The organism is Psychrobacter sp. APC 3426 (assembly GCF_030408035.1).
Lineage (GTDB): Bacteria > Pseudomonadota > Gammaproteobacteria > Pseudomonadales > Moraxellaceae > Psychrobacter.
In genome coordinates this window covers 461,372-505,034 of the sequence record NZ_JASDCF010000001.1, presented here as the reverse complement: position 1 = coordinate 505,034, position 43,663 = coordinate 461,372, and the positions used below count along the sequence as shown (strand labels likewise).

Annotated in this window: 38 protein-coding genes, 1 tRNA gene and 1 pseudogene (1 of these 40 only partly in view); 22 read left to right on the top strand and 18 right to left on the bottom strand. The window is 43.2% G+C overall.

Translation table 11 applies throughout. The features are described 5' to 3' along the window. Positions 1-168: 168 nt before the first annotated feature. The 8 genes and pseudogenes from QL919_RS02240 to QL919_RS02205 all read left to right on the top strand — a co-directional run bounded on the left by QL919_RS02240 (position 169) and on the right by QL919_RS02205 (position 12,975). On the top strand, positions 169-531 hold the full coding sequence (locus tag QL919_RS02240) for a response regulator (protein ID WP_290187959.1): 363 nt from the start codon (positions 169-171) through the stop codon (positions 529-531). 3 nt (positions 532-534) lie between these two features. Next, positions 535-1,065: a chemotaxis protein CheW gene (locus QL919_RS02235; RefSeq protein ID WP_290187958.1), complete on the top strand. Its 531-nt coding sequence runs from the start codon at positions 535-537 to the stop codon at positions 1,063-1,065. Between the two features lie 359 nt (positions 1,066-1,424). Continuing rightward, positions 1,425-2,612 (top strand): annotated as a pseudogene (locus tag QL919_RS02230) (methyl-accepting chemotaxis protein); the annotation flags it as partial. Between the two features lie 128 nt (positions 2,613-2,740). After that, positions 2,741-3,808 (top strand): CheR family methyltransferase, encoded by a 1,068-nt coding sequence (locus QL919_RS02225; protein ID WP_290187956.1) that lies wholly within the window; start codon positions 2,741-2,743, stop codon positions 3,806-3,808. A 55-nt stretch (positions 3,809-3,863) separates the two neighbouring features. Beyond that, positions 3,864-10,802, top strand: coding sequence for an Hpt domain-containing protein (locus QL919_RS02220; protein ID WP_290187955.1), 6,939 nt, complete (start codon positions 3,864-3,866; stop codon positions 10,800-10,802). Beyond that, a complete protein-coding gene (locus tag QL919_RS02215) occupies positions 10,792-11,796 on the top strand; it encodes a chemotaxis protein CheB (protein ID WP_290187954.1) in 1,005 nt (334 codons plus the stop codon). The genes QL919_RS02220 and QL919_RS02215 overlap by 11 nt, the downstream gene beginning before the upstream one ends. A 17-nt stretch (positions 11,797-11,813) precedes the next feature. After that, positions 11,814-12,326: a hypothetical protein gene (locus tag QL919_RS02210; protein ID WP_290187953.1), complete on the top strand. Its 513-nt coding sequence runs from the start codon at positions 11,814-11,816 to the stop codon at positions 12,324-12,326. A 121-nt stretch (positions 12,327-12,447) separates the two neighbouring features. Beyond that, a complete protein-coding gene (locus tag QL919_RS02205) occupies positions 12,448-12,975 on the top strand; it encodes a cytochrome b (protein ID WP_290187952.1) in 528 nt (175 codons plus the stop codon). Between the two features lie 253 nt (positions 12,976-13,228). Here QL919_RS02205 and minE read toward each other — a convergent pair whose 3' ends face one another. From minE to QL919_RS02180, 5 genes are all read right to left on the bottom strand, one after another. Continuing rightward, positions 13,229-13,519, bottom strand: coding sequence for a cell division topological specificity factor MinE (gene minE / locus QL919_RS02200; protein ID WP_290187951.1), 291 nt, complete (start codon positions 13,517-13,519; stop codon positions 13,229-13,231). A 2-nt stretch (positions 13,520-13,521) separates the two neighbouring features. After that, the gene (minD, locus tag QL919_RS02195) at positions 13,522-14,334 is read right to left on the bottom strand and encodes a septum site-determining protein MinD (protein WP_290187950.1); all 813 of its coding nucleotides are present in this window, start codon (positions 14,332-14,334) and stop codon (positions 13,522-13,524) included. Between the two features lie 450 nt (positions 14,335-14,784). Then, positions 14,785-15,633: a septum site-determining protein MinC gene (minC, locus tag QL919_RS02190; protein WP_290187949.1), complete on the bottom strand. Its 849-nt coding sequence runs from the start codon at positions 15,631-15,633 to the stop codon at positions 14,785-14,787. Positions 15,634-15,781: 148 nt separating this feature from the next. Next, positions 15,782-16,876: a hypothetical protein gene (locus QL919_RS02185; RefSeq protein ID WP_290187948.1), complete on the bottom strand. Its 1,095-nt coding sequence runs from the start codon at positions 16,874-16,876 to the stop codon at positions 15,782-15,784. A gap of 254 nt (positions 16,877-17,130) precedes the next feature. Then, positions 17,131-18,093 carry an acyltransferase gene (locus QL919_RS02180; RefSeq protein WP_290187947.1) on the bottom strand — a complete coding sequence of 321 codons (963 nt, stop codon included), beginning with the start codon at positions 18,091-18,093 and terminating at the stop codon, positions 17,131-17,133. Positions 18,094-18,741: 648 nt separating this feature from the next. On the opposite strand from QL919_RS02180, the gene QL919_RS02175 reads away from it, so the two are divergent. The 7 genes from QL919_RS02175 to QL919_RS02145 all read left to right on the top strand — a co-directional run bounded on the left by QL919_RS02175 (position 18,742) and on the right by QL919_RS02145 (position 27,570). Next, complete coding sequence (locus QL919_RS02175; protein ID WP_290187946.1) at positions 18,742-19,398, top strand: OmpA family protein; 657 nt, start codon at positions 18,742-18,744, stop codon at positions 19,396-19,398. 308 nt (positions 19,399-19,706) lie between these two features. Further along, a complete protein-coding gene (locus QL919_RS02170; RefSeq protein WP_290187945.1) occupies positions 19,707-21,167 on the top strand; it encodes an imelysin family protein in 1,461 nt (486 codons plus the stop codon). Positions 21,168-21,439: 272 nt separating this feature from the next. Beyond that, positions 21,440-23,095: a di-heme oxidoredictase family protein gene (locus QL919_RS02165; protein WP_290187944.1), complete on the top strand. Its 1,656-nt coding sequence runs from the start codon at positions 21,440-21,442 to the stop codon at positions 23,093-23,095. 121 nt (positions 23,096-23,216) lie between these two features. After that, positions 23,217-24,365, top strand: a complete 1,149-nt coding sequence (locus tag QL919_RS02160; RefSeq protein ID WP_290187943.1) for an imelysin family protein — start codon at positions 23,217-23,219, stop codon at positions 24,363-24,365. 3 nt (positions 24,366-24,368) lie between these two features. Continuing rightward, on the top strand, positions 24,369-25,946 hold the full coding sequence (locus QL919_RS02155) for a DUF1513 domain-containing protein (protein ID WP_290187942.1): 1,578 nt from the start codon (positions 24,369-24,371) through the stop codon (positions 25,944-25,946). 223 nt (positions 25,947-26,169) lie between these two features. Continuing rightward, positions 26,170-26,757 (top strand): M48 family metallopeptidase, encoded by a 588-nt coding sequence (locus QL919_RS02150; protein WP_290187941.1) that lies wholly within the window; start codon positions 26,170-26,172, stop codon positions 26,755-26,757. A gap of 210 nt (positions 26,758-26,967) precedes the next feature. Further along, the gene (locus tag QL919_RS02145) at positions 26,968-27,570 is read left to right on the top strand and encodes a methyltransferase domain-containing protein (RefSeq protein ID WP_290187940.1); all 603 of its coding nucleotides are present in this window, start codon (positions 26,968-26,970) and stop codon (positions 27,568-27,570) included. Here the strand turns inward: QL919_RS02145 and QL919_RS02140 are convergent. Both QL919_RS02140 and QL919_RS02135 read right to left on the bottom strand, forming a co-directional pair. Continuing rightward, positions 27,559-28,218, bottom strand: coding sequence for a hypothetical protein (locus QL919_RS02140; RefSeq protein WP_290187939.1), 660 nt, complete (start codon positions 28,216-28,218; stop codon positions 27,559-27,561). The two genes, QL919_RS02145 and QL919_RS02140, sit on opposite strands and share 12 nt — an antisense overlap. Beyond that, positions 28,199-29,107: a hydrogen peroxide-inducible genes activator gene (locus tag QL919_RS02135; protein WP_290187938.1), complete on the bottom strand. Its 909-nt coding sequence runs from the start codon at positions 29,105-29,107 to the stop codon at positions 28,199-28,201. The genes QL919_RS02140 and QL919_RS02135 overlap by 20 nt, the downstream gene beginning before the upstream one ends. A gap of 275 nt (positions 29,108-29,382) precedes the next feature. Here QL919_RS02135 and ahpC point away from each other — a divergent pair, with 275 nt between their 5' ends. Further along, on the top strand, positions 29,383-29,949 hold the full coding sequence (gene ahpC, locus QL919_RS02130) for an alkyl hydroperoxide reductase subunit C (protein ID WP_290187937.1): 567 nt from the start codon (positions 29,383-29,385) through the stop codon (positions 29,947-29,949). Between the two features lie 178 nt (positions 29,950-30,127). On the opposite strand, the gene QL919_RS02125 is transcribed toward ahpC, so the two are convergent. After that, positions 30,128-30,376: a DUF465 domain-containing protein gene (locus QL919_RS02125; RefSeq protein WP_290187936.1), complete on the bottom strand. Its 249-nt coding sequence runs from the start codon at positions 30,374-30,376 to the stop codon at positions 30,128-30,130. Between the two features lie 514 nt (positions 30,377-30,890). Here QL919_RS02125 and ahpF point away from each other — a divergent pair. Beyond that, entirely contained in the window at positions 30,891-32,468 is a 1,578-nt protein-coding gene (gene ahpF, locus QL919_RS02120) for an alkyl hydroperoxide reductase subunit F (RefSeq protein WP_290187935.1), read from the top strand. A gap of 60 nt (positions 32,469-32,528) precedes the next feature. On the opposite strand, the gene QL919_RS02115 is transcribed toward ahpF, so the two are convergent. The 5 genes from QL919_RS02115 to QL919_RS02095 all read right to left on the bottom strand — a co-directional run bounded on the left by QL919_RS02115 (position 32,529) and on the right by QL919_RS02095 (position 36,626). Further along, the gene (locus tag QL919_RS02115; protein WP_290187934.1) at positions 32,529-33,389 is read right to left on the bottom strand and encodes a bile acid:sodium symporter family protein; all 861 of its coding nucleotides are present in this window, start codon (positions 33,387-33,389) and stop codon (positions 32,529-32,531) included. 179 nt (positions 33,390-33,568) lie between these two features. Then, entirely contained in the window at positions 33,569-33,901 is a 333-nt protein-coding gene (locus QL919_RS02110; RefSeq protein ID WP_290187933.1) for a TIGR01244 family sulfur transferase, read from the bottom strand. Positions 33,902-34,081: 180 nt separating this feature from the next. Beyond that, positions 34,082-34,408 (bottom strand): sulfur transferase domain-containing protein, encoded by a 327-nt coding sequence (locus QL919_RS02105; protein ID WP_290187932.1) that lies wholly within the window; start codon positions 34,406-34,408, stop codon positions 34,082-34,084. Positions 34,409-34,575: 167 nt separating this feature from the next. Beyond that, positions 34,576-36,279 carry a SulP family inorganic anion transporter gene (locus QL919_RS02100; protein ID WP_290187931.1) on the bottom strand — a complete coding sequence of 568 codons (1,704 nt, stop codon included), beginning with the start codon at positions 36,277-36,279 and terminating at the stop codon, positions 34,576-34,578. 59 nt (positions 36,280-36,338) lie between these two features. Then, positions 36,339-36,626: a metalloregulator ArsR/SmtB family transcription factor gene (locus tag QL919_RS02095; protein WP_290187979.1), complete on the bottom strand. Its 288-nt coding sequence runs from the start codon at positions 36,624-36,626 to the stop codon at positions 36,339-36,341. Between the two features lie 415 nt (positions 36,627-37,041). Here QL919_RS02095 and QL919_RS02090 point away from each other — a divergent pair, with 415 nt between their 5' ends. The 3 genes from QL919_RS02090 to trxC all read left to right on the top strand — a co-directional run bounded on the left by QL919_RS02090 (position 37,042) and on the right by trxC (position 38,820). Further along, positions 37,042-37,923, top strand: a complete 882-nt coding sequence (locus QL919_RS02090) for an MBL fold metallo-hydrolase (protein WP_290187930.1) — start codon at positions 37,042-37,044, stop codon at positions 37,921-37,923. A gap of 166 nt (positions 37,924-38,089) precedes the next feature. Further along, positions 38,090-38,272 (top strand): DUF2892 domain-containing protein, encoded by a 183-nt coding sequence (locus QL919_RS02085; protein ID WP_290187929.1) that lies wholly within the window; start codon positions 38,090-38,092, stop codon positions 38,270-38,272. A gap of 110 nt (positions 38,273-38,382) precedes the next feature. Continuing rightward, positions 38,383-38,820, top strand: coding sequence for a thioredoxin TrxC (gene trxC, locus QL919_RS02080; protein ID WP_290187928.1), 438 nt, complete (start codon positions 38,383-38,385; stop codon positions 38,818-38,820). A 120-nt stretch (positions 38,821-38,940) separates the two neighbouring features. Here trxC and QL919_RS02075 read toward each other — a convergent pair whose 3' ends face one another. The 4 genes from QL919_RS02075 to QL919_RS02060 all read right to left on the bottom strand — a co-directional run bounded on the left by QL919_RS02075 (position 38,941) and on the right by QL919_RS02060 (position 41,393). Beyond that, the gene (locus QL919_RS02075) at positions 38,941-39,342 is read right to left on the bottom strand and encodes a hypothetical protein (RefSeq protein ID WP_290187927.1); all 402 of its coding nucleotides are present in this window, start codon (positions 39,340-39,342) and stop codon (positions 38,941-38,943) included. Positions 39,343-39,545: 203 nt separating this feature from the next. Then, positions 39,546-39,905: a SirB2 family protein gene (locus QL919_RS02070; RefSeq protein WP_290187926.1), complete on the bottom strand. Its 360-nt coding sequence runs from the start codon at positions 39,903-39,905 to the stop codon at positions 39,546-39,548. 72 nt (positions 39,906-39,977) lie between these two features. Continuing rightward, positions 39,978-40,298 (bottom strand): BolA family protein, encoded by a 321-nt coding sequence (locus QL919_RS02065; RefSeq protein ID WP_290187925.1) that lies wholly within the window; start codon positions 40,296-40,298, stop codon positions 39,978-39,980. Positions 40,299-40,580: 282 nt separating this feature from the next. Beyond that, positions 40,581-41,393 carry a M48 family metallopeptidase gene (locus QL919_RS02060; protein WP_290187924.1) on the bottom strand — a complete coding sequence of 271 codons (813 nt, stop codon included), beginning with the start codon at positions 41,391-41,393 and terminating at the stop codon, positions 40,581-40,583. Positions 41,394-42,146: 753 nt separating this feature from the next. Here QL919_RS02060 and QL919_RS02055 point away from each other — a divergent pair. Further along, positions 42,147-42,221: transfer RNA gene (locus QL919_RS02055), tRNA-Gly, on the top strand. A 267-nt stretch (positions 42,222-42,488) separates the two neighbouring features. Beyond that, on the top strand, positions 42,489-43,280 hold the full coding sequence (locus QL919_RS02050; RefSeq protein ID WP_290187923.1) for a glucose 1-dehydrogenase: 792 nt from the start codon (positions 42,489-42,491) through the stop codon (positions 43,278-43,280). 166 nt (positions 43,281-43,446) lie between these two features. On the opposite strand, the gene QL919_RS02045 is transcribed toward QL919_RS02050, so the two are convergent. Then, positions 43,447-43,663 carry the 3' end of an SDR family NAD(P)-dependent oxidoreductase gene (locus QL919_RS02045; RefSeq protein ID WP_290187922.1) on the bottom strand. 587 nt of this gene lie beyond the right edge of the window, so the window shows 217 of its 804 coding nt (coding positions 588-804); the start codon falls outside the window, past its right edge; the stop codon is at positions 43,447-43,449.

Genomic DNA, 43,663 nt, shown 5'->3' with positions numbered 1-43,663 from the left:
ATTAAATAGATATTGATGATAAATTCGTCTATGGGCATCTCACAACTCCATTGTATTCTTGGTCGAAAACAATAGATTAGTGAGGTGCTCTTCTTTTTTCAATCACTTTCGAAGTTGAGAGTGGGGTATTAATTGGTCTTTATAATATATTTGAAAAAGGAAATACCTATGACTACCGTCTTAGTCATTGACGACTCGCCATCTGAAATGGCGAAATTTCGCGACATGCTTTCTAAAAACAACTTTCAAGTTTTAGAGGCGACCAACGGTGAGCAAGGCTGTCAGATGGCCGCTGATCATTTGCCTGATGTCATATTGATGGATGTGGTGATGCCTGAAATGAATGGTTTTCAGGCCACGCGCAAAATTACCCGTGGCAAGACTACCGCCCATATTCCAGTGATTATGATCAGTACCAAAAACCAAGAAACAGATAGAGTCTGGGGCAAGCGTCAAGGCGCTAAAGAGTATATGACCAAACCCATTGATGAGCGTGGATTGGTTGATATCATTCGTAGAGTAGTGGGGTAGCTTGTGGCATCCAAGGGGTTTATTGAGCTTCTGCGATTAGCAGATTTGGCACGCGCGCGTAAAAGTGGTCGCCGCGGTGGGCAAGAGTATGACTGGCAAGGCGTGGTATTTGAGATTGGTGGACAACGCTTAGTTGCTCCAATGGGGCAAGTATCAGAGGTCTTGGCCATGCCAGAGTATACAAGCTTGCCTTTAGTAAAGCCTTGGATGCTAGGTATTGCCAATATTCGTGGACGCTTATTACCATTGACGGATTTGTCCAAGTTTCTAGGAGTACCGAGCCGGTTGACGCAGATGAGTCAACGCAAAGTTATTGTCATCGATCATGATAATCTCTTTTCAGGGTTGCTGGTGGATCAAGTCATTGGTATTGAACAGTTTACCAACGAGCAATATCGTGCAGAGGCCATCGAGCCAAGCTCGCCCTTTGCTCCCTATAATCATGGTAAGTTTTATAAAAATGACCAAGATTGGTATGTGTTTATGCCAAGTTTGCTCGCGCAGGATCTGAACTATACGGATGCTGCCATATAGCTGTCGATAATAGAATCTCTGCCTGTTAGACCACGGCAGAGTAATAGCGACTGACACAATGCGGTTGGATGTCAGCATTCATACAGGCTTTGTTAATCATTGTTTTATAACAATAAGATTGTCAAAGTCAGTCACGATAAGACTTTGATGATTGTTTGAAAGGAATACGTAAGATGAGTGATGTTATAAAAAAACCTGTAGCTGGTACACCTAATACAACAGTGGGTGGCGGAGATTCTCATAGTGAGTGGAACTTATTACTAGGACTTTTTGCGGTGATAAGTGTGGCTTGTCTGTTTTGGCTAGGCAACTCCTTATCTTCAGTGAGTCAGTATTTCTCTGACTTTAATCAATCAGTAATTTTACCAGTGATTGTACTTGTAATAGGTATGTTAGGCATTTTCTTTGCCCTATATAAGCTACTCAAGCAACGTGGTGGCTCAGAGCGTTTGCTAATCGAGAAAGAAACCTTACGTCGTCGTCAAGAAGCAGAAGCAGAGTCTGAGCGTGCTCGTCAAATTCAAGAAGAGAACGAGCGTAACCAGATTGCCATTTTGCGTCTACTTGATGAGCTGGGTGATTTGGCAGATGGTGATTTGACCGTTAATGCGACAGTATCAGAGGACTTTACCGGTGCCATTGCTGACTCAGTAAACTTTGCAATTGACCAACTACGTCAGTTGGTATTGGTTATTAACAGTACCGCTGATCGAGTCTCGCAGTCATCAGAGCAAACGCAGATGAATGCCGTTGAGTTAGCAGAAGCCTCTGAAAATCAAGCGCAAGAGATTGCAGGTGTGTCCGCAGCTATTAATGAGATGACGGTTTCAATTGACCAGGTTTCGAATAACGCTGCAGAATCTGCAACCGTTGCCCAGCGTTCAGTTGCTATTGCGCACAATGGGGCAGAAGTCGTACAACGCTCTATTGAGGGTATGAACGTTATTCGTGATCAGATTCAAGAAACCTCAAAACGTATTAAGCGTCTTGGTGAGTCTTCGCAAGAGATTGGTGATATCGTTGGTTTGATTAACGATATTGCTGACCAGACCAACGTTTTGGCATTGAACGCCGCCATTCAGGCATCGATGGCTGGTGAAGCCGGTCGAGGCTTTGCGGTCGTTGCTGATGAGGTTCAGCGTCTTGCTGAGCGTTCAGCCAATGCGACCAAACAGATTGAAACACTGGTTAAAACCATTCAGGCTGATACCAACGAAGCCGTTGTTTCAATGGAATCAACGACTTCCGAAGTAGTACGTGGTGCTCGATTGGCGAAAGATGCTGGTGAAGCACTAGAAGAAGTGCAGAGCGTTTCAAACACCTTGGCTGACTTGATTCAAAACATCTCAAACGCTGCATTGCAGCAGGCTGAGTCTGCAGGTCACATCTCACATACCATGAACGTCATTCAGGATATTACCTCACAGACCTCTTCAGGTACCATGGCAACAGCACGCTCGATTGGTGAGTTGAGTGAGATGGCTGCAGCACTGCAAGAGTCAGTAACAGGTTTTAAAATCTCAAATGATGATGAGATGAGATGTTAGAAGAAGAAGTGCTAGATAACGAAGAAGCGTACTCAGAAAGCGTTTCGTAAGCACTTTTAGTACCTACTGCAGTGAATTGTGTTTGGCGCAGTAGGTGCTAAAGGTCAGCGCATTATTGAGAAAAATTAATGGCTGTACAAGTAAAACGTACAGCAGCAATCATAGTAGGTCACGTGGACAATCGTACTCAACCAGACAGCAATCTAGTTAAGACAATCACTCCGACGTCGGCCAATGCTGTGATGCATGATGATAGTCTTGACGCCAAGCAGTGGCAGCGATACATAGAGCAAGAAATTGGATTTGTTCTACCAGATGTCCAGCTACAATGGCTGATAAATGCGATTGATCATACCGCAATGTCACGTGGTCTGACAGCCAAAAAGCTGTGGTATCAATTACCAAAAAATGATGAACTGCGTCAGCAATTACTGGATAAAGTGCTCATTCATGAAAGTCGTTTTTTTCGTCATAAGCCCTCTATAGATTTTGTGACAGAATGTGCCTTACAACATCAGCATCAGCGCCTGCAGATGACAGCTACTGCTGTTGAAAGACCTGACTCTGTTGAAAAAGCTCACCATTTTGAACACGCTAATGATGCTAACTGCCATAATGATGGCTTATTCCGGATTTGGAGCGTGGGCTGTGCCAGTGGTCAAGAAACTTGGTCAATTGCCATGAGTTTGGCATCCAAGCTGTTGACTGACTTTGCCATACTCGGTACCGATGTCAGCGAACAAGCTTTGAAAAAAGCAACCTTGGCTCAATACGGAAAACGGCAACAGTCCCTCATCCCGCAGAGTTGCCAGCCGTTTATTTATCCTTTGCCAGCAAATAAAACAAACGATGAATCAGCTACTTTTGAGACAACGAATGTAGAACCATCAACCACAACGACTAAGCAACATTGGCAGGTTGCGCCGCATTTGCAGCAGTATGTCAGCTTTGCTTTACATAATATTATTGAACAACAACCACCGACAGCGCATCTTCAACAGGTCATTATCTGCCAAAATATGCTGTTATATTTTCGCAAGTTTGACCAGCGAGATATTTTGGCACGGCTATCCGAGCAATGTGCGGTAGGTGGATATATTATATTGGCTCCAGGTGAGGCGTTATTTTGGCGTCCTGCAAATATGCGCCGTATTGCACACCCACAAGTGAATGTGTGGCAAAAAATAAAAACCTAAAAACCAGTGCCTAAATTATTGCCGAATTATTGCCTAGACGAGTTAGGATAAACCTATGAAAAACCAGCCCAATGACATAGTGACGCTTGAGTGGTTATTGCCACTATTTAATCAGCAATTATCACAGGTATCTGATGGCTGGCAATTAGGCGCTGACCGCACTAATTACGAGCAGATGGTACAGGAGTATCATCAACTTGGTGGTGCGCTCATTATGAGCAATCTTCCTCTATTGGCCAACTTAGCCTACAAACTTAGTAAGCTATCAGAAGTCAGAACTGACGATGACTTTTCTGCTGATGATCGCCGTATTGGGCAGTTCGCACATCGATTATTACAGCGTGAGCTGACGCAGTATGCGCATACTGGTAGCCATCATGCCGCCCTAATCAATAAAGCAGCAGAAGAGCTTGTTAATGCATTATCACGGTTGGGTGTGGCGACAGGCTCATTATCAACTCCTACAACATCTGCCGATAAGCATCCTAGCTCAAACCAAGAAATCGCTGAAGGCAGCAGTGTCAACAGCATTGATATAGCAGTACCGGCAAGTCGGTCGACGACTCATTTGGCTGATGATCAGTATCAGCAGTTGTTAGTAGTGTGGCGACAACAAGTGCAGGAATTATTGGTTGCTAATAGCAATCAACCTTCTTTACTCGCGACCCTAGAAAAAGTCAGTCAATACCTATGGCAAACTACCCAAGAAAGTGATGTACAACGCCTTTGGTATTTGACCGAGCTATGGTTAAACGATTTGTCTCATAATGACTTGCCCTTACCTGAAAACTACGCACCCATTCTAAGCGAACTTGAGCAGGTAATAGAATCTTGTGCGCAGCAAGATGAACTCTCATCTAGTGTTGTCAAAAACTTAATTACCACCCTTTATATTGAATTAAGCGGTCTTTCGCAGAGTAGCGAGAGTACGCAATCGATACTAAACAACCTACCTCAGAATACGACGACGACACCACGGTTTTTACCGCGCATACTCACTGAGATTGAAGCGCTTATCTTTAATTTAGACAAGCCTGAGATGCTTTTACCACCGTTACAAACGATTAAAAGTCAGCTTGAGGGTCGAGGCTGGACTTATTATGCCTCACAGGTTGCATTAATACTGACAGATATACAGCAAGCACTTTTATCAGAGACGGCATTTACCCAAGAGCAGTGGCAGATTGAGCGTAAGCTTCAAGAGCTATATAACGCTATTTATAACACTGAACAGGCGATTGCTCAAAAGATTGGCGATGCTTCTTCTTTTGTAACCTTATCCGAGATGTTGGAAAATGCGGATAAACAGCCAGTAGATAGTGATGAGACGATTGTTACAGGTGATGGTTTACGTGAGCTTCGCATCACAGTAGAGGATGTCAAACAAAGTTTTAATGAGTATATACAGCGTCAAAATATCCAGTCGCTGCCCGCTGCTGCTGAGTTTGCCAAGGTTGCTCAAGCTTTTGATGAGATGGGGCTACCTACAATTAGCCAAGCGATAGAGAATGTCGCCAGTATATTCACACGATTGGCCACTCATGAGATTGACACTTTGAGTTGGGATGTGACTCAAGCATTGGCCAAAGCACTTACTTCTATCGAGTTATTGCTCGATTATCTGGCGCAGCAGGTTTTTGATCAGCAGCTTTTGGCGCTAGCAAATGAGCATACTGCACAAGCAGCGATGCTACTTGATACTTATATCGAAGCACCAGAAACCGTCAATGCGACTTTTCTGACTCAAAAGCCCGTAGCGACTGATGTCGTTCGCTATGATGATAGTGGTGAAATTGCGCCTGTGGCCGACCAAGCGGCTGGTGAGCAAGCACTTGATGATTTACATATTGAGAATGTGCCGATGGTAAATGAGTACACGGAGAGTGACGCATTGGCGCGTGCTCGTGAGCAAGTAAAACCTGATAACTTTGAGATGGATTCAGATATTCGTGATATCTTTGTCGAAGAGGTCACGGAAGTGATCGCTGATCTCGAAGACTTCTTACCTATCTGGCAACAAGATTCACAAGATTTGACCCCTCTGACAGAGGTTCGTAGAGGGTTTCATACGCTCAAAGGCTCAGGCCGAATGGTTGGCGCATTTAGTATCAGTGAAATGGCATGGTCGATTGAAAACCTAATGAATCGTCTATTGGATAAAACCTTGCCAGTGACTGACGAGGTCGTCAATCTAGTAATGGACACCGCAAAGCACTTACCAGCGTTGGTTGAAGATTTTAACGCACAACAGCCGCCAAGTTTTGATCCTGCTATTACCATTCTCCAAACTCATAATTTGATGACAAAACAGCCAGTTGATTCTGGGCTCGCTATCGTTAAACCGGCGGTGACTGATGTTAAAAATAATGTGACAGACGAAAAATCAGCTGGTGAAAGTCTCTCGGCTATAGAGTCAAACCACTTACAGTCAACTGCCGATGACCTAGAACTGTCAGAAATTGAGCTATCAGAAATTGAACCACAAGAAAGTGTAGAGATGAGCGATGGTTCTGATAGATATAATGAGGTAGGTGCTCAATCAATTTCCTTAACCAACCTTGATATTCCAACAGTACTTGTGCCCTTTATACAAGAGACTGAGCAGCTATCAGCGGATGCTAATGATGCAGATCCTGATATAAAAGAAATCTTTATAGAAGAAGCGGATGAGGTACTGAGTGAAATTGTGCCTTTATATGAAGATTGGCGACTATCACCAACTGACCTTAATGGACTGACGGATATTCGCCGCGGATTCCATACCTTAAAAGGTTCAGGTCGTATGGTTGGTGCTCACTACAGTGCTGAGCTCGCATGGGCTATCGAAAACATGCTGAATCGTATCCTAGATAATACGGTTGTGGCTTCGGCAGACATACGCCAGCTTGTCTCAGATGTATTAGCAGCCTATCCTGCGATGCTAACGACGTTTGAAAATGACAGTCAAGATTACTCAGCGATGATCCCCTTATGGGTTGCCTGTGCCAATGCCTATAGTAAGCAGTTAGGTCAAGAATTTAGCTACTCTGATTTATATCAGCAAGCAGTAAATACGTCTGAGCCTGAAAATATTGAGAATATTGTATTACCATCTGACGCATCTGCTCTAGATGACAGTGGCATGGTTGAGATGGATAGCACATTGCATTCAATTCAATCTGTGAACGAGATGATGGCAGAGGCGCCAGTAATACTGATGCCTCAAACTGAAGAAGAAAAAGCATTTTGCGATATCTTTATTGATGAAGCAGAAACGCTACTACAGGATATTGATCAATTTGTGCTTGCCCATCGAGGTGAGTCTCAGGTTGAAGTCACTGATGACATTGTAAGAGCATTCCATACCTTGCGGGGCGCGTCTGGTTCTAGTGCTTTGGCAGCAATTAGCGATGTCAGTGCAACGATAGAACACAGTTTAGAGTTTCTACAACAGCAAGATACAGCGATGACAGCTCAGCATTTAGAGGCATTGGCCCAATCTGCGACGCTCATCAACGGTTATTTAAACAACTACAAGCAGAGTGCGCAGCAACAAGATACCTCGCTAGTAGATACGCAAAGTCAGCAAGATATAGCATCACTACAAGCCATGCTTGGTGAGCAGTATGTCATCAGCGATGCCAATACTGTACCTGATAACAAGCCGACGATAGAGCAGTTATTGGATGACAGTATTGACGAGTTGTTAGATGCTGAATGGGAGCTGGATGAAGCGCTCAGTGATTCTGATATCGACTCTGTTCTGCATTATATAAATCAGCAGCTTACCCAAATCCATTACCTTGGCAATAAAGCACAAGAATTTCCAAAATTCACCTCAATTCTTGAGGCGTTGGGCGGTGCTTATCGCTACTTGAATACTCACCCTGAGTCAGCGAGAGACAAGGACGTTCAGTCTGTATTGCTTGCTGGTCATGCGCAATTAGTGGGCTTGTTCGATGCTTTGGCTGGCAGTACCTCGTTAAAAGTAGATACGCAAGTCCTTAAAGACTTGCAAGTTATCTCTATACTTGCTGAGAATGACGATGCGGCTGATGAAGCAGTATGGACTGTCACTGCTATCGCAGCACCTGATCTGCAGCTTGAGTCTATTGATACCGATGAAGAGCTGTTAGAGATATTCTTGGAAGAAGCCCAAGAGCTTGACGTTGCGCTTGATGAAAGCTTTAACAAATGGCGCGCTGACATCACCAATATCAATGCACTAAAAGTATTACAACGTCATCTGCACACCATCAAAGGTGGGGCGCGGATGGCAGGTATACGCAGTATTGGCGATTTGACTCATGAAGCTGAAAGTGTTTATGAAGCCTTTGTAGACAACAGAAAAGCGCCAACAGAACAGTGGCTTAAGATTATGCAAATGGTACAAGACACCATGTCATTGCAAATCACACACATTGTTCGCTATCAAAAATCATTTTTTGCCACAGAGCTGATTGAGCAGTTGCAGCAGCTTGAAAAATCTAAAGTAATACCAGAAGCGGTTGAGCTCATTATACCTGTACCAAAAAATCATTTTGAAGCTCAAACTCAAAACACGACTATTGAAAGCACTCAAAGCACTGATGAGTCTACAGATGCTGTCACTCTAGATAGAATGATTCAGCAATCATGGGCCAACGGCTTACCTGATCCTGATATCTTAGAGGTCTTTTTAGAGGAGGCTGAAGAACTTACTAACCGTAATAGATATCTGCATGTATTCTTAAAAGATGTAAACAACAAGGTAGCGCTACAAGCACTTCAGCGTGATTTGCATACTATTAAAGGTGGGGCGAGAATGGTCGCAGCCGATGGTATCGCAGACCTAGCCTATGAGATGGAAGCGACTTATAAAGACTTTGTCAGTAACCGTCGTCCAGCCAACAAAAAAGTTTTAGAGTTGATAGTTGCTTGTCATGACTGGTTGGCAGATGCAGCCTTTATGTTGAGTCACCATGTCAATCCACCAACACCGACATTGTTGATTGAGGCGCTACAACAGTTTGCTAAAAACCCAAGTGCACTAAAACAAGTGCCAAAAGAGACGCTACAATCACAGCGCAAAGCAATATTAATCGCTAAAGAAGCACAAGACGCTCAGTATCTAGAAAAAGACATCAGTCAAATGCCGCCTATGCTAGCGAGTAGTGGTGAGGAAGAAGAGAATACCAGTAATAACGAGATGATTCGTATCTCAGGTGGTTTGATTGAGCATATGATTAACCTGTCTGGTGAGTCTGCTATTAACCGCGCCCGTATCGATATGGGTATGAGCAGCTTGACCAACAGTATTGAAGAGATGGGTATTACGGTACAGCGTTTAGCCGATCAGCTACGCCGGATGGAAACTGAGCTTGAAGCACAAATTCTATCGCAAATCGATGATGAGTTGATTAACCATGAAGGATTTGACCCATTAGAGATGGATCAATACTCCTCCTTAAATCAGCTGTCAAAGTCCCTATCAGAGTCGGCGTCGGATTTGGTAGACATTAATCACACCTTATTAGAAAAGACCAGAGATAGCGAGAGCCTGCTGCTACAACTTGCGCGTACACAGAACGAGCTGCAAGATGGTCTGATGAACTCAAGGATGGTACCGTTTACCCGCTTGACGCCACGTCTCGAGCGTATCGTACGTCAGACAGCGAATGAGCTTAATAAGTCGGTGGACTTGACGATTGTCAATGCTGACGATGAGATGGATAGAACCATTCTAGAGCGTATTACCTCGCCGCTCGAGCACATGCTACGTAATGCGGTTGACCATGGTATTGAAAACACCTCAACACGTTTAAAAGCTGGCAAAGAGCGTAGTGGGCGTATCACATTAGATGTTCGCCGTGAAGGTAGCGAAATCGTTATTGAGTTAGCGGATGATGGACGTGGTATCGATGTCGATGCTGTACGTAATAAAGCTATCTCTCAAGGGCTTATCGACGCCAATGACAGTAGTCTCACTGACCTCGATATCATGCAATATATCTTTAACGCTGGACTGAGTACCAGTAACCAGGTGACACAAATCTCCGGCCGTGGCGTTGGCATGGACGTGGTGATTAGTGAGGTTCGTCAGTTGGGTGGCGCGGTATCCGTCGTTTCAGAGCTCGGTAAAGGGTCAACCTTTACCATGCGTCTACCATTGACGGTGGCAGTATCTGATGCCTTGGTGGTTCGTGCAGCAGATCGTTACTATGCGATTCCATTGGTACAGATTGAGCGTGTGGTTCGTATCAACCCAGAAAAGCTGTATGATTACTATCAGTCTGGTGATGCCACATTAAACTTTGAAGATACCGATTACCGAGTACGCTATTTAAACGAAATTTTATCGGGCAATAAGCTGAATGAATTGGTGGTGAACACCAATACCAGCTTGCCACTCATTATTATTAAAAACCGTGCCGGACAGAATATTGCTCTGCAGGTCGATCAGATTGCAGGGTCACGTATTGAGGTTGTGGTAAAACCTTTGGGTCAGCAACTGTCTAATCTATCAGGCGTTTCAGCAGCGACCATTATGGGTGATGGTTCGGTCATGCCTATCTTGGATCTGATTGCATTGATGCGTAATGCACCACTGGTGAAAGACGTATCAAAATCTGGTGGTATGCAATCTAAGCCGACGGTACTGGTCGTCGATGACTCAGTAACCGTGCGTAAAGTAACGTCGCGCTTCTTAGAGCGTCAAGGCTTCAATGTCGCTGTCGCAAAAGATGGTATCGATGCGATTGAAATCCTGCAAGAGACCACGCCGGATATGATATTACTAGACATCGAGATGCCGCGTATGGATGGTTTCGAAGTCGCGACTCAAGTCAGAAACAATCAGCGCTTACATCATATTCCAATCATTATGATTACGTCACGAACTGGTGAAAAGCATCGTCAGCGTGCACTAGAGATTGGGGTAAATGACTATATGGGTAAGCCATTCCAAGAAACAGAGCTGCTTAATAAAATCCAGAAGCTACTGGGTAAAGAGGTCAGCCTGACTCATGAAGGATAATGCACGTGTTTTGGCACTGAGAGGGATAGCAAAAGAAGGTATCAAGGTGCTGGTCGTTGCAGAAGAGCATCATCAGCGTATGGCGTTTTCAGATACGGTACGCAGTTGCGGCTTTACTCTAATCGACTGTGTGTCACGAGCACAGCTAAAACAAAAGCCTGAGCTCTCTGATATAGACATAGATATTTGGCTGATAGACAGTGATTACGATGATGATATGGCGACCGTCACAGCAGCGTCCAAACCTGCTGCGGTTTTAGTAGGTTTTAGCCAAGCACCTTATCTTAACGAAGCTCAGCCCTATGCTAAATGGCAGCGCAAGTTGAAGCGCAAGCTTGCACAAATGCTCGCCTTACCAACCTTGGTACATACGCCAGTCTATAAGAGCGATACAGTAGATACAGAGTGGCGCTATGTAGTGTTTTTGGGTGCGTCTATGGGCGGACCTAGTGCGGTAAAAGAGTTCTTGGATAACTTATCGCCCACGCTACCGATTTGTATTTTATTGGCCCATCATTTTAACCAGACCATGATTGGAACGTTGCCTCGTATTTTGAATCGCCATAATGAATGGCGTTGTCAGGTGATTACATCATCGCAGCGCCTGCGAGCAGGTCAGTGTCTGATAGCACCGATTGACAAGCAGATTGTCTGTGATTCGACTGGCCGAGTAATATTGTTAGATCAGCCATGGAGCGGAGAATACAAGCCTGCTATTGGCGAGATTCTAAAAAATACGAGTGACGTTTATGGTAGTGAGCTGATAAATATTATATTTTCAGGCATGGGCAATGATGGCTCTCAATATTTACATCTTATCCAGGATAATGACAGCCAACTGTGGGCACAAGACCCGAGTCTAAGCGCTTGTCCGAGTCAGCCGCAGGCAATTGTGGATTCAGGGTATTGTGGATTTGTGGGTAGCCCTGCAGAATTAGCACAAAAACTTACCGATTATATTGGTGAAAGGGCAGCGACTGCCTCTTCGCGTTAACTTATTGCGAGCAATGTATGAAACAGATTTTAAAACATTCGTTTGAGGCAGTAAGCTTACTGACCACAAACAACGGTATGCTTGAGGTAACCATCGTTCCAGCCTCTAACCAGCCTGATTGGATTATTCCGAGCAGCTTGGTTTTGAGCGTGGATGAATATAGAGACAGTGTGAATGTTTCAACGTACGCCTGGCAGCAGCAGGATGTTCCTGTATTTCATTTGCTATCACAGGAGCAAACGCCTGATAAGATGATTGTGTTAGAAGGCAACACCTCAGAGCATCGTGTGGCGTTGCAGACTGCCGGCGAGCTGCAGCAGCTACAGGCACGTATCTCTGATGTCAAAGACGTTGACCTTCCTGCGCACTTAGCAGGATTAGATACTGATAGTGAACTTGCTAATGAAGCAGGCTTTACAGAAAATGTTGTGCTATCCTACCTTTTTCAAACGGTTATGATCGATGATACCGTCTATTTGGTGCCTGATTTGGAAAAAATTGCGCATCAATTGGTTGACTTAGACAGCTAGCTTCTAGTAAAAAGTAGGGCGTTAACATATTGCCTAACAGCTCCTTTTGCTACTAGATAAGCGTCTGTCTTATCCGTATATTGGTTGGTTATAAATAGCGATAAGGGTAATAGGGCAGCTCATGAACAATACGAATTCAAACTTGTCAAAGTGGTCAGTCACTAGCCGCTTGTTTCATTGGGTTAGTGCGGTTTTATTATTAGTCACTTGGATAATGATACTGTTATACGATAATCTCGATAGCAATCTATATATCGGACTGCATAAAGCGTTTGGCGTCAGCTTGTTATTTTGGATGATAGCGCGGGTGATAAACCGCATATTTACCAAAGCACCGGCACCGTTAGCAATGCCAAAATGGCAGTTAATCATCTCTCAATTGTCGCATTTTGCTCTCTATGCTATCTTGATTGCGATGCCACTGGCTGGGGTATTAATGTCAGTATATGGCGGTCGACCGATTGATATTTTTGGTCTTTTTCAGATTCCTGTTTTTGTCACGCCAGACAGAGGGTTGGCACGTTTTTATAACGATGTACATACTGATATTATTTGGCCAATGATTATTGCTTTTACGGTATTACATGTTGGTGCTGCTCTGTATCACCAATTTGTCAAAAAAGACAATGTAATGGCACGTATTAAGTAGTTGGCTTAGGAGTAATAGGTGTTAAAAAATCAGCTTAATATAGTCAGTGAAAAGTAATATTGATATCAGCAGTACCGTAGCTTATTTAGGATATCTTGACTATAGCTACTTGAAAATCTACTGTGAAAAAGACCGCTGCGTTTAAAAATGCCTTCTTCTTTGCCATAATAAGCACAAAGAAAAGCCCTAAGTAGATGCTTAGGGCTTTTTCGTATGAGTCATAAACTGCTATTTTGCAGAATAGCTTACCAGTTTACTTTTTATGCTCAGGTAAATTGATATTCATTTCTAACACATCTAAGCTGTCTTCAGAGCGGTGATTGATATTAACATCATCAATCTGCACACCATTGACATATTTATTGACCACTTCTAATATTTCGCGTTTCATTTTTTCGATGCGATCAACTGTTAGGCGATTGTTTAAGCGATTTTCGCTCGCAACAATCACCTTAAGACGTTCAGTGGCTAAGTTAGCGCTGCCCGCACTACTACTGTCGTCAGTACCAAATAGGCTACTCCAAAATCCTTTTTTCTTACTCATTATTAACCCCCAAACCAGCGCTGTAGTAGACTCTTTTTCTTCACATCGATATGACGCAACGGACGCTCTTCACCTAAGAAACGGGCAACGATGTCATCATAACATTGACCAGCAACAGAGTCGCCATAGTGAATCACTGGCTCACCATGGTTAGACGCTTCGAGCACTGAATGGCTTTCAGGCACAACGCCTAATAATGGCACTTTTAGGATGTCGTTAGAAATGGTGTCAATATCCATCATTTCGTTCGCCGCTGCACGCTCGGCGTTATAACGAGTGATGACCAAATGCTCACGTACAGAACCTTGGTTTTCTTCGACCTTCTTGGTCTGGCTTTGCAAAATACCGATAATGCGATCTGAGTCACGTACTGATGAAATCTCAGGGTTGGTGACGATGATTGCTTCATCAGCATGATACATCGCTAATTGTGCACCGCGTTCGATGCCAGCAGGAGAATCACAGATAATATAGTCGAACTGTTTAGACAGCTCATCCATAACTTCTGCGACACCTTCGTCTGTCAGAGCGTCTTTATCACGTGTCTGACTGGCGGGTAGGATATACAAGTTTTCAAGCTGCTTGTCTTTAACCAATGCTTGAGACAAGCGCGCATTGCCGTTAATAACATCAACAAAGTCGTAAACAATTCGGTTTTCACAACCCATGATCAAGTCTAGATTACGTAGACCCACATCAAAATCGATAACGACCGTCTTATAGCCACGCAATGCTAAACCGGCGGCAAAAGAGGCACTTGTCGTGGTTTTTCCCACACCGCCTTTACCTGAAGTGATTACAACTATCTTCGCCACAATGGCACACTCCTATGAATCAATGGGATATCTATTATATAAAATAGCGCACATTTATATTAATCATATAAAATATATGCACTACCTGCGAAGGTAGCCTAGCATAAATAAACGAAGATTTATAGCAAGTCTATACTAAAGTAAAAAATCTACTTATGTTTATGCTGTAAGGCTACGCTATCTAACGATTGCTCGTGAATATTGATGCTTAAGAATAACTCAGTATGCGCTGATGAATAGGGTAAATAGTGGCAGAGCCAGCAATACATCATAGGACAGTTTTGTTAAATAAACTTACAGCAATATTAATAAAACAATCCAGCTATATTCTGACTGAGTGACACTCTCTTATAAATCATTTCTAAACAGTTTTATTCTCTCAATTAAGGACAGCTAATTGGAAGCGGTCGTATAAGAAAATATCAATTATAGACTGATTCAGCCAGTCGCTTAAGCATCATCCATCACGGTAAATACTAAGCCTTCCCCTTCTACAAACCGCACTTGGACAGACCGATCAATCACATGCTCAGGTAAGTTATCACGTAGGCAGTACGTACCAGCAACCGATACCAATGAAGGATTGAAAACTTGACAGAAAATACGAGCATCTTTGTCGCCAGTCGCACCTGCTACCAAACGTCCTTGCGCACGGCCATACACGTGTAAACTATTATCAGTGATGGCTTCGGCACCACTATTGACACTATTGGTCAAAATCAAATCACCACCGACATGGTTGAGGCTTTGACCAGAACGTAGCATTTGGTCATAAATGAGGCTGGTGATATGCTCAGCGCTGACCAATGTCTCAGCGGTAACATCCGCTATCGTGGTTTCAGTGTTGGGTTCGCTGGTTACGGGAGCGTTGTCTCCACTGTTATCTGTTTTACTATCTGAAGCTGCTGAATCAGCACTTTCGTCGTCTGAGAGCTTACGAATTTGAGTCGTGACCTTCTTGGTCGGTAAAATACGCTCGATACGTTTGCCATCAGCAGGGAATATAGCCAAACGTAACTCGCGCGCTTGTGCATCCAACGTACCTGTCACTACACCGATAGGCTGTAAGCCCCATGACCATAATAGCTCTACTAGCGCTGATAGGTCTTGCTCTACTTCACTATCGATAAGGACAGGGATATTGCTCGATTTGTTGCTAAGCGTTTGCGCAAGCTGGGCTTCGATAGCCACTAAATCGTCCGTACTGAACTGCAAACGTGAAAAGGTCAGCATTTTACCGAAAAATGCTAATGCTGGCGTGGCGCTCGAGGCCTGATTGTCATTATCTGAAACTGTCATATATAAATCCTAAATCCTCAAGAGATAAACGTATCGATGTCTTCACGGTGCTGTTTTTATTACCGAGCCATTGCCAAACAGTGATTGCAAATAACTATTAAGCCATAAGTGATTGACACACCCTAGGCTAGTAGCTTAAAAATATGGCTCATAGGTTAAGCATGTCTTGATGCTTCCACTGTTGTACTTTTACCTGTGCTTCAAACTCAGTCAAACTGTCATCAATGATACTAGAAATCAACGTATCCAGCGCGGTATTATCGGTATCTATTTGTGCAATACCACTGGCAATAGCCACCATCAAGACATCCAAGCGCTCGGGGTCAAGCAGTCGTTTGTTCAGTGCGTAAACGACGTTTTCACCTATATTATGCCCCACATGTTGCAGTTGCGATTCAATCAAGCTGCCAGCGATGGGTATCATACGTAAGTAGCGGCGTAACTCATGGGTATTGGCCAAGCCTTCTTCGATAGCGTTCCCCATCTCAGTCGCCAATATGCTGCCACCACCTGATGATGCCGTCAACGCCTGCAGCTTTGGTGCCAGCTCTGAGCGTAGGACAGAAAGCACTGCTGCCTCAATCTCATGACGATTTCGAGCTATCGTTGATTCGATAAAAGATTTATGCGTTTCAGGGTTGGTCAGCTGCTGACGGAAATTCTGTATAGTCGTCAGTATGACTCGGTCGGACAACTCTTCTAGCAGCAGATTTATGTAAAACTTAATCCTATTAATCCACGGTTGTGGGAGCACCTGATAACCAAGTTGATATAACCTGCGCCCAATAATCACTGCTCGAAATAACCGTAATGCGCGTAGCTGCGGAAAACAGCCTAACACCTCATACCAATGCACAAAAGGAAAAAAGAACCATCGATAGTAAACTTGTTCTTTAATGGCAATGGCCCAGCGTACCAACAACTCCAGTATTAAAAATATGGTAAAAAATCCACCAGCAGTACGTAGAGGGTCATGTAAAGCATTCTGATACCAGTTGAGTGCCTCGCTGATGCTTAGCCATTCTGCGACATGACTGCTAAAATTGCTCATCAAAATAGCATCGATACTGATAAATAACAGATCGATACTGATGACGATAATCATCACGATATCGTAAGTGAGTTTTAAGCGGTTTGGGGTCGGACGATTGGGTGGTGGCAGTTGACCATCTGCTAGATCAGAAGACTGATTTGGCACGGGCGTAGAGTCTGCATACGGACGAGTAGTGGGAGAGGCGGACACAGTCAGACCTTATAGATAATAATGGCGTGAAGAATTAAGCAGTTAACCGCATAGTAGGCGATTTGACTAAATACCCACCAAAAACCATGCATAACTGACTGTTCACATTATCAATGAATAGGGTTAAAAAACAACCCATTTTTCATTACCGGTTTAACTCATCATCAAATCGTGTCAGTCTCTCACTTGCAATATCCTATGTGTATATAACTCGGTTAAGTTGATTCTCGCCTCTATTCAATTAATCTCTGACACTAAGCATCATAATTTTTAGGATTGCTCTCAAACTCAGCCAGCATGTCTGTGATGCGCTGGTCTTTTTCACGCCAGATTTTTTCGACCCAGTCGAACATTTGCGCTTTTACATCCTCGTCATTTTCGTAGCCGCCACTTTGGATGCCGGCAAATAATGAGTCAGGTATCTCAATATATCTGACATCAACGCCTAAGCGCTTGATATTACCTTTCCATAAGTCGCCGTAGCTTGGCACACCATCAGGATAGACGATGGTCATATCCAATATACCATCCATCTCTGCACCGAGAGCATTAATCGCTAGCGATAAACCACCAGCTCTTGGCTTGAGCAAATGCGTATAAGGTGACTTTTGCTGAGCATGTTTGCCCTTAGTGAAGCGTGTGCCTTCGAGGTAATTTAACAAGGTAAAAGGCTTGTCTTTTAAAAGAGCACAGGCACGTTTGGCTTCTTCGATGTCTTTACCCTTTAATGCAGGGTTTTTTGCCACGGCTTCTTTTGAATGTCGACGCATCATTGGGAAGTCTAGGAAATAAAAAGCTTGACCAACAATAGGAATATAGATTAATTCAAACTTGGTGAAAAATCGCGTGAGGGGCAGCCGATTTTCGCTAATGTACTGCACAATACTGGTATCGACCCAAGACTGATGGTTGCTGACCAAAAGGTATTTGCCGTTACTATGAACGTCCTCTGGCAAGCTGATGCGCCAGTCTTTACGCGGGAGCATATTGTCTATTAAGGCATTGTTACTACTGATCCAATGATTGGCAATCTTAATAACGGTTTTATCTGCGATAGGAGCACCTGTCACGATTTTTCCCACGCCCATCAGCCACAAAGGAATACTACCACCGAAACTATTGGCTGCGATGACGCCAGTTGCAGTCGCTAGCGAGACCGCCTTTCCCAACTTAGGAGTACGTTCGTGTATTTTTTTAATAGTAGAGGTCAGTCGCATGCTCAATCCTTTCAGTCAATCTTATGAGTATATAAGTTATCCATTACTGGAGCTGATGTCTTCAAATATTATTGATATGTTTTATGAGTATATTGGTGTTTTTAGTAGACAATAACCACTTAATGGCAGATATCAAAGACCTCTTAAGACAATATTAAGAATCCTATAAAAATAGCTGTCTATCATGAAAGCTGCTGATGCAGCTTACTTCTGCCGATATTAATTGCATAATTTTAGCAGAAACCGACCATAGTGTACGAGTGTAAACGTGACTTGTCATAACAAGTCGAAAAATCGTTGTCCTGTACTACATGATTAAAGCCAGTAAGTGCATAAATATACATGCTTGTAATTAAGTTTCGCGATGTATTGCTTATGAGGCATGACTTAGTATGAGAATATTTGATTACGAGGACTTTGAGTCGTTGTGGGTGTTTTATAATGATCAAAAAAGTCATTATTATCGCTATACAACACTCTAAAATCATTCTGCACTTTTCATACATAGGTGTGACAAAATATTACACATAGTTAGATTGTAATTGCCATACTAATAAAGAGTGTAGATAAGCACCCAAAGAAGATTAATGGAAAATCTTTATAAAAAGTACAATTTATCTATAAATTTTAAATTTAAGAGGAAATATTATGCGTAACAAATTAATGATTGCAGCAGTAGCATCAGGTCTAGCACTTAGTGGTTGTGCAACAGATCCTAACACTGGACAGCAACGTCTAAACAAAGCCGCATTAGGTGGTTTGGTTGGTGCAGCTAGTGGTGCAACGATTTCTAAAGCAACTGGTGGCGACAAAACTGGTCGTGATGCTGCTATTGGTGCGGCGCTAGGTGCTGGCGTTGGTTATTACATGGAGCGTCAAGCTCGTCAACTTGAGCAACAAATGGCTGGTACTGGCGTAACTGTTGAGCAAAACCCAACGACAGGTAACATTGACCTAGTCATGCCTGGTAATATTACTTTCTCGTTTGATGATGCAACATTAAGCTCATCTTTCAAGCCAACGCTTGATAAGCTTGCATCAACCATGAATCAGTACAACCAGACTACTGTAAACATTGCAGGTCATACGGATAGCAAAGGTGCAGCATCTTACAACATGGGTCTATCACGTGACCGTGCTTACTCAGTTGCTAACTATCTGACTGCTCGCGGTGTTGCTTCTAACCGTATCAACGTTGTCGCTTACGGCGAATCACGCCCAGTAGCTGATAATAATACTGACTATGGTCGTCAGCAAAACCGCCGTGTTGAGCTAACCATCAACTCACCACAGAGCGTAAACTAATCTATAGCTCTATATAGTTAAATGCATTAAGCATTTTTTAAAGAAGAGTCAGCGATATGCTGGCTTTTTTTTATGTCTTAAATTAACCATATCGCTATGTTATAGATTAAGCTCAATAGCTTTGTAAAATTTTCAAATAACTCAATTCTATAGCAGTAAAAGCACCTAAAAAGTGACATTAAATTAAAATTAAATATTGATAATGATTATCAATAACTCTATAATTTAAAAATAATTCTACTACTGCAGTGTTTTTTAATTGAAACTGACGACTGCTGTTTATTTTGCGATATCTTTTGAGGATGTGTATGACGATTACTACAGTGACGAGCCGTAAGATTTTACCAACTACTTTAGCTGCTGCGCTTGCAGGGTTGCTGATGGTATCAGGTTGTACTAAGCAAACTGAAGAAAATACTGACACTAACGTTGACACACAGGCAGAAGTGCAAAACACCGAAGCGACTGATACTACGAAGCTTTCAGCGACCGAACAGGCTCATACTGACAGACTAATTATTAGCTATGCAAACATGGCACATGCCGCTTATAAAGACTCGTTAGAGACGGCTAAAGCACTGCAAACAGCAGTAGAAACCTATGTAGCAACGCCAACGCAAGCTAATCTTGATGCGGCAAAAGCGGCTTATAAAGCGGCGCGTCATCCATACTCGCAGACCGAGATTTTCCGTTTTGATGAAGGCTTTGTTACTGCCAACGATGAGCGTGCCATCGGTAGTGTTGATGGCTGGGAAGGGCAGGTGAACGCGTGGCCACTTGATGAAGCGCTGATTGATTATGTCAGCGATAGCTATGAAGGCGAGTACAACAGTCAAGACAATATCATCAATAGTGATAGCATCACGGTCGGTAGTATCAAACAAGACACCAGCAAGATTACACCTGAGCTACTAGCAGAGATGAATGAGATTGGTGGAAGTGAGGCTAATGTGACCACTGGCTATCATGCGATTGAGTTTATGCTATGGGGTCAAGATACCAATGGCGTAAGCGCGGGGGCAGGAAACCGCCCAGTGACTGATTATGTAACCGAAGCAGGACAATGTACCAGCGGTGATACAGTCAATGAAGATGCTAGTATTTGCGAGCGTCGCGGCGATTTTTTAACAGCTGCTACTCAGTTATTGGTAGATGACTTAACGGCGATGGAAGCCCAGTGGCAGCCTGAAAGTGAAAACACCTTACGTAGTGATCTGATAGCGCGTAAATATGACAATGGCCTGCGTCAAATCATGTACCAGATGGGCAGCTTGGCACTTGGTGAGCTGGCTTCTGAGCGTATGCAAGTCGCTTTTGTCACTGGCTCTACTGAAGATGAGCATGAATGCTTTAGCGATTTGACGCACCTTAGCTATGCTAACAATGCACGCGGTATTCAGAATGTCTTTAACGGCAGTTATAAGACGGTCGCTGGTAAAACAGTCGGTGGCTATGGTATCAAAAACTATCTCGTTGATAGAGGTCATAAAGAAGCTGCTGATAAGTTAGCTGCTGACTTTAAAAAGGTGGAAGATGCCTTTAACGTGCTCGTTGAGAAAGGTGAGAAAGAAGATATTAAGATTGATGAGATGATTGCAACCGTTGGTCAAGCAAGCAAAGAAGGTATCTCTGCTGAAGAGCAAAACACGCGTCGTGGCTGGATTGAAGCTGGTATTAACAGCTTACAGCAGCTGACTGATGGTATCGAAAACGCGGCAAAAGCGGTCGGTATTGATAATCTAGATGCGGACGCAGGTTCTCAGTTCTAAGCTGGTTTCTGTTTAGGTAGAACCATTTAATGCTATCAATAATGTCTGATAAATCACTACAAGCTGATGAGAGATATATTTGTAGAAGTGCAAGTTATATATAATACATGCGTTGTTAACGACAGTTAGCAACGTATTTTTACGTTTAATAAAATAGGTCAATGCGCTAAGTTATAGCGTTGATAAATTTTTATACCTCTATATTGATAAGAAATAAATACTGTTATAGCAAGCCATTTTAATGGTTCTACTCTAGAACTAAGGCAACTCCTATGAGCTCCATTCATACCAAATCCTCTGCTTTCCCTTTCATTTCTTTAAGCTTACAAAGTACAACGTTTAAACTTGCATTAACCATTATAGGTGCAATAACTATCAGTGCTTGTCAACCAACGGACAATGTTGCTGATGGAACTTCTGATAACGAGAACGTTGTAACGGATAATGAAAAGTCCCAAACGTTAGCGCCTGAACGTGCGCAAACCATTGAAGCGCTCGCTGGCGTGCCCATGCAGCAGCTGGCCACATTTGATCCACAAGAGATTAAGCAAGGTGGCGACACTGGCATTAGTATTACCAGCGCCGAGAGTTATTCTAAACCTTCCTCAAACGTATCTGCCTCGCGTAAAGGCAACTTCTTTATTGGTAATGCTTTCTTTCGCCAGCCGTGGGTGGTCGCCCCTGCTAGTACCGATAGTCGTGATGGTCTAGGAGCGTTATTTAACGTCGCTGCTTGTCAATCCTGTCATATAAAAGATGGCCGTGGTCACGCGCCAATGAATAGTGAGGACGATGCCGACAGCTTGCTGATACGACTGGCGATGCCAGCGCCCACGGATGAGCAGCGAGAGCAATTAAAAAACTCACTTATCGAAAAAGTCGTTCATCCTATGTATGGTGGTCAGCTGCAAGATCGCGGTATTCAAGGCGTACCTGCCGAAGCAAGAATTGCGGTGCATTGGACAGAGAAACCAGTCACCTTTGCCGATGGTCATGTTGAGACATTGCGTGCGCCAACCTTTCACTTAACGAAACCTGGTTATGGTGCATTTGATGATGAGCTGATGGTATCACCGCGAGTGGCATTACCGATGATTGGGCTTGGTTTGCTTGAACAAATTCCAGATGAAGCTATTAAGAAACAAGCAGATAGCGATGACGAAAATAATGACGATATTAGCGGTAAATTTAACTGGGTGATGGATCCGCAGACAGGAGAGACAGCTTTAGGTCGTTTTGGCTGGAAAGCAGGGCAAACCAAGCTTATCACCCAAAACCAAAGTGCTTTTAATGAAGATATGGGACTGACCTCAAACATCCGTCCTCATGAATCGTGCATGCCGACGCAAACGGCTTGCTTGAATGCGACGACTGGCGCTGATGAACAAGGCAATGGCAAACCGCCCGTTGAAGTCAATGATGAAGTGGCGAAGTTTGTAGAGTTCTATACGCGTAATTTAGCGGTACCGCATCGGCGCAATGCTGATGACAAACTGGTACTGGCGGGCAAAAAACGTTTTTATGATATAGGCTGTCAAAGTTGCCACACGCCAAGATATCAGTTGCCAAAAACAGACGATGACCATCTTGAGCAGCATGGGCAAGTGATTTATCCTTATACGGATTTGCTATTGCATGACATGGGCGATGACCTTGCCGATCGGACGATTGCAGGAAAATTGCCACCGAAAGATGCGCAAGTTGAGTTTTTAGCCAACTCCTATGAATGGCGCACGCCGGCATTGTGGGGTATTGGCCTTGCGCAAACCGTCGATTCGCAAGCAACGTTTTTACACGATGGTCGAGCACGTACGTTGATGGAAGCGGTATTGTGGCACGGTGGTGAAGCTGAAAAGCAGAAACAAAAAGTATTAAAGTTAGATAAACAAGGGCGTACTGAATTGAATGCGTTCTTAAAATCATTATAAAAGCGATGCTATTCATCTATTTCTTAATGGTTAAATGAACTGGTAGTAATAAGGTTGTTCTTCTTAGCAAGTGACCAGTCAAAACACTAAAATAATTACTCATATAAATACCGAGAACCTTATGAAAATAAATCATGCTTTAGCAATGGCGCTATCTGCTTTAAGCGCTGGACTACTCATCAGCTGCGTCAAACCTGCTGACGAGAATAAAGCGTCAGAGGTTGATAGCCAAAAGGTTGCGCAAAATGGCGCAACTACTAATGCGGCAGATAGTAGTAGCGTAAGTGCAGATAAAATTGTCGCCGTCGATATTAGCCCAGATACCGAAAAGGCCTATCTGACTCATGTAGCAAATGACATTGTGATTCCAGCGTATGCGGATGCAGCGAAGCAGAGTGGTTTATTGTACGACTTGGCGCAAAAGCATTGTCAGCAAGCGCCATTAAGCGGTGATGAACTACAAGCGCTGCGCGATCAATGGCTCGTGTTAGCACAAGCATGGGCAAATGCAGAAATGATTAATTTCGGCCCTGCAACTGCCAGTATGAGCAATTTATATATCAATTATTATCCTGACGAGCGCGGATTGGTACACAGCGGCGTTGCAAATTTAATCGCTGCTAATCCAACATTGACCGCTGAGCAGCTGGCTAACGAAAGCGCTATCGTGCAAGGGGTACCAGGATTAGAAGAAGCTTTATATGCCAATGACAGCTTGGATGCTGGGCAATGCGCTTATGTGATAAGCGCAAGTAGCGCCTTAAGTACACGCCTAAAAAATATCGAAGACAACTGGCAGCAGAATGCCACTGAGTTATTAGCGATTGATAAAACAGCTGAAAGCGATCGAGGTTTGAACCAATGGTTTAACTCTTTACTATCGTTGGTTGAGACCATGAAGTCTAATGCCATAGACCAGCCTTTGGGCCTAACGGGTAAGGCCAAAGGTCATCTGCCGGCCGCTACCGCTGGGCAAAGCCGAGATATTATCAATGCCAAATTGGCCACACTAAACCAAGCGCTGACTGATCCAGAACTAACCGCTATCTTGGGCAGCAATAATAAAAATGAAGTGGCTGATAGTTTATCCACCGCACTTGCTGATGCCACCACGCTGCTGGCACAAATGCCAGAAGACTTAGCGACTGCGGATAAAGCCACACAGCAAGAATTACATGATCATCTAACCACCATTACTCGTGTCATTAAGCGCCAATTGATTCCGACACTCGGTCTCCGTGTGGGCTTTAATAGTACTGATGGCGATTAAATCATGCAGAATACCGAAGCTAAGACAGTAGCGCTAGTGAATGAAGATTCTTTTGAGACACAAGATCTAACACGCAAACAGTCTAATAATCGAAACAATACTCGATTAGGCCATGAGATGTTGACAACCTCAGCACTGACAGCGCTTTCTACTGTAGTAGGTACAGCGGCACTTGTCGGTATCCATCATCGGTATCGTAAGCAGCGTCAGCCTGATGCAAGATTGTTAGATTATGCGACTGGTATTCGCTCTCATTTGCCCTCAGCATCTAAGCCGCAGTTAACGCGATTTCGCTATGCCTGTCAGCAAGCCGCTGCTGCGTGGCAACAGTCGTATCATAACGCTATAGAGGATAAAGGTAGCGATAGTAACACTACCGACTTCAGCGCCGTTCATACTACGACCATGCTAACGCACCCAGTTTGCTGGGTGAGTGGTGTGGCCTCTATGCCAAAAAATATTTCATCAATGAATGATGATGGTAATCCTGAAAATGACTTCGGTGTGGTTGGTATCGATGCGGATAGGGAAGTCGTTTGGCAGACCACCATGTCTGAACGTGTGCATGATATTGTTGTACAGCCTATCTTTAACGTTCTAAATGAGCTGAGCGATAATGATCATAACCGTGATGTTGTAGTGATGGGTCGGCGTCCAAGCGAGAAGTTTTGGGTGCTAGATACAGCGACTGGGCAAGTAAAGTTCGCTATCAAAGCTTCAAACCATCGCCATTTTTATGGTCATGCTTGCTATAGCTTAGATGGTAAATTGCTCTATGTGACCGAGAATGATACCATAAATTTAGACGGTAAAATTGGTATCTATGATACTCATGACGGTTATAAAAAAGTTGCTGAATATGATTCGTATGGCATCGGTCCGCATGAGCTAATCATGCACCCAGATAGTGAAACGTTGGTTATCGCTAATGGTGGTATTAAGACCGAGCAAGCTTCTCGTGAAGAGCTAAACCTAGACAGCATGCGTCCCTCACTGGTTTACTTGAATCGTCATGATGGCTCATTGCTTGAGCAGATTGTTCCTGAACACAATCAAATGAGCGTACGTCATTTGGCAATGCATAATGATGGAACTGTAATGATTGGCATTCAGTTTCAAGGTGAGAAGCATGTCAATGTGCCGTTGGTATTGACGCATAAGCGCGGTAATTCTGACTTTAAACCATTGATTATGCCCAATAATCAATGGCAACGCTTTCATCAATATATTGCCAGTGTGGCGGTCGATAGCGAACGTAACCTATTATGTGTGACTACACCGATTGGCGGCTGTGCAGCGATTTATGACTTAAACACTCGAGAATTGATTGATGATGTCAGTTTGCCAGATTGTGCAGGAGCAGCAGTGTTATTTAATCAGCGTACTAGCAACGTAAAAGATAATAGTGAGCGTTCAGGTTTTATCGTTAGTGATGGACAAGGTCAGTTAACGACGTTAGAGGTGAATGATACATCAGCGACAGGGTCAATTAACCAGGATAAGATTGAGAAAACTCAGCGCATTATTAAAGACAGTAAGGTGCATAAGATGTCTTTTGACAATCATCTGCAAGCACTGTAACTGTGGTGAGTGTAAATAAAAAAGAATAACCATTATAAAATGCTGCTGAGATAAGTTTTGCTTGCTTGCTGTAGCTAGTGGACAAAGGCTACGAAAAATTTATTCTAGTAGCACTATATTTATTTTATAGTGGCTCAACTCTAATGACGGCTAAGCAAGGGGATACGACATCAGTTTACATACTGTTAGAGCACAACTTGCGCAGGCGGGCATTGAGCTACACGTGACCAAAAAGCGCGTTAAAAATATCAATTTTCGCTTGCAGCCACATCTTCTTAAAGTGTCAGTACCTAAAACCATTAGCGCTGTGCAAATGGCGCAGGCTATCGACCACCGCGTACCTTGGGCGATCGCTAATCACGCGCAAGTCTTGGAGCAATATAAGCGTAAACAAACCTCTTCACCAGAAACTTCAGCTGTCGATAGTCCTATTTTGCTATGGGGTGTAGAGCAATCAATCACTCTAAACAATGATGAAAAAATTGCTTATTATCGGCAACAGCTCTCTGAAGTCATGCCTTCTCTGTTTGAAAAATGGCAACCAGTTGTCGGCGCTGAGGCCAATGAGATACGCCTGAAAAAAATGCATACGCGTTGGGGCAGTTGTAACACGCGCGCGCGACGGATTTGGCTATCCGTATATCTACCTGCTTACCCTATTGAATGCACAGAATACGTCATCGTCCACGAGCTGTGTCATTTGCATCATGCCAATCATAGCCATGCGTTTTGGCAAACGGTGGCGACAGCAATGCCGGATTATCAACATTGGCATAATATGCTGGCAAATAAGACCGGAAAGTTAGATTGAACGTATCACGTAAATAATATAAATAATTGTAATAAGACTGATATGATAATTCATAACGGTACAAACCGTGTCGTTTAAAATGAAACTATACCATTTCCAAAAGTATGAGTAGCAAGGAAAACGAGTGCAAGTACTACATCCAGTAGACTAATCGAGTTTGACACCGCTAATCGTACTTTTTGGGCTTGGTATCATATACAAGGATGTCATATGGAAAACGTCAATCAAGCCGAATTTTGGCAGCAGCGTTATGAGGCTGGAAGCATACAATGGGATATGGGACAGGTATCGCCACCGCTCAAAGCCTATATTGACCAATTGCCTGAATCGGCTAAAGACCAAGCCATTTTGGTGCCAGGTGCAGGTAATGCTTACGAAGTTGGCTACCTGCATGAGCAGGGTTTTACCAATGTCACTTTGGTTGATTTTGCCCCTGCGCCGATTAAGGATTTCTCTGAGCGCTATCCTGACTTTCCTGATGAGCATTTAATTTGCGCGGACTTTTTTAACTTATCCCCTGAGCAATATCAGTTTGACTGGATACTCGAGCAGACGTTTTTTTGTGCGATAAATCCGTCACGCCGTAATGAGTATGTAAAGCAGATGGCAACACTGCTAAAGCCTCAAGGTAAATTAATGGGTCTGTTGTTTAATGTTGATTTTGGACGCCAAGAACCACCTTTTGGTGGCACGAGAGATGAGTATCAACAACGTTTTGAAACTCATTTTGATATTGAAATAATGGAGACGAGCTACAACTCGCATCCTGCACGGCAGGGAAGTGAGTTGTTTATTAAGCTCTTAGCAAAGTAGCAAATTAACTTCGAGCTTAATGTTATCCCGAGCTTGTGCTTCTAACTGCTCATAGTAATAGTTAGTAAGATACAGTCTAGGATGCGCTAAGAGTCCATTTAATACCGCCATTCGTCCAATACGGTAATCTGCAAGCGGAACATGCATGTATTCTTGACGTATGACTTTTGCATAATGTTCATACTCAGGCCAAGACGCACCCAAAATACTCAGGTCCATGTCTAGCAAATAAGCGGCATCATTGCTTTTGTCAGGGTTCGCCAACTTATCAAGCTGATGATTGGCGGTCATCATGATAAGCGCATAGATATACTGGCATTGTTCAGCGCTCAGATAATGGCCTAGCGCTTCAGCGGCATACTCTGCACTTTTTAGCTCATTATCCGCACGTGTTGGCTCGTATATCACATCATGATAGTACAGTGCCAAGGCGATAATATGTGGCTCACTAAGCTCACGCTTAATCTGTTCGAACTGCTCAAACAATTGCTGAAGGTGGCTTAAGGTATGATAAGCGCGCTGCGTTTCGTTATAACGAACAGCGATATCTTGCCAGAGCGCATTAACTTTCGCTGGCTCGATATCGCTATTAATAGCAGATAAGTGCAGGGCAAAACGATTGCCAAGATCAGAATTTATTAGCAGCATCTTCAAATGCCTGTTTAAACACCTTGCCGAGTAAATTTACATCATCGACACGAGCGTAATTTAAACGCGTAACGAAGGCGATATGACGATGTGGTCCTTTCTCTGCTAGCGGTACAGCGACTGCATTTTGATTCTCTAGATGCAGCTGATCTAACGCCATCTCTGGCACTAACGTCGTACCCATATTGGCAAGTGCCATCTGGATAAGCGTGTTTAAGCTGGCATCAGAAAAACTTGATTTCATCTCTGCACGATCAAAGTGACAGACAGATAATGTCTGATCAGTTAGGCAATGTCCTTCACCCAGCAGCATAAGATTGGCAGTCGCTAGCTCATCGGAATTAATGGTTTCAAGCTTGGCATGCACATCATCTTTTGGGAATACTGCAAAGAAATCCTCGCTCCAAAACTCAAAGCTATGTAAGCCATCTACTGCATAGGGTAGCGCAATGATGGCAGTATCAATATGACCGTAGCGCACTTGTTCAAGCAGGCGTTCAGTTTGTTGCTCAACGATGGTCATACGAAATTCTGGATAGTGCTTTCGTAGCGCAGGCAGTACTTTAGGCAATAGGTAAGGCGCAATCGTTGGAATGATGCCTACCGTCATTGGGTAAGCAAGCGGCGTTTGATGGCTGTGCGCGCGCGTGGTCAAATCGCTCACTTCAGAAAATATCCGCTGCGCTCGCGTCAAGATATCTTGCCCGATAGGGGTAATGAGTACCTGTTTGTTATTACGCTCAAAAATCTGTGTATCAAGCTGCTTCTCTAACTCTGCGATACCCAAGCTCAATGCAGACTGTGAAATATTACAATCTTCAGCAGCACGTTTGAAATGACGGTGTTTAGCAACGGCTAAGGCAAATTCAAGCTGACGTAAGGTAATCATAGAGTCTCTCTTTCATTAGGTTTTTAACGCAGTTTTATGCTTGTTCAATGAGTATACGATAGCAGTTTACCGATAGTACACTGATGATTAAAATTAGAGAGAATAGTTTAACAAGTTTAATAAAACAAAACATCACATTAAAAACTTTTAACTGGATTAACCATAGGATTCGCGTATAGTTTGTCTTGTAACCCAGATAGTTAAAGGGTTAATAGAAAAATTTAATAATAAACATCAACTACCTCAACAACAATCAATTAAATAAGGAGCCAATCATGGCGTCTATTATCAATCAAGAAATCCCAGAGTTTTCAGCAGAAGCGTTTGTAAACGGTGAGTTTAAAACCATCACTTCAGACGACGTTAAAGGCGGCTGGGCTATCTTTATGTTCTACCCAGCAGATTTCACGTTTGTTTGCCCAACTGAGCTAGAAGACATGGCAGCTCAGTACGAAGAGCTTAAAGGCTTAGGCGTAGAAGTATACTCAGTATCTACTGACACTCATTTCACGCACAAAGCATGGCATGATTCTTCAGAAGCGATTGGCAAAGTAACTTTCCCAATGATTGGTGATCCAACTGGTCGTATCACTCGCGGTTTCAATGTCATGATCGAAGAAGCAGGTCTAGCTGAGCGTGGTACTTTCGTTGTAGACCCAGACGGCAAGATTCAAGTTGCTGAAATACATGCTGGTGGTATCGGCCGTAGTGCAAAAGATATGGTTCGTAAGGTTAAAGCAGCACAGTATGTACGTGATAACGACGGCGAAGTTTGCCCAGCAGCTTGGGAACAAGGTCAAGAAACACTTAAGCCAAGCCTAGACCTAGTAGGTAAGATCTAAGTATTACTTCGATTGAATGTTTAGATACTTGTAGTGTTGCACACAAAGTTTCATTTGGATAAACACTACAAATGAAGACCCCATCAGCATAAGTTGATGGGGTCTTTTTATACTGCTAAATAAGAAGTGTTTTTATTTTTATATCTTAATAACAAATGAAGCAATAACCAATGAAATGCTAAGCCTGAGATTCTAGTTTGTTTTTATCGATTATCTTATAAATTTCATCTTTTAAGTGCAGCTTTCGTCGCTTCATCTGCTCTATTTCGTCGTCACGGCTGGCATGCTTGACCAGGTCTTTGTCCAGTTGATTGATTTGCTGATCGAGCTGAGTGTGCTCGTCAAAAATACTGGCAAAATGGCTGTCTTTTTGCTTAAGTTCGGCAATAATCTCTCTGTTATCTTGCAACGTATCCGTCTTTCTCATGTTGTCATCCTTGTTATGAAGCGCAAGCTTACAATAAGCATCAGCGCATTGTCGTTAAGATTGCTGTGATGAATTGCTATGATTGTGAGACTTAGATTTTATTGAGCCAAACCGCTGGTTAACTTAATAGTGATAAGGCTCAATTGCAGCAGAAAGAACTTTAACAAACACTTTTAAAAGTCAATCTACCGATAGGTAAATAAGACTACTTCCTATTCACCTCATTCGATTGTAGCGAAAAAACACCCTCTATACTATGTTTATAATAGGACTATTACCACTTCATTGATTTGTATTTAATTTATTAAGTTGATTAATGATTGGTTTTATAAAACGTAAAGTTTGGGTTTATCAGCTTGCTGAAGCCCACGAAAGCTATGATAATAGGGACATCAAAGGGCAGAAGCCTACTACTTATACTGTTTTAGATAAAATTATTATTATTAAATAATCCATATTTGAACGCGCAATATGATAGTTGCCGTTACATATCCAATAATGATGGGGAACAAACATGATAGATCAAAGTTTATTAGATGCTGTTAAGAGCTATAGCGAAAATATGACTCGTCCAATTAGCTTCGTATTGGGTAGCGGTGAGCATCAAAAACGTGCAGAGCTGATTGATTTCTTATCCAAAATCGCTGGCACGACGGATAAGATTAATTTTGATGCAACAGCGAACGATGACAGCTTACCAAGTCCGATTAGCTTTGCAGTATTAAGCCACATCGATGACGAATTGACCGATACGGGTATCGTCTTTAGCGGTATCCCAGGTGGTCATGAGTTTACCTCACTTATCTTGGCAATATTGCAAGCAGGTGGTCATACGCTAAAACTGGATGAGGGTATTCAAAAACTCATTAAGCGTTTCAATAAGCCACTGCAGTTCCAAACTTACGTGTCGCTCTCTTGTCACAGTTGCCCAGAAGTTGTTCAAGCGTTGAACCAGTTTGCGCTACTAAACGATGACATCAGTAACGAGATGATTGATGGTGCCTTGTTTCAAGAGCAAGTAGAGGCTAATAAGATTCAAGGGGTACCAGCTGTATTTTTAAACGGTAAGCCATTTGCTAATGGTCTGATTGATACCGCCAAGCTCATCGAAAAGCTACAAGAACAATTCCCTGATTTGTTAGCAGAAACGGACGATGACGCTGAGCAGTTGGAGCAGCAAGATGTGACTATCATCGGCGCTGGTCCTGCTGGGGTTGCTGCGGCGATTTATACCGCACGTAAAGGCCTAAAAGTGACGATGGTTGCTGACCGCATTGGCGGACAGGTTAAAGATACGCAAGATATCGAAAACTTAATTTCTGTGCCATTGACGACAGGTACTGAACTGTCTGCTAACTTTGAAAAACACTTGCACGAGTACAATATCACGCTCAAAGAGCACGTCAGTGTCAAGGAAATCAGCGAGACTGAAGAAGAGAACTATGCCATCCATCTAAACACAGGTGAGACATTTGAGACTCGCAGTATTATCTTGGCGACTGGTGCGCAGTGGCGTAAGCTTGGTGTGCCGGGCGAAGAAGAAAACGTCGGTAAAGGTGTGGCCTACTGTGCGCACTGTGACGGTCCTTTCTTTAAAGATAAAGAAATTTCAGTCATCGGTGGCGGTAACTCAGGCGTCGAAGCAGCATTAGACCTAGCAGGTATCGTCAAGCACGTGACTGTGCTTGAGTTCGCAGATGAGTTAAAAGCGGATCAGGTATTGATTAACAAAGCCAAAGAAAAAGCCAATATCGAATTTATTACCAGTGCAGCGACGCAAGAGATTAAAGCCACTGATGGTAAAGTGACTTCTATCGTTTATCAAGATCGCAGCACAGGTAAGACTCATGAGCGTGACTTGGCAGGGGTATTCGTACAGATTGGTCTAGTACCAAATACTGAGTTTATCAAAGGCTTTGTAGATTTAAACCGTTTTGGTGAGATTGAGATTGATGAGCGTTGCCGTACCGATCGACAAGGTATCTTTGCTTGTGGTGACGTGACGACGGTACCCTTTAAGCAGATTAATATTGCGATGGGGGAAGGTTCGAAAGCCGCATTATCAGCGTTTGAATATTTAGTTATGCAATAAGCCGCTCTTTATTTTAGCTAAAAGCCACCTCTTTTGAGGTGGCTTTTTTGTCAGATATCATCAGCTCTTATTTCGAATCAAAGCAATAACTGGAATGGCAATAATATACATCAGCACGCCATAGATAGCAGCAGGTAATGCAATGGCAGGCAGGGAAGCCGTCGTGCCCATAATAATCGGTGCTAAGGTAATTGCTGTGGTGCTATTTTGAATGCTGGTCTCGATCGAAATGGTTTTGGTATCAAACCAACTGAGCCTTAATACTCTGGATATTACGATACTGATCGCAAATAAAACCAGGATAATGACGACGAGATAAAGTCCAATATCTGCGATTTGCGACTGTACTAACGACCAGTTAGATGCGATGGCTGCAAAAACAATCAATACGAAAAATACGCTGGCTAAACCATTTAGGATACTGCTTCTACGTACCATAAAATCAGTGAATTTGTAGCGAGCAAGCATACCAAGAGTAACGGGTAAAGTCGTTAATAAAAACATTACAACCCCAATTTTTACCGCGCTAATAGAGCCGGCTTGGTCTTGCATAAAGTGGTTAAAAGCTAACGTGATTAAGATGGGCAAAGTAACGACTGACAATAAACTGACCACACCAGTAAGCGCGACTGACAGTGCCACATTACCTTTGGCGTAATAGGTGAGCATATTACTGGTCACGCCACCTGGGCAAAAACTGATCAGCATGATGCCAAAAGCAATCACCGGTGGTGGCGACATAAGCATGACAACGGCGAGTGCCACCAAAGGCACAAAAAGTACCTGGTTTACTAAGCCTATAAAAAAAGCTTTGGGATGATTGACGATTACCTTGAAGTCACTGGGTTTTAGCCCCGTCCCTAAGGTAAACATAATGTAGGCGAGAGCCAGTGGGAGTAAAGCCAGCGCAGTATTACTCATGAAACATTCCTTGTAAAAAAGAAAGTCAGATTAGAATGACTTTTCAAATCGATCACATTCCTTGTGATGGTAGGGTCTTAGTGGTGCTCAGCAGGTGTTCTTAAACATCACAAAGCCCATATATTGATATGGGCTAAACTATTAAACAATATCTTAAATTACTTTACGTCTCAAAAATATCAGTCGTCTAGCAAATCCATGCGCTTCGCCGCTTCATAGATACCCGTTGAGCGATTGCCCGTACGGCAAAATATGAGCATTGGCTGCTCGGCTTGATTAAAGAAATCCGCGAATTCTTCGACGTGATTTTGATTGAGCTCGCTACCTGCAAATGATATTTCTTTATAAGCAAGGCCTGCTTCTTTAGCAGCCGCTTCGATATCAGCGCTGGTTGGCTGTCCAGGCTCTTCACCATCAGGACGATTGTTGATGATGGTTTTAAAGCCGTTTTCGGCAATCATAGGTACTTGATCAGGGGTGATTTGTCCAGTGATGCTAACTTGATGGCTCATAGGAGCTCCTTTTTTAGAATGATTTATTGAATGTAGTTGGTGTCTGTTTAAGATGTTACTTTCTCGGATACATTATTTTTTGAGACACATTGTTTCTTAACAGATACTGTTCTTGAGATACGCTATTTCTTAACAGAAACGGTTTTTGACACCCATTGTTTTAAGCTAAATATATAAACGTTATAACAAGCCTTGCATCAACGCACTTTGATACAGCAGTTTAGCGCGTGCACCGGTACCACAAAACATTAATATAGGTTTGGGTGCAGTGCGATAAAAATCAGCAAATTGTTGCACAGTCATCATGCTTAGGCGCTCATCGTCAAAAGGGAGATGACGATAAGTTAGGTTCGCTTGCTCGGTAGCCGTGGCAAAATCACAGCTGTTAGGTTGGGTGTCAATTTCAGCGTCAGGACGAATATTGAGCACTGAGCGATAGCCAAGCTCTGCAATTTTGATACATTGGCTTGGATAAATTTGCTTATAGATCGTTATATCATCGGTCATAAATAGATTCAATTGAGTTTGTTAAAGTGCATTTATTAAAGAAGGTTTATCAATACAATAAGCTAGCATAACACAGGCTCTATCATAGCGATATTTTGTTATAGACAACAACAGTGATTGACGGTTTAGCGTACTAACAAAGCATTCGTTAGCTATGTTTTAATGCATTAATTTAATGCATTGACGGCATCTAAAGTGCTGAGGTAGACCTGTCCTGATAGCTCGGTAATTAAAGGGGTGTGTCCAATGACATCCATGACTGGGCCTTTCACGAAGCTAAAGTGTAAACGCTTGTCTTGCAGCGCTAGCTCTTGATTGAGTGTGCTCAACATCTCTTGCGCAGTCAGGTCGATATGATTGACTGCTGACATAATTAGGATAAGTTCATTCGCATCTGGATACTGCTGCAAAGCATTTAAAATACGCAGGTGCACTGACTCACTATTACCAAAGAATAGACTCTCATCGATACGCAATAATAATAAATTATTAAAGGTCACTACGTCATGACGATTAATATTGCGAAAGTGCCCCGTACCGCCCAGCTGTCCGACGATGGCGACATGTGGCTTACTCGATTGCCAAATAAGGCTGGCGAATGACACCATCAGGCCGATGACCAATCCCGTATTTAACCCAAATATCAGCACACCTGCAAACGCCGCCATAAAGCTTGCACCATCTAAGCGATCACGCTGCCAAGCAGACTTTAACGTGTCAATATCGATTAGCCCAATGATTGAGGCCATGATAGTGGCGCCAAGTAGCGCATAGGGTAGTGGGGCAAGCGCATTGCCAAATGCGATCAGCGCAGCAATCATCACCAGCACCGTCACAAGACTGGCCACTGGGGTTTTGGCACCTGAATCGACATTGATAGCGGTGCGCGAAAAGCCACCTGCGACCGCAAAACTCTGAAACAGTCCACCAGAGAGGTTTGCCAGTCCAAGTCCGGTCAGCTCTCGATTGGCATCAAAACTCTCACCACGTAGCCGAGCATAAGTGCTAGCGACCGAGCTACTGGACACAAAGATAATAAGCGCCATCAGTCCTGCGGTCGGTAACAGCTTGAGCGCCTCTTGAACATCTGGCACATGAGGTAGTGTAAAGCTCGGTAGCCCTTGCGGAATACTACCGATGGTCGCGACTCCAAGCGCACTCCAATTCAATGCCATACTGAGTACAATCGCGATACCAAGTAAGATAAGTGGGAATAAGCGCTCCGCCCATTTGGCATAAGACGATGACAGCCAAGTGCGCCATACCCATTTGCTCGCGTAGCGGTTCGCAACCAAGAGCGCAAAGGCAATAATACCGATGAGCAAGGTCAGTGGATGCAGTTGGCGCGCATACATCTGCATGGTCGTCAGATAACCGATTAAGCTGCTGCCAGCGATTGGAATGTGAGTTAAGTACTTAAGCTGGCTGACGAAGATTAGAACGGCGGCACCGCTCACAAATCCAGCCGAAACCCCGCGACTGATAAACTGCATAATCCAGCCGAGCTTTAATCGCCCCGCAATCCAGAGCAGCGCTCCTACCATCAGCGCCAATAGACTTGCCATCAACGCGTACTGCTCAGTCCCTTGCTCAGCGTAAGGCAGCAGGCTACTGGCAGTCATGATAGCGGTGATAGCGACGGGTCCGACAGCTTGTACATTACTAGAGCCAAGCCATGCGTAAACGATGACAGGCACGATGGCTGCATATAAGCCATAAACAGGTGGTAACCCTGCGAGCACGGCGTAGCCTAAGCTTTGCGGTATCACCAATACGCCGACTACAAGCCCCGCTATGACATCAGTCGGTAATGCAGCCAGCCGGTATTGGCGCAGCCAAGTAGGAATCAGACGAGCGGCGATAGAGGGCATATCAATACGTCATCACAATAGAGGGTATTATTACGTGTAAGAGTTAGGCGAGCACTGTATTAGTCTGCTTTGGCACAAAAGCGTTGATACAGTAGCTCTAGTACGGCTAAGGCATCGTCGCTTGCGATACTGTAGTAAATTTGCTTGCCTTCGCGGCGTGTCGTGACCAGCTCATCCTTACGTAGGATGCCCAGCTGCTGCGATAAGCTAGGCTGTCCAACACCGACCAAGCTTTCAAGCTCACCGACACAGTATTCACCTTGAGTCAGCTGACAGAGGAGTAATAAGCGATCGGGATGCGAGAGCGATTTTAATAATTGGCTGGCTTGCATGGATGCTTGTTGCATTTGCTTAGCAAGGTCTATCGGTGCAAAGTCGGCTGAGTTAGCTGGAATATCATCGCTAGTGTTGTGGGTAGATGTACCCAATGCTGAAGTAGAGGTAGTCAGAGTGAGCTCCTTATGTAATAGGGCGATAGAGTTCGAAATATGATTAAAAATATAGTTAATTATCAATGATATTGTAAATTATAGCAAGTTATCATTAATTACATTATATAAATTGATAAATTGTATGGTAGTTGCTATATTGGTTGTCATGGACAAGTCGTCAATATATTTAAATATTATATACGACTGAATATTATACTTTAGGGTTATTTAAGGATTAAAACGTTCTGATTATAGAACGCTCATATAATTAAGTATTTATATAACTAAAAAATCCGTATTAAAACATTCATATAAGAGCAGAGAGGCAGCCATGCAAGTTCATTCTTTCTTACATAGCGACACCGAGACTTATACGCACGTACTCGCAGACGTTCAGCAAAAGTTGTGTGCCATTATCGATCCGGTATTGGATTTTGATTCCAAATCTGGCAGCACGGGTACCAACAGCATTGATGAAGTCATTGAGTTTGTACGTGAGCATGGTTGGGAGCTGGTCTATATCATCGAGACCCATGCGCATGCGGATCATTTATCGGCTGCTATCCATGCCAAAGAAACACTTGGTGGACAATTAGTCATCGGTCAGCATATCACCGAAGTACAAAAAATATTTAAGCAGATTTTTAACTTCAATACCAGTTTTCGCACTGATGCCAGTCAGTTTGATATTTTGACAGATGACGGTGAGACATTAGCGCTTGGTAGTATTACCATTACTGCGATGTATGTGCCGGGTCATACGCGTGCGGACATGGCTTATATCGCTGCTGATGAAGAAAAAACAGTCGTCTTCGTTGGAGATACATTGTTTGCACCTGATGTGGGTACAGCGCGTTGTGACTTCCCAGGTGGTGATGCCAAAACACTGTATCACTCAATCCAAAAACTGTTGGCGCTCCCTGAGGATACGATCATGTATCTGTGTCATGACTATCCGAGTAAGGGTCGTAAGCATTGCCCGACGACTACGGTTGCGGCACAAAAGATGGGCAATATCCATGTGAAAGACGGTATCAATGAAGCAGAGTTTGTGCAAATGCGTGAACGTCGTGATGCCACGCTTCAGATGCCGCGCCTAATTATTCCATCAGTCCAAGTCAATATCGATGCTGGTCACTTTCCACAGCCAGAAGACAACGGTATTCGTTATCTGAAAGTACCAATTAACGCACTTGGATACGGCGTCCGTTGAGACAGCAACTGGAAAAAGTGAAAGCTAGAGTAAGTAGCAGCTGGAATTAGTTACAGCATTACGCAAGGACAGTATGAGCACAATCTATAAAAATGCTAGTCTGTACGGTAACTACCTGACTAGCTCGTTTATCTACTATTAAGCGATAGCGCTTAAGGAGCTAACCATGAAAACAAATATCGGAAGTACTGAAAGATTACTACGTGTTATGGCTGGTATCGTAATTATCGCCCTAGGTATGTATTATGGCAGCTGGTGGGGTGTGGTTGGTTTGATACCTCTATTGACAGGGTTGTTTCGCTTTTGCCCCTTGTATAAAATGCTTGGCATGAACACTTGCAAGCGTTAAACGGCTACTGCATCATAAACAAATGAAGAAACATAAAATGAGCAAGTAATAAACAAGTATACGTATAGACACTGCTATTAACGAGTGTCCTTTTGGATAGGAATTCTATAATGAGTGAGCAAAACTCTCATCTGGTATGTCCGCATTGCCAAGCGACCAATCGCGTGCCAGCTGAAAGACTGAGTGCTGCACCAAAATGCGGTAAATGTAGTCAGCCGTTATTGACTGCTAATCCTCATGAGCTAACCACGCAAACAGCCAGTAAAGTCATTCAAAAAAACGACGTACTAACCATCGTTGATTTTTGGGCGAGCTGGTGTCAGCCTTGTATTATGATGGCGCCAGAGTTTAAGACCGCTGCTAGCCAGTTGCCGCAAGTCGTGTTTGCCAAATTACAGACTGACAAATATGAGCAAGCGGCAGCACCTTACAATATTCGCAGCTTGCCGACGATGGTGGCTTTTAAAAATGGTAAAGAAATCGCGCGTCAGTCAGGCGCATTACCAAGCCATCAAATCGTTCAGTGGGTGCAAAGCTTAAATTCTTAATGTCAGATTGAGCTATTGCTCATTATGATTAGATAACAAAAAGCCAATACGTTAATCGCGTATTGGCTTTTTTTGGGTGTCGATAATACTTTGATAATTAAAGTAGCTTCTTACTTAATCTTATTCACCATAAATCTTCACGCCATTGACGAAGCTACAGCGTTGGATACGGGCAGATTGAACAATCGCGTCACGCTCGCCGTAAAGCCGTGATAATTTCGCGTCACGGGCTTTGGTATTGTTGCTTTTGCCAACCCCAAAGCTGATATTAGGAGAGATGCCCCAGCGTCCAGCAGAAATGCCAACACCCACACCTGAAGCAGACAAAGATGATTGTTGATTACGAGCCGCTTCAACATAACGGTTTACACGAGTGTATTCTTGGCTGAGAGCTTGGCAGTCATAGTTCTGATAGGTGCTTGGCGGTACATACTGCGGCGTGATATTGCCGGTAGAGGCGCAGCCTGAGAGACCAAAAATGCCAGCTGATGCTAGTAGTGTCGCTGCAGTAAGAGTTTTCATAGTGGCTCCATAAGGCTAAGTGATTGTATTTGCAGTTATTGTACTCTTAATAGACATACTTTCAATGATTATCACTTTAAGTACTGTACGATTTAAGATAGCAAAAACGATAATATTAAGATATTGAAAAATATGTTGGTTATTGAGTATTAATCAATAACTGGCTGACATTTACTTAGTCTTCAGTCAACGTTAAATGTCTATCAGAATAAGTTTGCAGGCTTGGCAAAGGCGAGTATTACGATACCAATGTATGCAATCGCCGCGATAAGAACACCGGCCTTTCTCTGGACAAGCGTTGCATGGTTATTAAAGGCTTTTATACTAGAGCTGATAGCAGCAACCAGTAGGATTATTTTGGCAAATACCCACTGCACAGGGGCGTTTGCACTCATCAGCTGCATCAGCATGATTGCCCCTGATACAATGACCAAGGCGTATATAACATGTGTGGCTATCTTTACTGCACGTGGCGCTCTTCTATTGGCACTTAATACCAGATAGCTTTGATATAAAAACAGTACAATGGTTAGCACTGCCATCAGCATATGTAAATGTTTCATTGAATATCGTTCCCTCTAAAGTTATAGCCATAAAGCGTATTTATTTCGTCTAATTATTATTGAGATTGCTGATTACTTGTTTTGTCCAGCACATAAGGGGCTATCAGGGCTTTGACCTTGCCACTCTATTGGTGTATAGGCATGAATAGCCAGAGCATGCACTTGACCGCCTTGTGAGGTCAGTAGCGGTGTAACCAGCCCATATATTACTTGATGGCGTCCAACCAAGCGCTTGCCTTCAAAGGCATCACTCACGATGGTCAGTTTAAAGTGGCTCTCTTTACCTTCAAAATAACCTGCATGATTCATTGATTCATTAATCAGTTCGATATGCTGCGGTTGTAAAGCCTGTAGCTCAGCGTTCAGAGCATCAGCAGTAGGTGTGGTACTCATAACAATCCTTTAATCAGAAATAATATATGGTACTCATTATAGCAGACGCTGCTAGCAGTACAGAGCGCTATTAAACTAGATATGTTTACTAAGAAATACCGCTTCTGAAGCACACAATTTCTAACGGCTATAACTTATAAATGCGATCATTTCTCAGTGTAAAAGTCTATTGACCAGAGGCTTTTACACTGAGAATAAAAAAAGCAGAGCGCAACACTTGGTTTGCACTCTGCTTTATATTTCATAAGGCCTATTCAAAAGACAACGTTCAAAAACACCTGTTTAACGACGTGACTTTTGATATAGCGGCATTACTTTAGGCATCAATGCCTGCAACTCAGCGATACGATTGCTACTGGTTGGGTGAGTACTTAAGAACTGTGGTGGCTCACCTTGGCTGGCGCGTTGCATTTTTTGCCACAAGCTAATAGAGGCTTGTGGGTTGTAGCCTGCGCGTGCCATCAGCTCAAGACCAATTTGATCGGCTTCCGCTTCTTGTGTACGACTGTGCGGACGACTTAGACCTAAGTCACCAGCCATGTTTGCTAGCTGCGCCTGACCTTGTGATAGACCGAAGATACTAGCTGCCACACCGATACCCGTTTGGGTCGCGTATTCACGTGAGATGCGTTCACGTGAATGCTCGCGCAGCGCGTGTGACATCTCATGACCCATAATGGCAGCAATCTCATCGTCGGTTAGGTTCAAGCGATCGATAATGCCTGAGTAAAACATAATCTTACCGCCTGGCATGACAAAAGCGTTCAGCTGGTCGGACTTGATGGTATGTACTTCCCATTGCCACTTCGCAGCATCTGGACGATAGACGCCCACTTGACCGATTAAGCGATTGGAGATGTTTTTTAAGCGATTAAGCTGGGCTTTATTGGTATCAAGCAATCCGCGAGCTTTTGCTTCTTGCATTGTCTTCGCATAACTTTGCGCTGACAGTTGTAATACTTGCTCGTTTGATACCAGTAATAGCTGCTGACGGTCAACACCAACGGCGCCAGTACTCGTAGTGCTTGTGCAGCCAGTCAATGCAAGTGCCGACAATGAAGCAGCCATCACGGTAGTGGTCAGTAATTTTTTCATAATAAACATCCTCGCTGTAAATGATAAAAAGTGAAGTTGAACAAATTGGTGGTTTATAGCCGTAATTATCTCAAAGGTAAGTGGCTTATAAAAAATCCACTTATAATGTGTCCATTTAAAAAAGTAGCCGACACATGATAGAGAACAGGGTGAGTCGTTATTTATGTTTTTATGTTACCTGTATATCTACTATTTCATCGGTTATAACTACCCAGTTCCTTCAAATAAGTTGTACCAAAATATTCAGCTGTAACCAATAAATAGAATTCTACTCGAACTATTATTAGGCATAAGTATAATAATGTTACCACGTCAAAACAAAGGTAGAAAAAGTAACAATACACCCTATGATTGTAAGTGAGCAGTTTGAACTCAGCATAAAGTGACGTTTATCTAGCGAATATTATGCATAAATATGACGTTCGCTAGTGGTTGTGCTATTAAAGAGTCGTTGAGTCATGACTTAGTCATCATTAAACCTGAATGATTGGCTCCAAATATTGATGTACTGACTGCTTAAAGGTAACAGCAGTCTTAAAATCTGAATTTTACTATAAATAGTTAGCAGGTTTTTAACAGTAATAGTTGTTGTCAAATCAATCGCTTATACTCATACTCGCAGTATTTAGAGGGATAATACAAATAATTTGGCAATAAATGTGAAAAAAGATATTGACACACGCAGAATATTTGCTAAAATAGCCAGCCTATCGAGACGTAGTAGTTGTTAACAACATTGCGATTTGATATTTAGCGGGAATAGCTCAGTGGTAGAGCATAACCTTGCCAAGGTTGGGGTCGAGAGTTCGAATCTCTTTTCCCGCTCCAAATATGGCTCTCTAAGAGCACTAAAGCCTCACTTCATTGTGGGGCTTTTTTTATGCCTAAAATTTATAACGCTAATTTATAACATTCTTAGCTGTTGGAACAAGGCGATGTCCTTATAATGACTGCACTGGTTGTAAATTAGCGATTACAAATGACGGTCAATTTGTCACATCAAAATACGCCAAACCACGCATACTTATTAAACTGTTGATATAGAATCGACGAACGGTTTATAGCGAGTATAAATAACTATTATAAGGAATGAGTATGCCTGAATTTAAACCTAAAGCATTTAATGAGTTGTTTGATTTGTCTGGCAAAGTAGCGGTCGTGACGGGTGGTGCCAATGGTATTGGTAAAGCAACAGCACTGCGCCTAGCACAAGCGGGCGCAAACATCGTCATTGCTGATCTAAAACTAGAGGATGCTGAGACAGCCGTTAAAGATATCAAAAAACATGGTGTGCAGGCACTAGCGGTTGAGTGTAATATTTTAAAAGATGACGACCTAGTCGGCATGGTAGAAAAGGTGGTTGCTGAATTCGGCACTATCAACATATTGATTAATAATGCTGGCGGCGGGGGCGGTGGTCGTGAAAACCCTTCGAAGATATCAGTTGACGATATCCGCCGTGATTTTGAATTGAACGTTTTTAGTGGCTGGCGTCTTTGTCAGTTGTGCGTGCCATACATGAAAGAGTCAGGTTATGGCTCCATTGTGTTTACCACTTCCATGTCGAGTATTAATAAAAGCCCAAATATGAGTGGTTATGCAGGATCAAAAGCAGCTGTTAATCACATGGTGGCAAACTTGGCACATGACTTTGGCCCTGAAGTACGTATCAATGCAGTTGGTCCTGGCGCAACGCGCACGGCTGCGCTAGAGAGTGTATTGACGCTTGAGATTGAAGAGAAGATGCTAGCACATACGCCTATTAAGCGTTTAGGTGAAGCCGATGATATCGCTGGTGCAATGTTGTATTTCGCCTCGCCAGTATCGAATTGGGTGAGTGGTCAAACGTTGTTTGTAAATGGCGGCGGTGTGCAAACTTTAGATTAATATTAATCAGATAAAAGTAGTGAAGTTCAAAGTATTAAAATCAAACCATCATCTGACCTTTGACTAGCTAATGGTTTTCTATTATAAGAATATTCTCACAAAAAAAGCCGAGCAATATGCTTGGCTTTTTTCTATACAATGACCAGCAAACAAGTTTATTGGCAAATTACTTCTTCATGGATAGTGCTACAGTCTTATTGCCTATCCAATTGACCCAACTGACGGGGAAAAAACGCAGCTGTAATCTAATTAAATTTGCCATTACGCCTGGTACCACTAGGAACTCTCGGTTTTCCACGCCTTTTAGCATGGATTTAACCGCATCTTCAATTTTGAGCTCGCCTGCTAGCTTTTTCATACCGATGCCTGCATCTGCCATGACA

What these genes read in the sequence shown, in the direction of transcription:
- QL919_RS02215 (WP_290187954.1), top strand. Translation starts at nt 10,792, where the DNA reads ATGAAGGATAATGCACGTGTTTTGGCACTGAGAGGGATAGCAAAAGAA.
- QL919_RS02100 (WP_290187931.1), bottom strand. Translation starts at nt 36,279, where the DNA reads ATGCCCTCTATCGCCGCTCGTCTGATTCCTACTTGGCTGCGCCAATAC.
- QL919_RS02095 (WP_290187979.1), bottom strand. Translation starts at nt 36,626, where the DNA reads ATGCAACAAGCATCCATGCAAGCCAGCCAATTATTAAAATCGCTCTCG.
- ahpF (WP_290187935.1), top strand. Translation starts at nt 30,891, where the DNA reads ATGATAGATCAAAGTTTATTAGATGCTGTTAAGAGCTATAGCGAAAAT.
- QL919_RS02135 (WP_290187938.1), bottom strand. Translation starts at nt 29,107, where the DNA reads ATGATTACCTTACGTCAGCTTGAATTTGCCTTAGCCGTTGCTAAACAC.
- QL919_RS02075 (WP_290187927.1), bottom strand. Translation starts at nt 39,342, where the DNA reads ATGAAAACTCTTACTGCAGCGACACTACTAGCATCAGCTGGCATTTTT.
- QL919_RS02125 (WP_290187936.1), bottom strand. Translation starts at nt 30,376, where the DNA reads ATGAGAAAGACGGATACGTTGCAAGATAACAGAGAGATTATTGCCGAA.
- QL919_RS02090 (WP_290187930.1), top strand. Translation starts at nt 37,042, where the DNA reads ATGCAAGTTCATTCTTTCTTACATAGCGACACCGAGACTTATACGCAC.
- minE (WP_290187951.1), bottom strand. Translation starts at nt 13,519, where the DNA reads ATGAGTAAGAAAAAAGGATTTTGGAGTAGCCTATTTGGTACTGACGAC.
- QL919_RS02210 (WP_290187953.1), top strand. Translation starts at nt 11,814, where the DNA reads ATGAAACAGATTTTAAAACATTCGTTTGAGGCAGTAAGCTTACTGACC.
- QL919_RS02115 (WP_290187934.1), bottom strand. Translation starts at nt 33,389, where the DNA reads ATGAGTAATACTGCGCTGGCTTTACTCCCACTGGCTCTCGCCTACATT.
- QL919_RS02220 (WP_290187955.1), top strand. Translation starts at nt 3,864, where the DNA reads ATGAAAAACCAGCCCAATGACATAGTGACGCTTGAGTGGTTATTGCCA.
- QL919_RS02170 (WP_290187945.1), top strand. Translation starts at nt 19,707, where the DNA reads ATGACGATTACTACAGTGACGAGCCGTAAGATTTTACCAACTACTTTA.
- QL919_RS02240 (WP_290187959.1), top strand. Translation starts at nt 169, where the DNA reads ATGACTACCGTCTTAGTCATTGACGACTCGCCATCTGAAATGGCGAAA.
- QL919_RS02140 (WP_290187939.1), bottom strand. Translation starts at nt 28,218, where the DNA reads ATGCTGCTAATAAATTCTGATCTTGGCAATCGTTTTGCCCTGCACTTA.
- QL919_RS02155 (WP_290187942.1), top strand. Translation starts at nt 24,369, where the DNA reads ATGCAGAATACCGAAGCTAAGACAGTAGCGCTAGTGAATGAAGATTCT.
- trxC (WP_290187928.1), top strand. Translation starts at nt 38,383, where the DNA reads ATGAGTGAGCAAAACTCTCATCTGGTATGTCCGCATTGCCAAGCGACC.
- QL919_RS02065 (WP_290187925.1), bottom strand. Translation starts at nt 40,298, where the DNA reads ATGAGTACCACACCTACTGCTGATGCTCTGAACGCTGAGCTACAGGCT.
- QL919_RS02060 (WP_290187924.1), bottom strand. Translation starts at nt 41,393, where the DNA reads ATGAAAAAATTACTGACCACTACCGTGATGGCTGCTTCATTGTCGGCA.
- QL919_RS02160 (WP_290187943.1), top strand. Translation starts at nt 23,217, where the DNA reads ATGAAAATAAATCATGCTTTAGCAATGGCGCTATCTGCTTTAAGCGCT.
- minC (WP_290187949.1), bottom strand. Translation starts at nt 15,633, where the DNA reads ATGACAGTTTCAGATAATGACAATCAGGCCTCGAGCGCCACGCCAGCA.
- QL919_RS02085 (WP_290187929.1), top strand. Translation starts at nt 38,090, where the DNA reads ATGAAAACAAATATCGGAAGTACTGAAAGATTACTACGTGTTATGGCT.
- QL919_RS02225 (WP_290187956.1), top strand. Translation starts at nt 2,741, where the DNA reads ATGGCTGTACAAGTAAAACGTACAGCAGCAATCATAGTAGGTCACGTG.
- QL919_RS02205 (WP_290187952.1), top strand. Translation starts at nt 12,448, where the DNA reads ATGAACAATACGAATTCAAACTTGTCAAAGTGGTCAGTCACTAGCCGC.
- QL919_RS02070 (WP_290187926.1), bottom strand. Translation starts at nt 39,905, where the DNA reads ATGAAACATTTACATATGCTGATGGCAGTGCTAACCATTGTACTGTTT.
- QL919_RS02175 (WP_290187946.1), top strand. Translation starts at nt 18,742, where the DNA reads ATGCGTAACAAATTAATGATTGCAGCAGTAGCATCAGGTCTAGCACTT.
- ahpC (WP_290187937.1), top strand. Translation starts at nt 29,383, where the DNA reads ATGGCGTCTATTATCAATCAAGAAATCCCAGAGTTTTCAGCAGAAGCG.
- QL919_RS02165 (WP_290187944.1), top strand. Translation starts at nt 21,440, where the DNA reads ATGAGCTCCATTCATACCAAATCCTCTGCTTTCCCTTTCATTTCTTTA.
- QL919_RS02180 (WP_290187947.1), bottom strand. Translation starts at nt 18,093, where the DNA reads ATGCGACTGACCTCTACTATTAAAAAAATACACGAACGTACTCCTAAG.
- QL919_RS02105 (WP_290187932.1), bottom strand. Translation starts at nt 34,408, where the DNA reads ATGACCGATGATATAACGATCTATAAGCAAATTTATCCAAGCCAATGT.
- QL919_RS02145 (WP_290187940.1), top strand. Translation starts at nt 26,968, where the DNA reads ATGGAAAACGTCAATCAAGCCGAATTTTGGCAGCAGCGTTATGAGGCT.
- QL919_RS02110 (WP_290187933.1), bottom strand. Translation starts at nt 33,901, where the DNA reads ATGAGCCATCAAGTTAGCATCACTGGACAAATCACCCCTGATCAAGTA.
- QL919_RS02050 (WP_290187923.1), top strand. Translation starts at nt 42,489, where the DNA reads ATGCCTGAATTTAAACCTAAAGCATTTAATGAGTTGTTTGATTTGTCT.